40 protein-coding genes are annotated in these 48,988 nt (G+C 32.8%); 17 read left to right on the top strand and 23 right to left on the bottom strand.

The window, feature by feature from the left end; genetic code table 11:
- Positions 1–248: 248 nt before the first annotated feature.
- Positions 249–2,012, top strand: a complete 1,764-nt coding sequence (locus ACEW8E_RS13220; protein ID WP_373480821.1) for a protein kinase — start codon at positions 249–251, stop codon at positions 2,010–2,012.
- A gap of 96 nt (positions 2,013–2,108) precedes the next feature.
- On the opposite strand, the gene ACEW8E_RS13215 is transcribed toward ACEW8E_RS13220, so the two are convergent.
- The 3 genes from ACEW8E_RS13215 to ACEW8E_RS13205 all read right to left on the bottom strand — a co-directional run bounded on the left by ACEW8E_RS13215 (position 2,109) and on the right by ACEW8E_RS13205 (position 6,358).
- Positions 2,109–4,028 carry an FAD-dependent oxidoreductase gene (locus tag ACEW8E_RS13215; protein WP_373480820.1) on the bottom strand — a complete coding sequence of 640 codons (1,920 nt, stop codon included), beginning with the start codon at positions 4,026–4,028 and terminating at the stop codon, positions 2,109–2,111.
- A 247-nt stretch (positions 4,029–4,275) separates the two neighbouring features.
- A complete protein-coding gene (locus ACEW8E_RS13210; protein ID WP_373480819.1) occupies positions 4,276–5,901 on the bottom strand; it encodes a SpoIID/LytB domain-containing protein in 1,626 nt (541 codons plus the stop codon).
- A 127-nt stretch (positions 5,902–6,028) separates the two neighbouring features.
- Positions 6,029–6,358: a c-type cytochrome gene (locus ACEW8E_RS13205; RefSeq protein WP_373480818.1), complete on the bottom strand. Its 330-nt coding sequence runs from the start codon at positions 6,356–6,358 to the stop codon at positions 6,029–6,031.
- A 249-nt stretch (positions 6,359–6,607) separates the two neighbouring features.
- Here ACEW8E_RS13205 and petG point away from each other — a divergent pair, with 249 nt between their 5' ends.
- Together petG and glgA are read left to right on the top strand one after the other, a co-directional pair.
- A complete protein-coding gene (gene petG, locus ACEW8E_RS13200) occupies positions 6,608–6,724 on the top strand; it encodes a cytochrome b6-f complex subunit V (RefSeq protein ID WP_373480817.1) in 117 nt (38 codons plus the stop codon).
- Positions 6,725–6,986: 262 nt separating this feature from the next.
- Positions 6,987–8,354 carry a glycogen synthase GlgA gene (gene glgA, locus ACEW8E_RS13195; protein ID WP_373480816.1) on the top strand — a complete coding sequence of 456 codons (1,368 nt, stop codon included), beginning with the start codon at positions 6,987–6,989 and terminating at the stop codon, positions 8,352–8,354.
- A 6-nt stretch (positions 8,355–8,360) separates the two neighbouring features.
- On the opposite strand, the gene ACEW8E_RS13190 is transcribed toward glgA, so the two are convergent.
- Positions 8,361–9,647, bottom strand: coding sequence for a Glu/Leu/Phe/Val dehydrogenase (locus ACEW8E_RS13190; protein WP_373480815.1), 1,287 nt, complete (start codon positions 9,645–9,647; stop codon positions 8,361–8,363).
- 328 nt (positions 9,648–9,975) lie between these two features.
- Here ACEW8E_RS13190 and ACEW8E_RS13185 point away from each other — a divergent pair, with 328 nt between their 5' ends.
- Together ACEW8E_RS13185 and ACEW8E_RS13180 are read left to right on the top strand one after the other, a co-directional pair.
- Positions 9,976–10,989: a thiamine phosphate synthase gene (locus tag ACEW8E_RS13185; protein WP_373480814.1), complete on the top strand. Its 1,014-nt coding sequence runs from the start codon at positions 9,976–9,978 to the stop codon at positions 10,987–10,989.
- Positions 10,990–11,180: 191 nt separating this feature from the next.
- Complete coding sequence (locus ACEW8E_RS13180; RefSeq protein WP_373480813.1) at positions 11,181–13,337, top strand: polyribonucleotide nucleotidyltransferase; 2,157 nt, start codon at positions 11,181–11,183, stop codon at positions 13,335–13,337.
- 136 nt (positions 13,338–13,473) lie between these two features.
- On the opposite strand, the gene ACEW8E_RS13175 is transcribed toward ACEW8E_RS13180, so the two are convergent.
- The 3 genes from ACEW8E_RS13175 to tilS all read right to left on the bottom strand — a co-directional run bounded on the left by ACEW8E_RS13175 (position 13,474) and on the right by tilS (position 15,242).
- Entirely contained in the window at positions 13,474–13,869 is a 396-nt protein-coding gene (locus tag ACEW8E_RS13175) for a PIN domain nuclease (protein WP_373480812.1), read from the bottom strand.
- Entirely contained in the window at positions 13,856–14,068 is a 213-nt protein-coding gene (locus tag ACEW8E_RS13170) for a type II toxin-antitoxin system VapB family antitoxin (protein WP_373480811.1), read from the bottom strand. Before ACEW8E_RS13170 ends, ACEW8E_RS13175 begins: the two co-directional genes overlap by 14 nt.
- Before the next feature lie 202 nt (positions 14,069–14,270).
- Positions 14,271–15,242, bottom strand: a complete 972-nt coding sequence (tilS, locus tag ACEW8E_RS13165) for a tRNA lysidine(34) synthetase TilS (RefSeq protein WP_373480810.1) — start codon at positions 15,240–15,242, stop codon at positions 14,271–14,273.
- A 144-nt stretch (positions 15,243–15,386) separates the two neighbouring features.
- Here tilS and ACEW8E_RS13160 point away from each other — a divergent pair, with 144 nt between their 5' ends.
- From ACEW8E_RS13160 to speA, 5 genes are all read left to right on the top strand, one after another.
- Positions 15,387–16,676, top strand: a complete 1,290-nt coding sequence (locus ACEW8E_RS13160; protein ID WP_373480809.1) for a glucose-1-phosphate adenylyltransferase — start codon at positions 15,387–15,389, stop codon at positions 16,674–16,676.
- Between the two features lie 107 nt (positions 16,677–16,783).
- Positions 16,784–20,278 carry a DNA methyltransferase gene (locus ACEW8E_RS13155; RefSeq protein ID WP_373480808.1) on the top strand — a complete coding sequence of 1,165 codons (3,495 nt, stop codon included), beginning with the start codon at positions 16,784–16,786 and terminating at the stop codon, positions 20,276–20,278.
- Positions 20,279–20,326: 48 nt separating this feature from the next.
- Positions 20,327–20,707 carry a hypothetical protein gene (locus ACEW8E_RS13150; protein WP_373480807.1) on the top strand — a complete coding sequence of 127 codons (381 nt, stop codon included), beginning with the start codon at positions 20,327–20,329 and terminating at the stop codon, positions 20,705–20,707.
- Between the two features lie 76 nt (positions 20,708–20,783).
- Positions 20,784–21,905 (top strand): iron-containing alcohol dehydrogenase family protein, encoded by a 1,122-nt coding sequence (locus tag ACEW8E_RS13145; RefSeq protein WP_373480806.1) that lies wholly within the window; start codon positions 20,784–20,786, stop codon positions 21,903–21,905.
- A gap of 205 nt (positions 21,906–22,110) precedes the next feature.
- Entirely contained in the window at positions 22,111–24,048 is a 1,938-nt protein-coding gene (speA, locus tag ACEW8E_RS13140; protein WP_373480805.1) for a biosynthetic arginine decarboxylase, read from the top strand.
- 1 nt (position 24,049) lies between these two features.
- Here speA and ACEW8E_RS13135 read toward each other — a convergent pair whose 3' ends face one another.
- The 4 genes from ACEW8E_RS13135 to ACEW8E_RS13120 form a co-directional block, all read right to left on the bottom strand.
- On the bottom strand, positions 24,050–24,784 hold the full coding sequence (locus ACEW8E_RS13135; protein WP_373480824.1) for a cytochrome c biogenesis protein CcdA: 735 nt from the start codon (positions 24,782–24,784) through the stop codon (positions 24,050–24,052).
- Between the two features lie 21 nt (positions 24,785–24,805).
- On the bottom strand, positions 24,806–26,242 hold the full coding sequence (locus ACEW8E_RS13130) for a diguanylate cyclase domain-containing protein (protein WP_373480804.1): 1,437 nt from the start codon (positions 26,240–26,242) through the stop codon (positions 24,806–24,808).
- Positions 26,243–26,383: 141 nt separating this feature from the next.
- Positions 26,384–29,161, bottom strand: coding sequence for an ammonium transporter (amt, locus tag ACEW8E_RS13125; RefSeq protein WP_373480803.1), 2,778 nt, complete (start codon positions 29,159–29,161; stop codon positions 26,384–26,386).
- 62 nt (positions 29,162–29,223) lie between these two features.
- Positions 29,224–30,255, bottom strand: coding sequence for an AI-2E family transporter (locus tag ACEW8E_RS13120; RefSeq protein WP_373480802.1), 1,032 nt, complete (start codon positions 30,253–30,255; stop codon positions 29,224–29,226).
- Positions 30,256–30,532: 277 nt separating this feature from the next.
- Between ACEW8E_RS13120 and ACEW8E_RS13115 the strand changes: the two genes are divergently transcribed.
- The gene (locus tag ACEW8E_RS13115) at positions 30,533–30,727 is read left to right on the top strand and encodes a hypothetical protein (protein WP_373480801.1); all 195 of its coding nucleotides are present in this window, start codon (positions 30,533–30,535) and stop codon (positions 30,725–30,727) included.
- Between the two features lie 282 nt (positions 30,728–31,009).
- Entirely contained in the window at positions 31,010–34,051 is a 3,042-nt protein-coding gene (ppc, locus tag ACEW8E_RS13110; RefSeq protein ID WP_373480800.1) for a phosphoenolpyruvate carboxylase, read from the top strand.
- A 61-nt stretch (positions 34,052–34,112) separates the two neighbouring features.
- Here the strand turns inward: ppc and ACEW8E_RS13105 are convergent, their stop codons facing one another.
- Positions 34,113–34,952: a prephenate/arogenate dehydrogenase gene (locus ACEW8E_RS13105; protein WP_373480823.1), complete on the bottom strand. Its 840-nt coding sequence runs from the start codon at positions 34,950–34,952 to the stop codon at positions 34,113–34,115.
- Between the two features lie 141 nt (positions 34,953–35,093).
- Here ACEW8E_RS13105 and ACEW8E_RS13100 point away from each other — a divergent pair, with 141 nt between their 5' ends.
- A complete protein-coding gene (locus ACEW8E_RS13100; RefSeq protein ID WP_373480799.1) occupies positions 35,094–35,672 on the top strand; it encodes a TerB family tellurite resistance protein in 579 nt (192 codons plus the stop codon).
- A 72-nt stretch (positions 35,673–35,744) separates the two neighbouring features.
- On the opposite strand, the gene ACEW8E_RS13095 is transcribed toward ACEW8E_RS13100, so the two are convergent.
- The 3 genes from ACEW8E_RS13095 to cysK all read right to left on the bottom strand — a co-directional run bounded on the left by ACEW8E_RS13095 (position 35,745) and on the right by cysK (position 37,800).
- Positions 35,745–35,912: a hypothetical protein gene (locus tag ACEW8E_RS13095; RefSeq protein ID WP_373480798.1), complete on the bottom strand. Its 168-nt coding sequence runs from the start codon at positions 35,910–35,912 to the stop codon at positions 35,745–35,747.
- A 253-nt stretch (positions 35,913–36,165) separates the two neighbouring features.
- Positions 36,166–36,855: a J domain-containing protein gene (locus ACEW8E_RS13090; protein WP_373480797.1), complete on the bottom strand. Its 690-nt coding sequence runs from the start codon at positions 36,853–36,855 to the stop codon at positions 36,166–36,168.
- Between the two features lie 3 nt (positions 36,856–36,858).
- A complete protein-coding gene (gene cysK / locus ACEW8E_RS13085) occupies positions 36,859–37,800 on the bottom strand; it encodes a cysteine synthase A (RefSeq protein ID WP_373480796.1) in 942 nt (313 codons plus the stop codon).
- A gap of 146 nt (positions 37,801–37,946) precedes the next feature.
- On the opposite strand from cysK, the gene ACEW8E_RS13080 reads away from it, so the two are divergent.
- Positions 37,947–38,696 (top strand): hypothetical protein, encoded by a 750-nt coding sequence (locus ACEW8E_RS13080; RefSeq protein ID WP_373480795.1) that lies wholly within the window; start codon positions 37,947–37,949, stop codon positions 38,694–38,696.
- Positions 38,697–38,753: 57 nt separating this feature from the next.
- Here the strand turns inward: ACEW8E_RS13080 and ACEW8E_RS13075 are convergent, their stop codons facing one another.
- From ACEW8E_RS13075 to ACEW8E_RS13045, 7 genes are all read right to left on the bottom strand, one after another.
- Positions 38,754–39,347: a TerD family protein gene (locus ACEW8E_RS13075; RefSeq protein WP_373480794.1), complete on the bottom strand. Its 594-nt coding sequence runs from the start codon at positions 39,345–39,347 to the stop codon at positions 38,754–38,756.
- A gap of 44 nt (positions 39,348–39,391) precedes the next feature.
- Positions 39,392–39,967, bottom strand: coding sequence for a TerD family protein (locus ACEW8E_RS13070; RefSeq protein ID WP_373480793.1), 576 nt, complete (start codon positions 39,965–39,967; stop codon positions 39,392–39,394).
- 140 nt (positions 39,968–40,107) lie between these two features.
- Entirely contained in the window at positions 40,108–40,683 is a 576-nt protein-coding gene (locus ACEW8E_RS13065) for a TerD family protein (protein WP_373480792.1), read from the bottom strand.
- A 98-nt stretch (positions 40,684–40,781) separates the two neighbouring features.
- Positions 40,782–41,513, bottom strand: coding sequence for a dienelactone hydrolase family protein (locus ACEW8E_RS13060; protein ID WP_373480791.1), 732 nt, complete (start codon positions 41,511–41,513; stop codon positions 40,782–40,784).
- 147 nt (positions 41,514–41,660) lie between these two features.
- A complete protein-coding gene (locus tag ACEW8E_RS13055; RefSeq protein ID WP_373480790.1) occupies positions 41,661–42,197 on the bottom strand; it encodes a cytidine/deoxycytidylate deaminase family protein in 537 nt (178 codons plus the stop codon).
- 16 nt (positions 42,198–42,213) lie between these two features.
- Entirely contained in the window at positions 42,214–43,191 is a 978-nt protein-coding gene (mdh, locus tag ACEW8E_RS13050) for a malate dehydrogenase (protein WP_373480789.1), read from the bottom strand.
- 3 nt (positions 43,192–43,194) lie between these two features.
- A complete protein-coding gene (locus tag ACEW8E_RS13045; protein WP_373480788.1) occupies positions 43,195–43,413 on the bottom strand; it encodes an NAD(P)H-quinone oxidoreductase subunit O in 219 nt (72 codons plus the stop codon).
- 291 nt (positions 43,414–43,704) lie between these two features.
- Here ACEW8E_RS13045 and miaB point away from each other — a divergent pair, with 291 nt between their 5' ends.
- The 3 genes from miaB (at position 43,705) to pheA (ending at position 46,530) form a co-directional block, all read left to right on the top strand.
- Positions 43,705–45,048, top strand: a complete 1,344-nt coding sequence (gene miaB / locus ACEW8E_RS13040; RefSeq protein ID WP_373480787.1) for a tRNA (N6-isopentenyl adenosine(37)-C2)-methylthiotransferase MiaB — start codon at positions 43,705–43,707, stop codon at positions 45,046–45,048.
- 114 nt (positions 45,049–45,162) lie between these two features.
- Positions 45,163–45,465 carry a hypothetical protein gene (locus ACEW8E_RS13035; protein ID WP_373480786.1) on the top strand — a complete coding sequence of 101 codons (303 nt, stop codon included), beginning with the start codon at positions 45,163–45,165 and terminating at the stop codon, positions 45,463–45,465.
- Positions 45,466–45,666: 201 nt separating this feature from the next.
- On the top strand, positions 45,667–46,530 hold the full coding sequence (gene pheA / locus ACEW8E_RS13030; RefSeq protein ID WP_373480785.1) for a prephenate dehydratase: 864 nt from the start codon (positions 45,667–45,669) through the stop codon (positions 46,528–46,530).
- A 26-nt stretch (positions 46,531–46,556) separates the two neighbouring features.
- On the opposite strand, the gene ACEW8E_RS13025 is transcribed toward pheA, so the two are convergent.
- On the bottom strand, positions 46,557–48,527 hold the full coding sequence (locus ACEW8E_RS13025; protein ID WP_373480822.1) for an NAD(P)/FAD-dependent oxidoreductase: 1,971 nt from the start codon (positions 48,525–48,527) through the stop codon (positions 46,557–46,559).
- Positions 48,528–48,988 lie beyond the last annotated feature (461 nt).

Here is a 48,988-nt window from a genome sequence, read left to right as displayed (position 1 = left end):
AAAAATTGAAAAATAAAGACAGAAAGATTAAAAATAAATAGAAAAGGTTAAAATTAAATTTTAAGTATGAGATTAGGGGAAAAAGAAAAAAAGATGAGAAAAAAAAGGTAGTTAAAATTTGAGAATGAAAAAACCCTGCTTCAAATGAGGGAATCTATAATTATCTTGACACTTTACAGTTAATCGTTAAGATAGGTAATCAATAAATAAATTTTTTAGTTGTTAATTGTTCATTGTTAATGGTAAAGATGGAATCTCTAATCGCTGGACGTTATCAAATTGTTAATACTTTAGCAGGGGGGGGCTTTGGGGAGACTTTTTTGGCTAGAGATACTCATATGCCTTCTCAACGGTTGATTGTGATTAAACGTCTAAAACCTGTTAATTCTAATCATCGGGTATCTTCGGAAGTGATTGAAGATTTATTCCGTAAAGAAGCTCAAGTATTAGAAGAAGTCGGACAACATTGTGCGCAAATTCCTACTTTATACGCCTATTTTGTTGATAATGAAAGATTTTATCTTGTGCAAGAATATATAGAGGGTAAAAGCCTTGCAGAATTAGGAATGATTAACAGTTCTCAATGTCAAGAAATCTTAGCATCTTTACTCAAAACTCTGCAATACATTCACCGTAAAAAAATTATTCACCGAGATATTAAACCTGAAAATATTGTTATTCGTAGTCGAGATGGTAAACCTGTTTTAATTGATTTTGGTGCAGTAAAAGAAACTATGGGCACTGTGGCTTTAGGATCTGGATCGATGGTAAGCTCTGTTATAGTTGGTACAAGGGGATTTATGCCTCCTGAGCAAAGTACTGGTAGAACTATTTATAGTAGTGACTTATTCGCTTTAGGCTTAACCATGATTTATAGTTTAACAGGAAAATACCCCATCGAGTTTCCTAGTAATTCTTTAAATGGTCAATTAGAATGGGCTGATTTTGCACCTAATTTAAGTCCATTATTGCAAACAGTGCTAGAAAAAGCTACTAAAATTGATTTGAGTCAACGATACAAAACTGCCGAACAGATGTATCAAGATTTATATTTAAGTGAAATTAACACTGTAGCTGTAATTCCTCAACGAAAAAATAATCCTGTTAGTCTCCCCCTGACTGGAATAGAATCTCCTACTGTGGCGGTTACTAGAGATCAACTTTACCCACAATCTGAATCATTTTCTCCTCCCAAACCAAGTTATACTCCCCAAAAGGTTTCTAAATCCCCTTATACTCCTCAACCTGTATCAAAATCAAAACCAAATCCCAGTTATACTCCTCAAAAGGTTTCTAAGGCTATATATGAAGATAGCAATATTAAAGAAAATAATGGAATTAATTGGCTACCTTTAATTTTAAGTGCAGTAATCGCTGGAATTGCGGTATCGGTGGGGTTTATTTTTATACAGTATATACAACAAACTCAGACAGAATTGGCTAATCTTGAACAACAAAAACTCGAAACAGAAGCTAGACTAGCAGAGGAGCAAAAAAGACGAGAAGAAGATACTAATAAGCGTTTAGAAGCTGAAAGATTGCGACAACAGGCAGAAAATGAGCGAATTAAGGCGGAAGAATTGAGACGTGAGGCGGAGGAAAAAGCTAAGACTCTATCTCAATCTCAACCTGTTGTTAATAATCCTGATCCTAATAATACTCCCATTGAACCTGTTATAGAAGAAACTCCTCCTGTTGATGGTAATGAAGCGATAACTAAAGTTCAAGAGTTGTATAATTTATTATCTCAGAAGCAATATGATCAGGCTATAAATTTTTATACTAATTCTCCTGATCTTAGTTTTTTCGATCAATTTAGTCAAGTTACCGTAGAAAATTTACAGATTGTTAGTCAAGATGAAAAATCCATCACTTTAACAGGTGAAAATACTTATACTTATCCTGATGGTACAACTCAAAAAGAACAAAGAGACTATACCATCGAAAGAATTGATGACTCTTTGAAAATCGCTAATTCTCAATTTTTAAAGATCATAGAAGAAAGAAAATAATTTAGAATTAGGTATCAGGTGTAGCTCTTTTAATGTGTCGAACTCAGATGATACCTAATATATATTAAAACTTAACAGGTGAATGAGTGCGTAATGTTAGATACTTAATAACCCTGAAGGATTTACCGATAATAAATCTCGTCTTTGTAATCCTTCCTGATACAGTATAGCATTAGCTGAAAGTAAACCACTACTAATTGCTCTTTCCATTAATCCGCAAGGAAAAGGCATTTTTACCCAATCTCCAGCAAACATCAGATTTTTAACTTCAGTTTCCGTGGAAGGGCGCATTTTAAAACTATTAGGGGGATAACCTGAAAAATTTTTCTGATTGACTAATTGTTGATGTAAAATTTTGGCGTTGGCTAATTCAGGGACAATTTCGTATAATTCCTCTATAAAAGTGGCTAAAATCGATTCTTGAGTGGGAAATTCTTTCTCTTTATAACAATAGGCGTGTAACTCCACCACACTCCCCCCTGTTTTTTGCGCCCATTCCTTATATTCTCTCTGGATACGATGATAAAGAGTAATACTATCGGTTAATTTATATCCCGAAAGAGAAGCAAAATTACTGTGTTGCCAATCAAAATCTTTATCTAACCAAAAACGCCCTACCGCAAAAGGATCGGCTAATGGTAAACTTTCTACTTGAGTCTTAGTCTGTACACAACTTTCTCCTTCTATTAAATTAAATAGATGTTTTAACCCATTAACATCCGTTGCCATCACAAAATAGTCAGCTTCGATTTTCTTTGGTTTACTCGCAATTTTAGCCTCATCATTAATTAATTTAACTCTATTATTTTCTCTGGCAACAACTTTGTAAATTTTAAGATTTCTTGGTGCAGGAGGATTGATAACTTTACCTTCTTGATCATACATTGCACCGTGACAAGGACATAAAAATTGACCATTTTCTTGCTTATTAACGATACATCCTTGATGAGTGCAACTCAAAGAAAAAGCCTTATCAGTATCTTTGACTACCGCAAAAAGTTCATCTCCTGCTCCATAATAGTCATATTGTTCATCTTTTAATGACAGATTCTCGTTAACCCAAAAAGCTACATTACTAACTTCGTTTCCTTGATAATATTCTATAGAAGTTATGCGATCGCCAATACAATTAATTTTACTAATATTCGCTTCTGTGATAACTTTACCGTTATTATGTTTGATATTTTCTGCAATGGGATTAACTAAACTTGTACCCATATCATCTACCGTACCATTAAAAGCTAAACCTTCTGGATTACCAAAAAAATAAAAATGGAAAAACTGCATAAGTTCACCAGTACTTAAAACATCAGGAGCATTAAGGGAAGATTTAGCAAAAGGAAGGAAATATAAATCAAACAACCCTTGAGGAATGCCTTTGGTAGCCCAATCCGACACAGAAATTGCATCTAAATCGTAGTAACTGTTGGGAATTTTAAAGCTAGTAATAGCATGAAAAACCCTCCAATGAGCTGGATTTGCGAGATTTATACCCCAATGAAGAGAATTTTGGGAAGATATGGCTAAATCTACTATATTCCAAGGGAAAGAAGAATGACTTGGGCGAAAATTCTCTGGTTTATACTTATTATCTTTAAAAACGACGGAATAATAATCTAATGATTGAAAGTTATCCTTGATATTAATCTCGTTAACAATGCTTTTCAGGTTATAGTATTGAGGGAAAAATCCATGAAAACCATGTTCCATTTTAAAAGAATCTTCTCCTATCTTAATATCCCAACTAGCTATTTTGCCTCCTAACTGTGGTGATTTTTCTAAAAGTGTTACCTCAAAACCTCGATTACTTAACTCATAAGCCGAAGCTAATCCAGCTAATCCTCCACCAATTACAACTACTTTTTTCCTCTTGTTTAATGTACGAGGTAAAGTTAAAGTATCCCATTTATGAATAGTTGGTTGGGGTTTAACTACCCTAGAATAACCAAGAATACCGAGAATACCCGTAACAGTGAATAATTTAAAAAGATTGCGGCGAGAGATAACACTATTCATGAAATAATTTTTGAGAAATTTAACATTACTTTACATAAATTATCATTAATTTTCTGGTTAAGATCAAGTTTTATCAACATTGATTTTAATTATTAACAGATGTTACGCAAAAATAGAATTAATTGTTGATTTTTGCCAAACAGTTAAATGTCGATAACTTTTTACTTCAATCATTTGTTTTCATTAAACCTACAACCTTTCACAAAATCGATTAAAACTTAATAGGTGAATTATTCGTAAATGTCAGTTATTTGAGGGGTTGCCAAAATATAATTGATTCATTTAAAGGCTCAAGTTTTGTGCCGGGATAATAAAATTCAAGAATTTTTTGTGCTGACCAACCTAAATTTGCTAAATTATAACTACCAAACTGGCTTAATCCGACTCCATGACCAAATCCCCCTCCTACGAAGGCATATCCAGCAAGTTTTTTATTTTTGTCATAAAAAGGCTCTAAATAGAATAAAGTGCTTCTAGGCGGCGTAAAAGCACTTCTCACTTCATTTTTGGCAAGGGTTACAACTCCTAAGTCTGTATTTACATTAAGTTTCAAAATTCTACCCGAAGGCGATCGCTGGGCGATTTTCATGTCTTGAATAGTGGTAAAATTCTTAAGGGGATGTTTAATTTTAGTTAAATATTTTTGTAAATCTTTGGTTAAATCAGCTAAAGTGCTTTTTTTATTCCAACGAAATAGACTTCTACCTGTTTCATTAAAACCTTTTTGTAAAGCAATAAAATTACGAAAATTAGCTTCGGATTCGAGAGTTTTATCCCCTAAATTCCATAATTGTTGAGGTGAATCAATAACAGATTTAAGATAAGGGCGACTTTCCCCATTCCAGACATCTTCAAAATAGGATGTAACTCCACCAGTGGTAGAAGAATATAAAGCGTCCACTAACTCATTGTTATAGGTTAACACTAAACCTTTAGTTTTGGCGATGGCTTGATCAGAAATAGTAGAAGTGCCAGTTAAACCATAGTAAACTTGACAATGAGTGGTGGCACACATTTCATAATTATCAGCTTGAAATCTGCGGGTATTACGAAGGGCATAAGTTCGAGCGATGATAGTTTGTGCTTCGGCAGCAGCAGAAGGAACATTTGCACCAATTTCATGAGGTACAACGCCTCGTAAATAAGTTTCAATATCAACTTTATTAACAAAAGTATAATCACCGTAGGAATTAGGCTGAAGAGTAAAAACACCGTCATATTTACGCCAACTACCTTTAACACCATCTTTTAATTCGACAATGCCTCGACTACTTTTAATTTCCAAGTAATTAACTTGATAGTTTTTATCCCCTACCTTAAAAGAAACTTCTGGTTTTTCTAATAAAATAGCCGTTTCGATATAAATATCTTGATAACCTTTTTCCTGAAGACTATTAAGTAAAAGCCTTTTTAATAATGGAGTTGAATAAGTACTACGTTTCGCCCACACTTGCCAACGCCCAGGTTGAGTAATTTCTACCTCAATACCTAAAGATTGCCAATTTTTAGCTGCATCTTCTGCGGTTTCAAAAGTGCCATAATCCCCTAAAATTAATCTTTCTTCAATTAATTTATGAGGTAAGGATTTAGAAACAACAGTTAACTTTAACTCATCCATAGTCAAAGATTTTTCTTTTTTTGTGATGTTATCAGTAAATTTGACGATTAAAGAATTTCCTTGACTGCTTTTGAGGGTAATTTCATCTTCCAAATCATCTCCAAATCTTTGCACAATACCTACTTTTAAATCTACTGCTAAAACGGGGATTTCAGGCAAAAATGACATCCCGAATAGTAAGGGTAAAGTTAACCAAAATTTAGATAATAATAACGGTAAAGAATTACAATTGAGACAACTATTCAAATTCATCATATTAAGGTTACTTTTAATTACACCCATAAGAAAACATCAAGGATTAATTACTCAGAAAATTATATATTAACAAGTAGAATATTCGCTGTAAAAATCAGAAGAGCTTTAATTTCTTTAAAATTACAAATTAAGAAAGTTGACGTAAATAAATCAGTAAATCCGCCATATCTTCGCTTGACGGCTGAAATTTAGGCATCGGTGGAGTTTTACCTCCAGTAACTTGATGGATAATTTGCCCATCAGATTTATGTTTTGATACATCTACAAGACTAGGTCCTACATTACCATTTCCATTAATACCATGACAACCAGCACAATTAACTTGAAAAATAGCATTTCCTCGCTCGATATTACCTTGAAAAGATAATACTTCTTGTACATAAGGATCTTTTGTAGGTATCAACCACCATGCTATTATGATCAAGATCAAGATAATAATCACTGTTAGAAGACTCATCGCAATCTTTTTTGTGTCGATATAATTTAGATCTTTTCCTAATAACTGGTTATTCACTGACTCATTGTTAACTTTTAGTTTACTTAATTAACATTTTGCAACATTTTTTCTCATTAAGACAACTTTTCAAGGAAAATCCATAATTTAATCTAGGCATTTTTCCTTAACTATTTATTCTCGTTGATCTTTTTTTGATACCATAGAACATGAGAAAATTTTAAAGTAAATTTATAATACTGGAGAAAATTAATGATCGAACCTTTGTTACTTGGTATAGTTTTAGGTTTAATTCCCGTCACCCTTATGGGTTTATTTTTTGCCGCTTACCGTCAATATAAACGTAGTAGCGAAATCGGACTAGAATAATTAATCATCATCAGCAATTAACAATTAATAATCAAATATTTTCTCTTTTCCTCTTTTCCTCTTTTCCTCATCACATAGTAGAAGAAATTTTTTTTGCATAAGTACAAAGATTATGTCAAAATCACCCTAGTGGTAAAGTGAGTCAATGAAAGGGAAGATTAAAAGTCTCTTTCATAAGTGCTAAAAATTGAAGGTTTTTCATTCTTAATTTTTTCTGCATTGTACTACTAATCTTTAGAAATCACAATTAAACTAGATTACTATGCAAATTTTATTTGTAGCTGCAGAAGCCGCACCAGTAGCTAAAGTTGGGGGAATGGGAGATGTTGTAGGTGCGTTACCTCAAATTTTACGGAAATTAGGTCATGATGTGCGGATTTTCATGCCTTATTATGGCTTTTTACCCGATAAGTTAGATGTTCCTAGTGAACCAATTTGGTGGGGTGATGCCATGTTTCAAAAATTTGCGGTATATGAAACGGTTTTACCTGATACTGATGTACCATTATATCTTTTTGGTCATCCTTGTTTTGGTGGGCGCAATGTTTATGGTGGCGATGATGAATATTGGCGTTTTACTTTTTTCTCTAATGGTGCGGCAGAATTTGCATGGAATTATTGGAAACCAGATATTATTCACTGTCATGATTGGCATACGGGGATGATTCCTGTGTGGATGCACCAATCTCCTGATATTAGTACTATCTTTACTATTCATAATTTAGCTTATCAAGGACCTAGTCGAGAAATATTAGAAACCATGACATGGTGTCCTTGGTATATGGTGGGAGATAATACAATGTCCGCAGCATTACAGTTTGCTAATATCGTTAACACCGTTTCTCCTACCTACGCAGCACAAATAAAAACTCCTGAATATGGGGAAAATCTCCATGGTTTATTATCTTGGATTAGTGGCAAATTAAGAGGTATTGTTAATGGTATCGACACGGAAAAATATAATCCAGCCACCGATAAATTAATTCATCAAAATTTCACCGTAGAAACCATTGATAAACGGCGATTAAATAAAATTAAACTTCAGGAAGAATCAGGTTTAGAAGTTAATCGTAATGCTTTTCTCGTGGGCATGGTGACACGTTTAGTTGAGCAAAAAGGTATAGATTTAGTATTACAAACCGTTGATCGATTTTTAGCTTACACCGATGCCCAATTAATCATTCTTGGTACAGGCGATCGCTTTTATGAAACACAGTTATGGGAACTTTCTTCTCGTCATCGGGGGCGAATTTCAGTACAATTATTACATAATGAAGCAATTTCACGGCGAGTTTATAGCGGTGTAGATGCCTTTTTGATGCCTTCTCGATTTGAGCCTTGTGGTATCAGTCAACTATTAGCCATGCGCTATGGTGCAATTCCCATTGTGCGTAAAACTGGGGGGTTAGTCGATACGGTTTCTTTCTTTGATCCTACGGCGGAATCTGGTACAGGCTATAGCTTTGACCGTTATGAGCCATTGGATCTCTATACCTGTATGATTCGAGCCTATGAAGGTTTCCGTTTTAAAAAGGAATGGCAAAAACTGCAAATTCGTGGCATGAATCAAGATTTTAGTTGGGATAAATCCGCCGTTGAATATCTAAAAATGTACGAAGAAGCAAGATAAAAGTTATCAATTATTTTGATAGTAATCTCTTGTGCCTTTAGCTGACATTGCCTCATTTAAACGATTCAGCGCGTGAATATAAGCAGAAGTACGCATATTAACCTCAAATTTTTGAGAAATACTCCAAACGGCTTCTGTTTCCTCAATCATTCTTACCTTTAACTTTTCGTGAACTTCTGTTAAACTCCAGTACAAACCGTTACGATTTTGTACCCATTCTAAATAACTTACCGTTACCCCTCCTGCATTAACAAGAATATCAGGAAAAACATGAATACCTTTACTATTTAAAATATTATCAGCAGAAGAAGTAATGGGGCCATTTGCTACTTCAAAGATAAACTTTGCTTGAATTTCAGAAGCATTTTTTTCGGTGATTTGTTTTTCTAAGGCTGCGGGAATTAAGACATCGACATCAAGAGTTAAAAGTTGTTCATTTGTAATTACTTCATGGTCAATTATATTGCAAACGCTATCTTGACAATAAACTCCTGTAACGGTACGATGACTTTTTTTATATTGACGAATACTAGGTATATCTAAACCTTGAGGGGCATAAATACCGCCTTGAGAGTCACTCACCGCAACGACTTTATAACCAGCTTTAAAGAGTAACTCCGCCATTTGTGCCCCAGCATTTCCAAAACCTTGTACTGCTACGGTAGTTGTTTCTTTAACTAGATTAAATTTCTTGAGCATTACGTTGATAACATGAAAAGCACCCGTAGCGGTTGCGGTATCTCTACCTTGACTCCCCCCCATGGTTAAAGGTTTTCCTGTTACTACCCCTGGGGAAAAACGACGACGAATGATACTATATTGATCCATCATCCACCCCATAATCATTTCATTAGTGTAAACATCAGGTGCTAAAATGTCCACATCAGTACCAATAAAATCGGCGATCGCTTCAATATAACCTCTACTTAATCTTTCTAATTCTGTTTTAGATAATTCTTTAGGGTTAACGGTAATACCGCCTTTAGCGCCACCAAAAGGAAGATTCAATAAAGCACACTTAAAAGTCATCCAAAAAGCTAAAGATTGCACCTCATCAATGGATACAGAAGGATGATAACGAACTCCACCTTTACCTGGCCCTCTGGTGTCATCATATCGTACTCTGTAACCCTGAAAAATTTTTAAAGAACCGTCATCCATGCGTATGGGAATAGAAACACTAAGACTAGCTTTCGGATATTTTAACCGAGAAAAAGCATCCTCAGAAATAGATACATATTTCAAAGCCTCTTCTAATCTCACATTAGCATCTGCCAATAAAGATTTTGACATAATTTTATTCCTTAAAATTCCCTGTTTATCTCTATTTAAACATTTCAGGGGAACATTTTTGTAAGGAGTTAGGAGAAATACCAAAAGAGGTTAATTCTAGTTGTCAAGTATTGGGTTTCAGGTATTGGGTTTCAGGTGTCAGGTAAAATACAATTTTATAATAAATTTAATTGTTAATTCTTATAATCTTTATAGTGCTTAGGAACGTTTATTTTATCTGAATTTATCATAACTACTGTAGAAGAGCTTAAATTAGGATTAAATTTAGAAAAGAATGATCAATTGTTATAATCTATTACGCAACTGCCAAGATTTTTTTTATTTGTTCATGATTAACCAACAAACTGCTATATATCGTATATTAGATGCTAACTTAGATCGTGCCAGAGAAGGATTAAGAATTGTAGAAGAATGGTGTCGTTTTGGCTTAAATGATCAAGAAACGGCAGCTAGTTGTAAAGAAATGCGTCAAGAATTAGGAAGTTGGCACACATTAGAATTACGAACCGCAAGAGATACACCCAACGACGTAGGTACAAATTTAACTCACCCCAAAGAAACCCAAAGAGAAAGTTTAGAGGATTTATTACAAGCAAATATTTGTAGAATTCAAGAGGCTTTAAGGGTTTTAGAAGAATACGCTAAATTATATGACGGGGAATTTGCGGCGGGGATGAAACAATTACGTTATCAGGTTTATACCTTAGAAAGTAAACTATTAGGGCAAAATCGGTTTAAATTATTAAATCAATGTTCATTATATTTAGTCACTTCTGGGGTGGATAATATTTTCACGGTGATTGAATCTGCCTTAAAAGGTGGTTTAAAGTTAGTACAATATCGCCATAAAAATCAAGATGATTTAGTAAAGTTAAAAGAAGCCTATAAAATTAAACAATTATGTAATAACTATGGTGCTATATTTATTGTTAATGATCGCATAGATATAGCTTTAGCGGTTAACGCCGATGGAGTACATTTAGGACAAACAGACTGCCCCGTAGGTTTAGCAAGACAAATGTTAGGTAGTGGTAAAATTATCGGAAAATCTACTACTAACCCTCAAGAAATGGCAAAAGCGATTAGTGATGGAGCTGATTACATTGGTGTTGGTCCTGTTTATGAAACGCCGACAAAAGTGGGTAAAAAAGCTACTGGTTTAGAATATGTCCGTTACGCCGAAGCTAATGCCACAATTCCTTGGTTTGCCATCGGTGGTATTGATAGTAATAATATTCGAGATGTTATTAAAGCAGGTGCAAAAAGAGTCGCTGTCGTTAGAGAAATTATGAATGCTGAAAATCCAACGGAAATAACGAAAAACTTGTTAAAAAACTTTTAAATTTAATTCCGCAACTCCCTCTTTCCTTTCTATCTCCTAACTCCTGTCTTCTATCTCCTATCTCCTATCTCCTATCTCCTATCTCCTATCTCCTAACTTCATTGCTAATTGTTAACTGGTAATGGTTAATTACGGAAAAATGTTAATATTGTATCGTGTATAGAGAAGTGAAGAATAAGGAAAAAAGTTGAATGGAAGAATATAATAAGTCAATTTCTTTTTTTGAAGGAAGAGATATAAAGATTCAAGTAGGATTATTAGCACCTCAAGCAGGAGGCTCGGTTTTAATACAAGCAGGTGAAACCGCAGTTTTTGTAACAGCAACTCGTACTAAAGGTAGAGAAGGCATCGACTTTTTACCTTTAACCGTAGATTATGAAGAAAGATTGTACGCTGCAGGACGTATTCCGGGAGGATTTTTACGCCGTGAAGGAAGGCCTCCAGAACGAGCAACCCTTACCAGTCGCTTGATTGATCGCCCTCTGCGTCCTCTTTTTCCTTCTTGGTTAAGAGATGACTTACAAATTGTAGCAACAACGTTATCGATGGATGAGGAAGTACCGCCCGATGTGTTAGCTGTAACGGGGGCATCCGTAGCGACTTTAATCGCTCAAATTCCTTTTTATGGTCCCATGGCTGCGGTAAGGGTAGGATTAGTTAACGATGAATTTATTATTAATCCTACTTTCCGAGAAATCGAAAACGGAGATCTTGATTTAGTAGTAGCAGGTACTCCTGATGGTATAGTAATGGTGGAAGCAGGAGCGAATCAGTTACCTGAACAAGATATAATCGAAGCCATTGAGTTTGGTTATGAAGCAATTTTAGAGTTAATTCAAGCTCAAAAAGATCTAATTCAAGAATTAGGTATTGAAATCAAAGTTGAAAATAAAGAAGAAGATAATCCTGCCGTAGTTAACTTCATCCACGAAAAAGCTGGAGAAGAAATTAAAAAAATTCTTTGTCATTTCGATTATGATAAAAAAACCAGAGATGAAGCGTTAGATAATATTCAAGCTACTTTAGTAGTAGAACCCATTAAGGCTTTAGCTGATGACGATGAAATAAAAGTTGCTGTTTCGGAAAATTCCAAACTTGTGGGTAACTTATTTAAACAGTTAACAAAAAAACTGATGCGCCGTCAAATTATCGATGATGGTGTCAGAGTTGATGGAAGAAAATTAGATCAAGTACGCCCTATTTCTTCTCGGGTGGGTTTATTACCTGCTAGAGTTCATGGGAGTGGTTTATTCCAAAGAGGTTTAACTCAAGTATTATCCATCGCTACTTTAGGCACGTCAGGAGACGCTCAAGATTTAGCCGATGATTTACATCCTGATTTTGAAAAACGTTATCTCCATCACTATAATTTCCCCCCTTATTCCGTAGGTGAAACTAAACCCTTACGCCCCCCCGGAAGACGTGAAATCGGTCATGGTGCTTTAGCAGAACGGGCTATTACTCCTGTTTTACCCCCTCAAGAAGATTTCCCTTATGTAATTCGTGTCGTATCTGAAGTACTGTCTTCTAACGGTTCGACTTCTATGGGTTCGGTTTGCGGTTCAACTTTAGCTTTAATGGACGCTGGAGTGCCTATTACTAAGCCTGTAAGTGGTGCAGCGATGGGATTAATCAAAGAAGGGGAAGAAGTGCGTATCTTAACGGATATTCAAGGTATTGAAGACTTCTTAGGGGATATGGATTTTAAAGTCGCTGGTACTGATAGTGGTATTACTGCTTTACAAATGGATATGAAAATTACTGGCTTGAAAATGGAAACCATCGCTGATGCGGTAAAACAAGCCAGAGAAGCTCGTTTACATATCTTAGGGGAAATGATGAAAACCATCAATACCCCTCGTAAAGAATTGTCCACCTACGCACCTCGTTTGATGACTATGAAAATCGATCCTGATATGATTGGTTTAGTTATTGGACCTGGAGGGAAAACGATCAAAGGTATTACTGAACAAACAGGTTCAAAAATCGATATTGCTGATGATGGTACTGTAACTATTTGTGCAGTACAAGCAGAACGTGGTCAACAGGCTAAACGCATCATTCAAACTATGACTCGTAAACTCAATGAGGGTGATGTTTATTTAGGGCGTGTAAGTCGTATTATCGATATTGGTGCTTTTGTGGAAGTTTTACCCGGTAAAGAAGGTATGATTCATATTTCTCAATTAGCTGAACATCGTGTTGGTAAAGTGGAAGATGAAGTTACTATCGGTGATGAAATTGTAGTCAAAATTCGTGGTTTTGATCAAAAAGGACGTTTAAATCTTACCCGTTTAGGTATTCATCCCGAACAAGCTGCGATCGCCCGTCAGGAGTCTCAGATTTAATTTATCTATTTCTGGGGAAGAAGACGAATTGAAGTCCCCACACTTGGGGATTTAGGGGCGTATTTTCCCCTCTACCTTCTAATGCTGAAGGAGAAAAAGAATTGAAAGTCCCCATATTTGGGGATTTAGGGGCGTATCAAGAAAAAGTAATTATTTGTAAATTTCTGACTTCTTTAATAATCTCAAAATCTTTGTCATTATGGAGTAAAATTACATCATAAGTAAGAGCTAAAGCCGCAATACAACAATCAATGCTACTTCTAACCGTTAAACCTTTACGTCTTAAATCATAAAAAATACGAGCGGAATTAACAAAGATAAGATCATTTTCGATTAGATAATCTTGATCATGTAAATAAGTTTCTAATAATTGCCATTCCCTTTCATTTTTCGCACCTTGTAATAATTCCATTTGAGTAAAACGACTTAAGAAAAAGGGATTATCTTTAATCAGATTTTGTAATTGTTTTCTTTTAATTCCTGTTTTATCTCGAAAAATATTAATCCAAACAGAAGTATCAATTAGGTACATTTTTGTTACTTCTTAGTTGACTATAATCATAATCTTCTCTCAAGTCAATTTTGCCACTCAAATCTAATAAATTTAATTTTTTACGACTGCGAATTAACTCTTTTAAAGCTAAATTTACTAATTCTTTTTTTGTTCTAACATTAGTTAAACGGAAGGCTTCTTCTACTAAAGTATCTTCTAGATCAATATTTGTTCTCATGTTTAAGTAAGTAATGTGTAAAGATAGCTATATTGTACACAAAAACTGTCTAAAAATATTTAATTTGCGATCAATAATCAAAAAAAAGTCCCCACACTTGGGGATTTAGGGGCGTATCCCAATTTTGGGGGAGAAGACGAATTGAAAGTCCCCATATTTGGGGATTTAGAGGCGTATTTTTATCCCCTCCATACTGGGGGATTTAGGGGCAGTTAATTCTAATCAAATCTCCTTCTACTTGGGCAAACATACCTTGATTTAAACTAGAAGTACGAGAGCGGTTCGGAGCATCAATTAACCTCACAAGTTCCTCTATTTGCTCGAAATTGGGCATTGTTTTTAAGTTTTGGGCTAAAAAAGCCTTGATAACCCTTCTTTGTAAACTGAGGGGTTTTTCTTTTAATACAGAACGTTTTAAACTATTTTTATCGTCACTTATGGCTAAATTAAGTAATTTTTCGCCTTCTTGGTTCAAAAATTCGACATCTGCTCTTAAAATCTCTGCTGTTTGGGTTAAATGTTGCTCTATCTGGGGATTAAATTCTTTTTTGAGGTAAGGAATTAAATCAAGGCGAATACGATTACGGGCAAATTTTTTATTGTCGTTATATTTATCTTCCCATATAGGCAATTGTAATTTTTGACAAAAAGCAAGGGTGTCACCACGAGTAAAATTAAGTAAGGGACGAACTAAGGTAAGATTATCTGTAAGTTTTCTTGTCCAATTAAGTGCGCTTAAACCTTCCATTCCTGCACCTCTAATCAAGTTATAAATGAAAGTTTCTGCGCGATCGCTCAAAGTATGTCCTGTTATTAGATAATTAAATTGGTATTTAGTGGCAATATCCATTAAACCTTCATAACGGTATTTTCGAGCATCTGCTTCCGTTTCAAGGATTTTTTTAGTAGCTTTTGCCAAATAAAACTCTATGCCCCAATTTTTGGCTATTTTCTCTACATGACTCCCTAATCCTTCATCTAACGCCCAACCATGATCAAAATGAGCGATCGCCAAATTCCAACCCCATTTTTCTTGTAAATCTAAGGATAACTTAGCAAGGGAGAGAGAATCTTGTCCTCCCGATACCGCTATTAAGATTTTGCTGTTTTTAGGCAATAAAAGCCTATTTTTACAAGTTTGATGCAATTTACTATGATAATCTGTCCAATTCATACAAAAATTTATTGATAATTAAGAGGGTGAATGCCATTCACCCCTACAGTATTCTCTGTTTCCTTTCTAATTTCTAATTATGATTGTCTGATTGACCATAAACCAATAAACTTGCTAATAAAAGTAATTTAATAGATTAAATTTATGAAAAAAGTACTTGGAATTATTTTAGGCGGTGGCGCGGGTACAAGATTATACCCTTTAACTAAATTACGGGCAAAACCTGCTGTACCACTAGCAGGAAAATATCGTTTAATTGATATACCTATTAGTAACTGTATTAACTCTGAAATTTTAAAAATTTATGTTTTAACTCAGTTTAACTCCGCTTCTCTAAATCGTCACGTTAGTCGTGCTTATAATTTTTCAGGGTTTAGCGATGGTTTTGTGGAAGTTTTAGCAGCACAGCAAACCAAAGAAAATCCAGAGTGGTTTCAAGGTACAGCAGATGCAGTACGTCAATATATATGGTTATTTCAGGAATGGGATATTGATGAGTATATCATCCTTTCTGGAGATCATCTTTATCGTATGGATTATACTAAATTTGTGGAGCATCACCGCCAAACTGGTGCTGATATAACCTTATCCGTTGTACCCATTGACGAAAAAAGAGCTTCTGCTTTTGGTTTAATGAAAATAGATGATACGGGAAGAATTATCGATTTCAGCGAAAAACCCGAAGGTGATGAGTTACAAAAAATGGCCGTTGATACCTCTATTTTAGGTTTAAGTCCTGAAAAAGCAAAAGAAAGTCCTTATATTGCTTCTATGGGTATTTATGTTTTCAAAAAAGGAGTCTTAGAAAAACTTTTAAAAGACAACCCCAACCAAACGGATTTTGGTAAAGAAATTATCCCTTCAGCGGCCAAAGATTATAAAGTACAAGCATATTTATTTAAAGGTTATTGGGAAGATATTGGTACTATTGAGGCTTTTTATGACGCAAATTTAGCTTTAACTAAACAACCTCAACCAGATTTTAGCTTCTATGACGAAAATGCTCCTATTTACACTCGCTCTCGCTATTTACCACCAACTAAGTTGTTAGATTCTAATGTAACTCAATCTATTATTGGGGAAGGTTGTATTATCAAAGAATGTCGTATTAGTCACTGTGTTTTAGGGGTAAGAACCAGAATTGAATCTAATTGTACTATTGAAGATACTTTATTGATGGGTGCTGACTTTTACGAGTCTTATAGCGTCAGACAGAGTAAATTAGAGCAAGGCAGTCTTCCTGTGGGTATTGGAGCAAATTCTACCATCAGAAGAGCTATTATCGATAAAAATGCTCGTATTGGTCAAAATGTGATTATCACCAATAAAGACAGGGTTGAAGAAGCTAATCGAGAAGATGAAGGTTTCTTAATTCGTAGTGGTATTGTTGTTGTCATCAAAAATGCTCTGATTCCAGATCATACCGTAATCTAATTTGTAGTGTGGGCATTGCCCACCATTGTTTTTTGTCGCCAGGGAGAAGTTGGAAAATATTTTATAAATTTTGGTTTAACATATATTTACTCCTCGACTCTTAATCTATGCAAACACCTTTAAGTTGGAATGAAATCAAAAGTAGGGCGATCGCCTTTAGTATAGAATGGCAAAATGAAACCTCAGAAAATGCTGAAGCAAAATCATTTTGGGATAATTTTTTCAATGTTTTTGGAGTGTCAAGAAGAAGGGTTGCTACCTTTGAAAAATCTGTTAAAAAGCTAGATAATAAACAAGGTTTTATTGATTTACTTTGGAAAGGAGTTATTTTAGTTGAACATAAATCTAAAGGAAAAAATTTAGATAAAGCCTATCAACAAGCCATTGATTATTTTTCAGGATTAAAAGAGTATGAATTGCCTAAATATATTTTAGTTTCTGATTTTCAGAAGTTTAAATTATATAATTTAGATAATGATCAAACTCATGAATTTGAGCTAAAAGAATTTGTTAATTATGTCCATTTATTTGACTTTATTGCAGGATATAAAAAACAAGAATATAAAGATAGTGATCCTGTTAATATTAAAGCCGCCCAATTGATGGGAGAATTACATGACAGGCTAAAAGAAATCGGTTATAGTGGTCATGAATTAGAAGTTTATTTAGTGCGTTTATTATTCTGTTTATTTGCTGATGATACAGGTATTTTTAATAAAGGAATTTTTCAAGAATATTTAGATTTACACACAAAACAAGACGGTAGCGATTTAGCCATGCACCTCGCTTCTGTTTTTCATATCTTAAATCAATCAGAAGATAAAAGACTTAAAAATTTAGATGAAAATTTAGCTCAATTTCCCTATATAAATGGCAAGTTATTTGAAGAATCTTTGCCACCAGCTTCCTTTGATAGTCAAATGCGAGAAATGTTATTAAAAGCCTGTAGTTTAGACTGGGGTAAAATTTCCCCTGCTATTTTTGGCTCGATGTTTCAAGCTGTGATGAATCCTAATCAAAGACGTAATTTAGGAGCTCATTATACCTCAGAAAAAAATATCCAAAAAGTCATTAAACCTCTGTTTTTAGATGATTTATATACAGAGTTTGAAAAGATTAAAAATAACCAAAATAAACTTAAAGAATTTCATAATAAAATCGCTTCATTAACATTTCTTGATCCTGCTTGTGGTTGTGGTAATTTTTTAATTATTACTTATCGAGAGTTACGAGATTTAGAAATTTTAGTTTTAAAAGAGTTAAATAAACAAGGACAATTAGAGTTAGATATTAGCACTATTATTAAAGTAGATGTAGATCAATTTTTTGGTATCGAATATGATGAATTTGCCGTAAGAATTGCCGAGGTTGCTATGTGGTTAATTGATCATCAAATGAATCTGAAAGTTAGTAATGAATTTGGGCAATATTTTGTCCGTTTACCTCTCAAAAAATCCGCTAAAATTATTCACGGAAATGCTTTACAAATTGATTGGAATAGTCTAACTCTCCATAATTCCCCACCTTTTAAGGAGGGATTAGGGGCGGTAAAATCACCACCTTTTAAGGAGGGGTTAGGGGCGGTAAAATCACCTTTTAAAGAAGGGTTAGGGGCGGTAAAACCTGCTTATAAATCAATTAGTAACTTAAAAGAGGTTAAAGAATTACGGCGTAATTTACGCAATAATGCCACTCCTGCGGAAAAAATTTTATGGAAAGTCTTACAAGGTAAACAATTAGATGGTTTTAAATTCCGAAGACAACACTCTATTGATAGGTATATCTTAGACTTTTTTTGTCCTAGTGCCAATCTTGCTATTGAGTTAGATGGTGAAACTCATTATACCTCAGAGGCTATTGAGTATGATCAAATCAGAGATAATTTTTTAGCAAATGTTGGTATAAAAGTAATTCGCTACCCAAATAATGAAATTTTCGAAAATTTAGACGGCGTATTAGAAGACATCAGACAACATCTGTTAGGAGAAAAAACTTCTTCCCCCATAAAAGTTAATTCTACTACCTCCGATTCCACCTATATAGAAGTTAATTCTACCACCCCCGACCCCTCCTACATAGGTGGGGAGAAAGATTCCCCCCTTTCAAGGGGAGTTAGGGCGGTTAATTATATTTTAGGTAATCCTCCTTTCGTGGGTAAACAATTACAAAATATTCAGCAAAAAACTGACATGAATTTAGTCTTTAATGGCGTAAAAAATGCTGGTGTTTTAGATTATGTTTGTGCATGGTATTTAAAAGCTGCTCAATATCTTAACCCCCCTTTATCCCCCCTTAAAAATGGGAGAGATTCTCTTAATTATTCCCCACCTTTTAAGGAGGGGTTAGGGGAGGTAAAATCACCTTTTAAGGAGGAGTTAAGAGAGGTAAAATCACCTTTTAAGGAGGAGTTAAGGGAGGTAAAAACTCGTTGTGCTTTTGTGAGTACAAATTCTATTTCTCAAGGCGAACAAGTAGGCATTTTATGGCAAGAATTATACAATAAATATAACATTAAAATTCACTTTGCCCATCGTACTTTTTCTTGGAGTAATGAAGCAAAAGGTAACGCTGCTGTTCATTGTGTTATTATTGGTTTTGGCTTAGAAAATATAGACAATAAACGCCTTTTTTCCTATGAAAATATCAAGGGCGAAGCTATTGAAATAAAAGCTCAAAATATTAGTCCATATTTAACTATTGGAAGAAATATTTTTATTTTATCTCGTTCATCTCCTATATGTGATGTACCTTCTATTAAAAGGGGTAATTCTCCTTACGATGACGGTAATTTTTTATTGAATCAAACTGAATTAGAAAACCTATTAAAATTAGACTCAAAAGCTATTAAATTTATTAAAAAATTTATCGGGGCAAAAGAGTTTATTAATGGAGAAAATAAATACTGTATTTGGTTAGTTAATGCTAATCCTAATGAGATAAAACAGTGTCAATTAATTTTAGAAAGAATAGAAAAAGTTAGACAGTTTAGAATTAATGCAAAAGGTTTAGAAACTCAAAAATATTCTGCTTTTCCTAGTTTATTTAGAGATAAAAATAATCCAGATACATTTATTGTTATTCCTCGTGTATCTTCTGAAAATAGAAAATATATTCCGATGGGTTTTTTTGACAAGAATAGTATTCCCGGAGATACTTGTATGATAATTCCTAATGGTGATTTATTTTTATTTGGAATTTTAACCTCTCAAATGCACATGACATGGGTTAAATATATTTGCGGAAGACTAAAAAGTGATTATCGTTACTCAAAAGATATTGTTTATAATAACTATCCTTTTCCTGAAAATGTGACGGAAAAACAACGGGGAAAAGTAGCTAATTTAGCTCAAAAAATCCTCGATATTCGAGCAAAATATCCTGATAGTAGTTTAGCTGATTTATATGATACTTTAACCATGCCTCCAGACTTAGTAAAAGCTCATAATAATCTTGACAAAGCAGTAGATTTATGCTATAGATCGCAACCTTTCACCAATGAATTAAACCGCATGGAATTTCTGTTTAATCTTTATGAAAACTTAAATACTCCTTTACTAAAAATCGAGAAGAAAAAACGAAATAGTAAGAATAATCACTTATAGAATAGGTTAATATTATTTAACAGAGAAATTATGATTGATTAGAAATTTATGCAGTTAACCAGTCAAGAAATTAGTAATTATCGAGATCAATTAGCGGAATGTGAATCTGCTATGATGGCATTAGATATAATTGAAGATGCCGAGGGTGATTTAGAAGATGGTGCAACTTCTATCGCTTTGGCTATCGGGCAAACTCCTGATAGAATAGATTGGTTAGAAGGTTGGGCGAAACGTTGTCGAGTAGCTATTTGTGAGGAAAATTTACGCTCTGATTTACAAGATAATTACATTGAAACCGCTTTTAACTATTTATTAGAGAAAAAAATTTGCCCCCCTTTGCTAATTACTCCCGTTATAATTTATGTAATTAAACAAGGAATTCATCAATTTTGTGAGCCTCTTTCTTATCAATTAGAAGTTAAAAATTAAGGAGAAAAAACATTAGTTTGGTAATTAATAGTTATTTTCTTTTTGATAGTTTTATTATTAGTTAATATTATAAAAAATGAACAAATTAAAACCAATTCAAGCTACGACAAAAATTAATGAAATTGTTAGTTTACAAGTCGCTCCTGCTAATATTATTAAAGGAGAAAATTGTTTAATTAATAGTGGTAAATTTATCGCTCATTTTGGTAAAAATCCTTTAATTGTTGGCGGTAAAAAAACTTTAAAACTAATGGAAAATTATCTTAATCCTATAGGTGAAGAATTTAATTTAACTCTCTCTTATCAAAGTTATAGCCCAGATTGCTCAGAAAATTCCTTAAAACAATTAGAAAAAGCCGTAAAATCTCATCATGCTGACGTTATCATCGGTGTTGGTGGTGGTAAAGCCTTAGATACAGCAAAATTATTAGCCTATAACTGCAACTTACCTGTTATTACTATCCCTACTTCTGGAGCAACTTGCGCCGCATGGACGGCATTGAGTAATATATATTCAGAATCTGGTGCTTTTCAATACGATGTCAGTCTCAAAAATTGCCCTAATTTACTCATTCTTGACTATAACTTAATTGCCACTGCACCTCCTCATACATTAATAGCAGGAATTGGTGATGCGATCGCAAAATGGTATGAAGCCTCTATCAGTAGCGGTAATTCCACTGCCACTTTAACCATTGCCGCCGTGCAACAAGGGAGAGTATTAAGAGATATTTTACTACAAAAATCAGAAATTGCTTTAAAAAATCCCTTGAGTGAAGAATGGAAAGAAGTGGTTGACGCAACAGTATTATTAGCTGGAGTTAGCGGTGGTTTAGGAGGAGCAAGTTGTCGCACAGTCGCAGCTCATGCCGTACATAATGCTTTAACCCATCTTCCTGAAGTGCATCATCAGTTACACGGTGCAAAAGTAGCTTATGGTATTTTAGTACAATTGCGATTAGAAGAAATAGTGACGAATAATCAACTAGCAACCACCGCCAGACAACAGTTAATCAAATTTTACCGTCAGATTGGCTTACCTTGCACTTTAGAAGATTTAGGCTTAAATAACATTACTTTAGCTCAATTGCGTCACTGTGCCGAACTTACCTGTCAACCTTCATCGGATATTCACCGTTTACCTTTTACTGTAACTCTTGAAGAATTAACAGCGGCGATGGTTTCCACTACAGTATAAAGAAAATTAGACATAATGCCTCTGAATTGGAATACATCCCTTTAAATCCCCCAAAATTGGAATACGCCCCTAAATCCCCAATAATGGGGACTTTTATTAATAATTTCCCTAAAATTATAAGTTTTTTTCGGAGTTTATGACTATAATAATAAAGGGTATTTTTTTTTGTTTATACATTATTTAATTCTTAAATTTTTGAAAAAATATGAGTGATTCTTGGACAATTAATGATAGTAATAAACTATATCAAATAGAGGGATGGGGTGAGCCTTATTTTGCTATTAATGAGGAAGGAAATATAACGGTTTCTCCTCGTGGAAATGATTATAAAATAGATTTATTTAACTTAGTAGAAAGTCTCAAAAAAAGAGATATTCACTTACCTTTATTAATTCGGTTTTCTGATATGTTAGACGATCGTTTAAAACGGTTACATGAATGTATGAATGAAGCTATCTCTCGTTATAATTACAGAAATGTTTATAGAGGAGTTTTTCCCGTTAAATGTAATCAACATAGACAGTTAGTAGAGGCAATTGTTGAGTATGGAAAACCTTATAAATTTGGTTTAGAAGTTGGTTCAAAACCAGAGTTAATGATAGCTTTAGCAACTTTAGATATTGATAAAACAGGAGAAACTTTATTAATTTGTAATGGTTATAAAGATGAAGATTATCTCGAAACTGCTCTTTTAGCTCAACAATTAGGACATAATTTAATTATCGTCATTGAGCAAATAAGTGAGTTATTTATTATACTTAAATTGAGCAAAAAATTACAATTAAAACCTCAATTAGGTGTTAGGGCAAAACTACAATCGAAAGGTTCAGGGCATTGGGGTAATTCTACAGGAGAAAAAGCTAAATTCGGTTTAACAATTCCCGAAATTGTCACAGTAATTAATAAGTTAAAAAATGACCATAAATTAGATTGTTTACAATTGTTACATTTTCATATAGGTTCGCAAATTTCTTCCATTGCCGTGATAAAAGATGCCATCCGAGAAGCAAGTCAAATTTATGTGCAATTATCGAAAATGGGCGCAGGGATGAAATATTTAGATGTTGGCGGTGGTTTAGCCGTGGATTATGATGGCTCAAAAACGAATTTTTATGCCTCAAAAAACTATAATATGCAAAACTATGCTAATGATATTGTGGCAGCTATTCAAGAGGCTTGTGACGAGAATGACATTCTACCTCCTATTTTAGTTAGTGAAAGTGGCAGAGCTATCGCTTCTCATCAATCTGTGTTAATTTTTAATGTGGTAAGTAGTAATAATCCGCCTTTGGAAGTGCCTGAAAAAAGTGTTGAAAAAGAGCACTTAATTATTCGTAATTTGTGGGAAACTTATAATAGTATTGATGCAGAAAACTATCAAGAAATGTATCATGATGCAGTGCAATTTAAAGAAGAAGCTATTAGTTTATTTAACTTTGGTTATCTTAATTTAAGTGAGAGGGCAAAAGCTGAAAAATTATATTGGGGATGCTGTCATAAAATTTATGAAATTACTAAAAATCAAACCTATGTTAGCGATGATTTAAACGAGTTAAATGATTTAATGATTGCTACTTATTATATGAATTTATCTGTATTTCAATCAGCTCCTGATGCTTGGGCAATTGATCAATTATTTCCTGTTTTACCTATTCATAGATTGAATGAAAAGCCAACAATGAAAGCTATTTTAGCTGATTTAACTTGTGATAGTGATGGTAAAATTGATAAGTTTATTGATTTATTAGATGTTAAAAATTATCTTGAATTACACACTTTAGAAGCTAAAGAAAATATTAATATCAATAACTCTGAAAATACCGATTTTAAACCTTATTATTTAGGAATGTTTTTAGTAGGTGCTTATCAAGAAATTATGGGTAATTTACATAACTTATTTGGAGATATAAATGTTGTGCATATTGAAAGTAAAGAAGATAATTATATCATTAAATATGTTGTCAAAGGAGATACGGTGACGGAGGTTTTACAATACTTAGAATACTCCGCCGAAGATTTACGAGAAAAACTCCGTTGTTTAACGGAAAAAGCATTAAAGGAGAATCAAATTGATTTAGAAAAATCACAACTTTTAATCAAAAATTATGACGAAAATTTACGCAGTTATACTTATCTTAGTTAATTCAGTTAAAAGTAAAACGAGAAGCTAAAGAAAAAATGCCAAATATTAATAAAACTCCACCACTTAAAGGATTTATCCACTGAGTAATAATTCTTAAATTTAGAAAACTTTTTAATGTACCTGTAAATGTACCTGCTAAAATCAAAGGAAAAACATAACCCATTGCATAACTAACCAGAAAAACTGTACCTAATACTAAATTTTTACTATTAGCAATATATGCTAGTAATGTTATTAAAACTGGAGTACTGCAAGGAGAAGCAATTAAGCCAAATGTTAACCCTAATAAATAAGATTTTAAGCTATCTGGAAAGTTATCTTTTATCCAATTTGAGGTATCCCAATTAGGTAATTTTAAAGGTATTATTTCTAATAAATTTAATCCCATTATAATGGCGATGGCACTTACAAAAATAGGTAAACCTGTACCAATTTGCCCGTAAACTTTACCTAGTAATGCCGCAAAAATGCCGAGAATAGCCAAAGTGGTGGCTAAACCGAGGGCGAAATAAGTAGATTGAATGAAAGAAGAAAATTTACCTTTATTGTCATAACCGCCGATATAAGCAACAGTGAGAGGAAGCATGGATAACATACAAGGGGTTAAACTGGTGATTAATCCCATCAGAAAAATAATGCCAACACTAAAAATAGTGACTTGATTTAGTTGATTATTGACTAATTGATTAGCTAATTGTTGCAGTTGATAAAGTTGTGTGGAAATTGAGTTAAAAATCATTATAATAGCCGTAGAAATTTAATTATTTTTATTCCTAATTTCTAATTCCTTATGATTATAAAATTTTACTTGATTTCTACCATTTTCTTTAGCAAAATATAAAGCATTATCCGCAATTTTAATTAAAGATTCAATGGAAGATTCACAATCAGGAATGATACTAGCAACACCTAAACTAATAGTTACATATTCACTGATATTTGATTTTTCATGAGGTATGTTTAATTTTTCTATTTCTTCTCTCAAATTTTCAGCAATTTTTATTGCACCTTCTTTGGGTGTATTAGGTAAAATAACAGCAAATTCTTCACCACCATAACGTGCTAAAATATCAGAAGATCTCTTAACTACATTATTCATTGTTTTTGCCACTGTTATTAAACAACTATCTCCTTTTTGATGACCATAAAAATCATTATAAGGTTTAAAATAGTCCACATCACATAAAATTAAAGATAAGTATTGTTTTTCTCGACAATTACGTTCCCATTCTTGGGTTAAAATATTATTAAAATAATGGCGATTATAAACTCCTGTTAAACCATCAATAGTAGCTAATTTACTTAGCTTTAATTCTAGTTTTTTCCTGACAGTAATATCTCTAACCGTGACAGAAAAACCATCCCCTAATTTTACGGCGATAAAGTGAAACCATTTTTGTTCATTTTTATGATTATATTTTATATCTTGCTCTAAAGATTTACCTGTTTCTACTACTTGAATAAATGCTGTAAATAATTCAGGTTTAATTTTATTTATAAATTTTTTAAAAATTAACTTTCCTGTTAAATCTTCTGGTTGACTATTAAATATTTGAGCGGTAACAGGATTAACAACAATACAACGGAAATCGATAATTTTACCTGTTTTTGTGTCTCTTACTGCTTCTAAGGCAGCAATACCATCAAGGGAAGCATTTAAAATACTAGAAATTAAAGCCCTAGATTGATATAAAATTGCTTCAGCTTCTTTCCGTTGACGAATTTCTTTTCTTAACAATTGATGCTCTTTTTCTAATAATTCTCTTTCTTTTGCTAATAATTTTCGCTGAGTTTGAATAGTTAATTGACTGGTGATTCTTGCTAATACTTCTTCTTCTTGAAAAGGCTTTGTTACATAATCAATACCTCCTATTTCAAAGGCTTTTATTTTGTCAAAAACATCACTTAAGGCACTAATAAAAATCACAGGAATATCTTTAGTTTTATCATAAGATTTTATTCTTTTGCATACCTCATAACCATCCATATTTGGCATTAAAATATCCAATAAAATTAAATCAGGAGGCTGAGATTGTGCCGCCATAATTGCACTTTCTCCATCAGATGCTTTTTTTACTTTATAATTTCTTCCTTCCAACATTTTTGATAAAACTCGCAAATTTGCTGGTTGATCATCTACTATTAAAATACTTTCTATTAAATTTTCTTCGGAAGTAAGATTAAATTCTTTCATTTGTATATTTTAATAATTAATGAATAATTGACCATTTATCAGAAAATTTATATAACTTTAATTTAAGGCTGTAAAATGTCAGTATTTAACTTTTATGTATAAAAATCAAAATATTAATTTAATGGCTTTAATTACTTATTCTTAATTCTCCATCAGTTTTCGGATTTTCTTAAGTTGGAAATTATCTACTAAATTAGTTAACTTGTCAATTAAAATATTATACTGTTGAGGAATTTGTGCAATTAATTCTAAGATTAAATCATCATCAAGATCCACCGATGCTTGGTATAATTCCTCTATCCATGATGATGGCATTATTTTTAACTCCTCTACTGTCAACGGTTGATTATGAGTAACAGTATCCCCTTGACTTTCTTCTTCATAAATATATTCTACTCCCAGATGTTTAGCCATGGCCTCAAAGATAACGGATTCTCGAAAAGGTTTTCTGATAAAATCATCACATCCTGCGGATAAAATAACCGCTTTTTCTTCCTCCAAAACACTGGCAGTTAAAGCAATAATAGCGGTAGCATTGCCTTTTATTGTACCTTTAATATATTGAGTTGCTTCATAACCATCCATCACAGGCATTCGCATATCCATCCAAATTAAATGAGGATTCCATTCTTCCCAAATTTCAATAGCTTCTTTACCGTTAGCGGCTTCTTTCAATTCAAATCCCAATGGTTGCAATAATTTTATTACTAATAAGCGATTAATTGGGCGATCATCAACTACAAGAATGCGATAACGTTGTTTTTGAGATTTTAATGCAATTACATGACGTTTATTTGTACGTTGCTCAATTTCTATATCTCTAGCTTCTACAACTTTCCCCGCAATATCGAAACTAAAAATACTCCCTTTACCTACCTCACTTTTGATGGTAATATCACCCCCCATCAACTGTACAAATTTACGACTAATAGGCAACCCTAAACCTGTGCCTTCTTGAGAGTTTCTACCGACTTCTGTCTGAGTAAAGGCTTCAAAAACTTTGCTTAAATCTTCCTCCGCAATTCCTGGGCCTGTATCTTCTACGGCAAAATGAATATAAGTTTTTTCTGCTTCTGACATTCGAGGGGATAGAGAAACAAAGACATTTACTCCTCCTTCTTCGGTAAATTTGATGCCATTATTGATGAGATTAATTAATACTTGACGCAATTTAGTTTCATCTGTAGAGATATATTGCGGTACATTTTCCTCTCTTTCAAAAGTTAGTTGTAAATTCTTTTCATCGGCTTTTAATTGCAATAAATCCTCAATTTCTTCTAATAAAACATAAAAATCAACATTTTTCTCATTTAAACTCATTTTTCCTGCTTCTATCTTCGATAAATCGAGAATATTATTAATTAAATTTAAAAGATAGTTGCCACTACGATTAATAATAGTTGTGTTCTCTAAGTGATCAGGAGGTAAACTTTGTGATCGCATCATAATTTGAGAAAAACCAAGAATAGCATTCATGGGGGTGCGCAATTCGTGACTCATATTCGCTAAAAAAACACTTTTAGCTTGATTAGCTATTTCAGCTTTTTCCTTAGCGATGGCTAATTCTAAATTTCCTGCTTGAAGTTGAGAAGTGGATTTTTCCAGAGATTCAATAACTTGATTATAACGAGTAGCAATATGTCCTACTTCTGTAAAAGGCTCAACGGGTACACGCAAACTAAGATTTTGAGTCTTTACTTGCTCATCCATAGCTATAAGTAAATCATATACTTCCGTTCTTGCTCTATGCTCAGAGACATTTAGTCCTATATTTTCATCTTCTATAGATACCCGTAAAGGAAAGAAATGGTTAGTAAAATTGAGTAATAACCAAGCAATGCCAAAAGTCCATACAAAACAGACTAAAATTCCTAATAATTGCACTAATAACTGCTCAAAAGAGGTTAAACCCGTGCCTAATAACTCAGGCTTTCCGAAGATTGCCACCGCTAAAATTCCCCAAGTGCCACCAACACCATGTACTGCTACCGCATCCACAGCGTCATCTATTTTACGTTTTTCTAATTGTGCCTTTGCAAATAACATCAAATAAGCACCAATAGCGCCAATAATTACCGCTTCAGGAGTTGAAACCACATGACAAGAAGCCGTAATAGAGACTAAACCAGTAATAGTGCCATTCATCAAAAATTCTACTTCAGGAAGTTTATATTTTCGCCACCCAAAAAAACAACCGCTAATCATCCCACCAACACCAGCCATGAGAGTATTAACTAAAATTCTCGGCACTTGGTCATTAAAAACAAAAATACTACCACCGTTAAAGCCAAACCAAGCAATCCATAATAACATAACTCCTAACACCGATAAAGGCAAATTTGAGCCATTGATTTTATCCACGGAAAAACGACCGTGACGAGGGCCTATAATAAGTAAAAGGGCAAGTGATACCCAAGCACCTACGCTATGTACTACCGTACACCCGGCAAAATCCACAAAACCGAGGCTACCTAACCAACCAATAAAACCATTCTCATGGTTATCCATACCATTCCATGCCCAATGGCCAAAAATAGGGTAAATAATGCCTGAAATGAGGGCAGAAGCGATAATATAAGAGCTAAATTTTAACCTTTCCGCCACCGCACCAGAAACGATAGTGGTTGAGGTACTACAAAACATTGCTTGAAATAAGAAAAAAGCACCTAAACGAGAGTCATTATCAACATCAATAAAAAAGCCCGTAGTGCCGATTAATCCGCTTTTGCTTAAGCCAAACATTAAGCCATAACCAAACATCCAAAATAAAATTACCGAGATACCAAAATCAGCTAAATTTTTTACAGCTACATTTATATTATTTTTTGAGCGCGTTAACCCTGATTCTAAACACATAAATCCGGGTTGCATTAAAAATACTAATCCTGCACAAATTAAAACCCATTGTAAGTCAGTCATAATAATTAGGAGATAGGAGATAGGAGTTAGGAGATAGGAGATAGGAGATAGGAGATAGGAGTCTAAAGTTTTTCCGAAATTTCCCACTTATCAAGAATATCTTGAAAGAGTATTTCTTCTATCCAAGTTTTAGCTACAACGGTAAGAGGAAGGGCTAATAATAATCCAAATATACCAAAAGCCGTAGCAAAAAATATTTGAGCAAAAAGTGTTACGGCTGGTAATAAAGAGACTTTTTCTGCCATTACTCTTGGTGTTAACCAATAACTTTCGATATTTTGTACAATAAAATACCAGATTACTATAGGCATTATTTTCCAAGGATCATCTACAAGAGCGATCATAACAGGAAAAATAACGCTAGAAGTAGGACCAATATTAGGAATAAAATTGAGTAATCCTGCTAAAAGTCCATGAACTAATACTAATTTCACTTGTAAAATCCATAAACCTAAACCACTTAAAACACCAATAAAAATACAGTTAATAATAATTCCATTTAACCAACTAACTATGGCAATTTCACTTTTATTCAGAATGTCATCGATACGATAACGATAAAAAGAAGGACAAATTTTGATAAGATAATAGCGATATTTCTTCGGATTCAATAAGAAAACAATTGTTAATAAAAATAAAATTATAATTTGAAAAGTAATAATAAATACATTAGAAAAAATTGCTATAAAATTATTAAAAATTTGAGGAGTATTAAAGGTATATTGATTTATAATATTATTCAGATCATCAAAGGGTAAAAACTTTTTATATTCCCCATAATCAATAGTATTAATAAACTGAGTTATTTTTCTTGCAACACTAGGTAAAAGCTGAATCAATAATTGAAATTGCTCAATAAAAGGAGGTAAAATTAGAGTAAATAATAATGAAATAATAATTAAAAGACTACTCATAATTATTAAAATTGCCTTAACTCTTGTTAAATTAAATTGCTGTAATTTAATTACTAAACGATTTAAAACAACGGCGAAAATAATAGCTGTAAAAATTAATAGTAAAAATTGTCTAATTTCCCAAATAATATAAAGAGAAATTAAAAAACTTAAAAATCCTAAAGATTGACCAAAATTCATATAATTACTTAAACAAATATATATTTTAAAATTAATTATTGTAACAATAATACTTTTAATTGTATTTTATAAGTTAGACGATATTAATTTATAATTAATTACACAAAATTGATTTTATTTTTAATTTTGCACTTAAGTCTATTACTTATTTGTCGAAAAATAGTAGATAAACTCAAGTTTTTTTATATTTAAAAAGATTTCTTTGTGATTACTAAAAAATATTGATAAATTTATAGATAGTTTAATTAATTAATGTTCAATTTAAAAAAGTAGTCCTATGTCTTCTAAAAAATCTGATCAAATTTTATCTCAAATGGCTTTAAGTTTACTTACTCCTAGTGTTGTCATTACTCAACTTTTGGGAAATGAAATCATGAAATTATTAGAAAACATGGGGAAAGCCAGTGAAGAGATTTTTCGGGGTGAAAGATTACCTATTCTCAAAAATCATTCCTTAGATTCTAATCCATAGCCAACAAAAAACCTTCTCTGGTAAAAAATTAATTAAAAAAATGTATCCTAAAAAACTGTATCAGATTAATCATTTCAGGTAGAATCATAATATTGTACTGCGTAGCTTACCCTTATTCAAGGGAAGTTCAGAAACTGTGTTGTTTAGTCTTCAATAATTTAGCTTTGATAAAAACATGATTTAGCTTTGAATAATTTAGTCTAATCAAGATATATTTTCTGTAAATTCTTTTGTTTAAATATAACAAATACCCATAAATTAACATATATAAGAGAAAAAAATATGATGATTTCAGCCACTGCTAACTATAAAGAAGAATTGAGTATTTATTCTAGTTCAGAATTATTATTACGTCATCGACTAAAATTAATCGAAAATTTATGGGAATCAGTGTTAACAAGTGAGTGTGGAAGGGAGTTAGTGGATTTATTAGATAAGTTAAAATCTGCTTGTTCTCCAGAAGGACAAACCACAGAAATCCGAGAAATTTCCGTTAGTAAATGGATAGAACAATTAGAGTTAGATGATGCCATTAAAGCTGCGCGTGCTTTTGCTTTATATTTTCAATTAATTAATATTGTAGAACAACATTATGAACAAAGAACTCAAAAATTAATTCGTAAAACTACAACAGAAGATCAAGTAAATGCTATTCAAAATTTAGAATCTGGGAATAATCCCACTTTAGAAACCAATAACAAAGTTCAAAGTTATTTTAATCCTACGGTAAATCCTGCTAGTGGTGGTACATTTCATTGGCTTTTCCCTTATTTGCAAAAATTGAATATGCCTCCCCAGAAGATTCAGCAATTATTAGATCAATTAGATATTAATTTAGTTTTTACTGCCCACCCTACGGAAATTGTCCGTCATACTATTCGTAAAAAACAACGTCGTATTTCTTTTCTCTTGGAAAAATTAGATAGTGCAGAAGAGTCTTTTCGTGCTATGGGTTTAACTAATTCTTGGGAAGCAGAAAATTATCGAGAACGTTTAATGGCTGAAGTGCGAATGTGGTGGCGAACTGATGAACTTCATCAATTTAAACCTACTGTATTAGATGAGGTTGATTACGCTCTACATTATTTTCAAGAAGTGTTGTTTGATACTTTACCTGAGTTATCTACAAGGTTGAAACAAGCATTACATAATACTTTTCCAAAATTAAAACCCCCCACTCATAAATTTTGTTATTTTGGCTCTTGGGTAGGTGGAGATCGAGATGGTAATCCTTTTGTAACTCCAGAAGTAACTTGGTCAACGGCTTGTTATCAGCGTAATTTGGTTATAGATAAATATATAGAATCGATGACACAGCTCAATGATATTTTGAGTTTATCTTTACACTGGAGCAATGTTTTACCAGAATTATTAGATTCTTTGGAAATTGATCGCATTAGAATGCCAGAATTATACGATAAATTATATGTGCGTTATCGACAAGAACCTTATCGGTTAAAATTAGCTTACATTGAACAAAAATTAAAAAATACTCAAAAAAGAAATCAAGCCTTATCTAATCCTGAAACCCGAAAATCAATTAAATTAGCTCAAAAAGAAGATAATCTTTATCCTTCCAATCTTGACTTATTAGAAGATCTCAATTTGATCAAATCTAACCTTGAAAATACTGGTTTAAAATGTCAAGAATTAGATCATTTAATATCTCAGGTAGAAATTTATGGTTTTCATCTCACTCCTTTAGATTTTCGTCAAGATTCTTCTCGTCATTCCGATGCGCTTAACGAAATCGCCGAATATTTGGGAGTTTTAGAAAAACCTTATAACGAATTATCCGAAACCGAAAAAACTGCTTGGTTAATACAAGAGTTAAAAACCCGTCGCCCTCTTGTACCTCATGATATTCCTTTCTCCTCAGCTACCACAGAAACCATTGAAACCCTAAGGGTTTTACGAGAATTACAAACAGAATTTGGCTTAGATATTTGTCAAACCTATATTATTAGTATGACAAACTATGTTAGTGATGTTTTAGAAGTTTTATTATTAGCGAAAGAAGCTGGATTATATGATCCCATTTTAGGTACAACAAGTATTCGTATTGTGCCTTTATTTGAAACCGTAGAAGACTTAAAACGCTCACAGGCAGTGATGACAGAGTTATTTGAGTTGCCTTTATATCGTGCCTCTTTAGCAGGAGGTTATGATAATATTCCCAAATCTGCTTCTAATCTTGTTTTACCTGAATTACATCCTAAAAATTTGCAAGAAATCATGTTAGGTTATTCTGACAGTAACAAAGATTCAGGGTTTTTAAGCAGTAACTGGGAAATTCACAAAGCACAAAAAACCCTTGCTAGAGTGGGAGATAAATATAATTTAAACATCAAAATCTTTCACGGGCGTGGTGGTTCTGTAGGACGAGGAGGAGGCCCCGCTTATGCGGCTATTTTAGCTCAACCTACTTCTACTATTGATGGCAGAATCAAAATTACCGAACAAGGGGAAGTTTTAGCTTCTAAATATTCTTTACCTGAATTGGCTTTATATAATCTTGAAACTATTAGTACTGCCGTTATTCAAGCAAGTTTACTCGGTAGCGGTTTTGATGATATTGAGCCTTGGAATCATATTATGGAAGAAATTGCTACATCTTCTCGTAAAGCCTATCGTGAATTGATTTATGAGCAACCTGATTTTATCGACTTCTTTTTGTCCGTAACACCTATTGAAGAAATTAGTAAATTACAAATAAGCTCTCGCCCTGCTCGTCGTAGCAGTGGGAAAAAAGATCTATCTTCTCTCCGTGCGATTCCTTGGGTATTTAGTTGGACACAAAGCCGTTTTCTTCTTCCTGCGTGGTATGGTGTCGGTACAGCATTACAAGATTTTGTCAATCAAGAACCTGTAGAAAATTTGAAGTTATTGCGCTATTTTTATTTAAAATGGCCTTTCTTTAAGATGGTAATTTCTAAAGCAGAAATGACTCTTTCTAAGGTTGATTTACAAATGGCAAGTCATTATGTCGATGAATTAGCTTCTAATGAAGATAAAGAGCGTTTTCAGACGGTATTTAACCAAATTGCTAAAGAATACTATTTAAGTCGGGATATAGTATTGCAAATCAATGAGCAAGATCGCTTATTAGATAATGATCCTGAACTACAAAGATCGGTACAACTTCGTAACGGTACAATTGTTCCTTTAGGATTTTTACAAGTATCTCTACTCAAACGTTTAAGACAATATGCTAGTCAAGATAAAGCTGGTTTAATTCACTTCCGCTATAGTAAAGATGAATTGTTACGAGGTGCTTTATTAACTATTAATGGTATTGCCGCCGGTATGCGTAACACAGGTTGATCTAATCATAAATAATTAACAATTAACAATTAACAATTAACAATTAACAATTAAATTTTCCCTATAGTATAAAATTTGGTCTTTCTTCTTGAGTTTTAGTTAATATTGTTTCTAATTCTGGCCATTTTTTTTGTTCAATATTATCAATTATTATGGTTAAATTTTCCTGATATTCTTTTAAACAACTCAATATTTTTTCTCGGTTATATTGTGCCATCATTAACCCTAATTCTACGTTTCCTCCTCCTACTCGACTTGTATCTCTAAATCCCGAACTTGCTAATTTTTTTGCTAGTTTTACTACTTCTTCATTATCATTATTAACGCAACTATTAATCAAATTTGCACTTATCATCACTGGTAAATGCGAAATCCATGCTACTGCTTGATCATGTATCTCTGGTGTGGTTTTATATACTTGACAACCTAGCGATCGCCATATTGTAGTTACTTTATCGATAGCATCCCTAGAAGTTTGGGGTAGAGGTGTAATTACGCAAGAAGCATGATCAAATAAATGAGATTCTGCCGCCTCAATTCCCTGATTTGCCGTACCTGCCATGGGATGACTACCGACAAAATTTTGCCATAATTGTGTAGCATGGTCAACAATCTCTCCTTTTACCGAGCCTACATCCGTAATAATTGTTTCCCTAGATAAATATTTAATTATCTTCTCTATACTAGGTAAAATCTGTGCTATAGGGGTACAAATGAAAATTAGATCTGTTTGCCCCAAAATTTTAAAATCAGTACTAGCATCCTTGACTATCTTTTTTTCTATGGCAAGATTACAAGTTTTTAATTGACGAGAAACTCCCATAACATCATAACCTTGATTCGTTAAATCTAAACCTAATGAGCCACCAATTAAACCTAAACCAACAATACCTATTTTCATCATTAATTATCACTAAATTATCATTTTATTTTTTCATAACTTTTAATTCCCAAATATTAATTTTTTTAGCAATCCTCTCTTTTTTATCTAAAATCATGTTAGAAATAGTCAATTCTTTATTAAATAAATATACTTTTTAAAATGACAGAAGAATCAAGTTTTCACTTTCCTGAGTCTCACTTAAATATCTTACATCTTATTAGTGCGATCGCATGGGCTGATGGTGATTTAAGTCAGGAAGAAACTGACGTATTAATGGAATTATTTAAAGCAGATTTACCCATAGATCCACAACCCATAACTTATATTGACGAAAATATGGCACTATATGATAGTATGTCGGCTAATTCTGTTATTTATGAACAAGTACAAGAAAGAATACAAGCTGAATTAGCATTTAAAAATATTCTTGATAGTTACAGAAACAATCCAAGTTCTTTAGAAGATTTAGTAATTCTCATAGAATCTCTTGAGGATCGTTCTTTAGCGGTAAAATTAGCTTATATGGTAATTAAAGCAAGTCCAGATAAAAATGGTAACTTAATTTGTCCCCAAGAAAAAGCTATTTATCGTAAACTTATTCAATTATTAAACATTGACGGTAATTTAGTTCAAAAAATAGAATGGGAAGCAGATAAAGAATTAGAAAAATTCCAACATCCTTTTAAAGCATTTATGGAAAATGTTAAGAATATTTTGTTTAAAAAAATTGAGATTTAATCAAATAAAGGGAATGATTATATTCCCCAAAATAGACAAATTAAAATCTATAAATTGTTAATTATTTATCCATTAAGAGCGTAAATAACGGGAAAAATTATAGTTAGTATCTTGTACTCTAGCAATACGATTACTAGCGAAATCTCTGATAAAATCATGAGCGGGATAAGCCACAGTTATTAAGACAGAAATAATAGTGATTTTTTTAATTAATTTATTCATAATGGTTGAGTAATTCATGGATATAAGTGATTATTAATGTTTATCAGCATTACTCCTTCGCTATCCATCCCTGAAAAATTTTCCTTTATCAGTTTTGGTTAATGCTATGGTTAAGATCATAACATATCGCAATAAGTAATCAGCTATAAGTTTTAACAATATAGTAAGTTTAGAGACTTATTTTTTATCTTGAATTAGCATATTAATTGATTTTTAATAACTTCAAAATATTGTTGAAAAAAGTACTAATTGTTTTTGTATAAAGTCTTAATTAAATAAATCTTTCTACCATATCTGCTGCTGATTGACTAATTTCTTCTGCTAAGTTAAATAACTCTCTTCCTGTATGTAAATAATAATCATCATAGGTTAAAGTAAATCTTTCTAACTCTTCAATTCCATCGCTAATATGATTTAATCCATAGTAAAGATTAGCCGCAATACCACTATATAAACTAGGATTAGGTTGAGAAGTTAAAATGTTTTTTGCCATCTCAAAACCACGACGACAATTTTCTAAATAATTAGTAAAAATAGACATTAATTCATCATCAAAAACATCGGCGGATAAATCTTCTATCTCTTTTTCTAAAGATAAAATAATAGAATCAATCAAAGTATTAATCGGAAAATAAACGTCTTTTAACCAATGAAATTGTAAGTGTTCTTTTTTTCTTCGATTTTCTCTATCTTGTCGATAATATTGTGATGCGTGATAACTTTTATTTTGTCTATTCTCTATTAAATTATCATTTTTTTGTTTGATTTGTTGATCATAAATATAACGCTTTTTTGGATCATTAAGTACCTCATAAGCGGCATTTAATTTAATAATTTGCTCATGATTTGCATTTTTATGTTGACTATCTGGGTGAAATTGCTTTGCTAAATTTCGATAAGCCTGTTTAATTTGCGCCCCTGAAGAGTCAATTTTTATTTGTAAAATTTCGTAATAATTCATCCCTTAATCTGTCAAATCTTGAAATAAAGGTGTACTTAAGTAACGCTCTCCGAAACTAGGTTGAATCATAACAATTAGTTTACCCTCATTTTCGGATCTTTGAGCTAATTTTATCGCCCCAGCTAAAGCCGCACCAGTAGAAATTCCAGATAAAATACCTTCTTCTCGTGCTAATCTTTTACCATAAATGATAGCTTGTGTATCAGAGATAGTGATGATTTCATCAATTAAATCTAAGCGTAATACGTCAGGAATAAAACCAGCTCCAATACCTTGTATTTTATGCGCACCCGGTTTACCACCTGATAATACAGGGCTATTTTCAGGCTCAATAGCGATGGTTTTGACAGTGGATTTTTTTGATTTAAGTAACTCAGTAATCCCCGTAATTGTACCACCAGTGCCGACACCAGCTACAAGAAAATCAATTTTACCGTCGGTATCTTGCCAAATTTCTTCCCCTGTGGTTTGATAGTGAATTTGAGGATTCGCAGGATTTTGAAACTGTTGTAGCATATAAGCATGGGGAATACTATCAACAATTTCTTGCGCCCTTTGAATACAACCGCGCATACCTTCGCTACCATTGGTTAATTCTAATTTTGCCCCATAAGCGCGTAACATTGCCCGTCTTTCTTGACTCATGGTTTCAGGCATTGTCAAAATTAACTGATAACCCTTTGCGGCGGCTGTCATAGCTAAAGCAATTCCCGTATTACCCGAAGTCGGTTCGACTAAAATAGTTTTTTCTGGGTGAATTAAACCCGCTTTTTCTGCTACTTCTATCATATTAACCCCAATGCGATCTTTCACGGACGCTGAAGGATTCATGCCCTCTAATTTAATAATAATGGATGCTACACAACCTTCTGTTTGAGGAATACGGTTAAGTTTAACTAAAGGAGTTTTGCCAACTAATTCCGTGATATTATTTGCAATTTTCATATTGTTGTTGTCAAAATTAATTAATCTATATATTATGTATTTTACTTAGTCTTTGATCACAATGAAAAATTATAATTATTTATTTTAAAATGAAATTATTGACTAACTTTAGTGTATTATTTTAAGTAAATTTTAAAAAATTATCCATGAATTTAACAACACAAACTTCAAATTCTTCTCAACAAAATACTGCCTTAAAAGATATTGAAGAATTAACTATTTCTTTAGTGATTCAAAACTTTAATCCGACTCTCTTAAGTTATGATTTTTTGAATATGAGTGGTATTGTGCCTAAAGAATGGGAATTAGCCTCACAACCTATTATGAATCAAAAAGGCTCACAAGTCAGTTTTAAAAATGGGCTTAACATCATAGCACAACCAAATACTATTAGTTTTATTGAAGGTTTAGGTGCAAAAGAACTTAAAGAACTTCAATTTGCAAACATTGCTCAAAAATATGTTGAAAAAATGTCTAATGCACAATATCAAGCTATAAATGTTATTTCTAAAATTATTATCCCATTTTCTGAGGATAAAGAAGGAGGCAAAAATTTTATTAATGATACATTACTTCGTAGTGGAGTTTGGCGCAATTTTGGTAATATTACCCCTCAAGCATCTGTAAACTTACTATACCAATTAGATGAATGTCAGTTAGGTGTAAATATAAACCCAGCACAACTTCAACAAGAAAAAAATATTATTTCTGCGGTTTTATTTGCAGGTAATTTTAACTATAATTTGACAACATTAAGTGACGAAGTCAAAATCACTAAATTAACAGAAAAAATTAATAATTGGGAAAAAGATTTAACAACTTTTAGAGAATTAATTTATCAAAAATTTTTACAAAAAGCCATAATAGAAAAAGCAAGTTTATTTGATACTCTTTAAAATTAATTGTAGGGTGGGCATTGCCCACAAAAACTACTAATAATAAATTCAAAAAAATCAAGAATAAAGTTTAGCAATATCTCCTAAACTTCTAGCGATAATTCCCTCACCTTTAGCCGTCATTTCCCAGTCATCATCAACACGAGTTAATTCTGCCATAATCATTCCTGTTTTGCCTTGATAACCATTTTTAGAAAGAGTATAACGGACAATTTCTTGATTATTAGTAATATTTACTAAACGTACAAAAGCATTTCCAACCTGTCCAAAATCTTGCTTTCTTTCTATCGCATTATAAATATTTACCACAAAAACTAGCTTACTAATATTACTAGGAATTAAGGGTAAATTTACATTGATTTCCTCATCATCACCACTGCCTGAGCCCGTTAAATTATCACCTAAATGATTAATAGCAGAAGAATGATGACGTAAATTACCGAAATAAACTATCTCACTATTCGACTTAAGTTTACCTCTCGAATCTAAACATAAAACTGAAGCATCTAAATCAAAATCTGCTTGAAATAAACCTCCTAATAAACCGCTTTTTTTTGCCACATCCCAACCTAAACCGCACATTAATTGTTGTAGTTTTGGTGCTTCTTTTTTAAGAGAAATTTTTTGCCCTTTTTGTAAGTTAATAGCCATGATATTTAGTTGATATTAAAGGTTAAATTGTTGCTTATTATTTATTATTGATAACGATTTAGTAACGACTCCAAGCCACCTTGATAACCAGCACCAACGGCATTCATGCGCCATTCACCATCTTTACGATAGATTTCAGCCATAATTAAAGCCGTTTCAATGGAAAAATTTTCTTCTAAGTCATAACGTAAAATTTCTTCTTTGGTTTCTACATTAACTAACCTTACAAAAGCATTTCTTACCTGCCCAAAATTATGCCCTCTTTTTTCCGCTTCATGGATAGTGACAGTTATAACTATCTTACTAATATCTGCTGGAACTTTTCGTAAATCCGCAATAATTCCTTCGTCATCTCCTTCCCCTTCACCCGTGAGATTATCTCCCATGTGTTTAATGGATTTTTCAGGATCTGGACTGGTAAGATTGTTATAAAAAATAAAATGCTTTTCTGAAATTAGTTTTTCATTGGAGTTTAAAAGGAATATAGAAGCATCCAAGTCAAAACTTCCACCAGTATCTGTTACATTGGTATCCCAACCTAAACCAATAAATGCCGCCGTTAATCCGGGTGCGACTTTATCTAACGAAACTCTTTGCCCTTTGCTTAAAGATATTGCCATAATTAATTAATAGTTGATATTTAATTTATATTTCCTAATCGACATCTCCAAAAAAGAAATTTAAAATCAATTCTTATTTAGAAATTATCAATTATTGTTGTCATTGCCTGTTAGCTAACTTCTGAAAGAAGTCTAATGGTTTATTGATAACGATTAACCAAAGCCTGTAAACCACCTTGATAACCAGCGCCAACAGCATTCATACGCCACTCACCATCTTTACGGTAAATTTCAGCCATAATCAAAGCCGTTTCAATGGAAAAATTTTCTTCTAAGTCATAGCGTAAAACTTCTTCTTTGGTTTCCACATCTACCAATCTAACAAAAGCATTTCTTACTTGCCCGAAATTTTGCCCTCTTTTATCCGCTTCATGAATAGTTACGGTTACAACAATACGAGCAACATCCGCAGGTACTTTTCTTAAATCAACAATAACAACTTCGTCATCGCCATCCCCTTCTCCCGTTAAGTTATCACCCATGTGTTTAACGGATTTTTCGGCATCTGGACTGGTAAGATTATTATAAAAGATGAAATGCTCGTCAGATATTAGTTTTTCTTTAGCATTTAACAAGAATACTGACGCATCCAAATCAAAGTCATGACCTGTATCAGTTACATTCGTATCCCAACCTAAACCAATAAAAGCCGCATTTAATCCGGGTGCGATTTTGTCTAAGGAGACTCTTTGCCCTTTTTGTAATGAAATTGCCATAATTTTTTTTACACTAGAATTTGCTTCTATTTATATATCAGTCTCGTTTTTCTATTTTATGCAATATTCACAAAAAATTTTTGTCAATAATATGTATTTTATAGTGATGTTTTGAATAATTCTAAAACTTTTTCCCATGCGTCTTGTGCTGATTCTTGATGATAACTTGCCCTAGCGTCGCAAAAAAAGCCATGATCTGCATTAGAATAACGGAAGATTTGATGAGAAATGTTATCTTTTTGTAATTGAGTCTCAATTTGTGCAACTTGTTCAAGGGGGATACTAGGATCTTTTTCGCCGTAGAAACAATATATTTTGCCTTTTATATCTTTTGTTTTATCAATAGTAGCAAAATTTTCATTTGGACACCAGTTAGCAATTCCTGCACCATAAAACGAGGCTGTAGCTTTAATATCTGGTAAGGTTGCTGTTAAATAAACTACAAGTCCACCGAAACAAAAACCAATACTACCAACCCCAGTTTTTTTGACTTGAGGTAATTGATACAAATAATCTACGGTAGCTTGAATGTCGCTCAATAATTCTTCAGCTTTTGTATTGTCTTTATATTTTTTACCAATCTCGATAGCTTCAGGGGTATAACCTGCGGTAAAATTAGGCGCTTGACGTTGATAAATAGCAGGTGCGATGGCAATATAACCTTCTTTAGCAATTCTACAGGTAACATCTTTAATATGATCATTTACGCCGAAAATTTCTTGAATAACAATAACTGCAGGTAAAATTTCCTTAGTATCTGGTTGTGCTAAAAAACCTTGAATTTGTAAATCTTTATTTGGAATAATAACGTTAGAAGTAATAATATTCATAAATATTTAATAGGAGTTAGGAGTTAGGAGTTAGGAGTTAGGAGTTAGGAGTTAGGAGTTAGGATAATAAACTTAGGTTAAAGTTAAATAATTTTTATTATCAATTACAAATGTTTATCTTAGGTTATATTATCTAAATAAATACAATTAATTTTTACTAATAGAAACAGCTTCAGTTAAAAATATACTTGCTTTTTCAGCAACATTATCACGAACTTTCATCGAATATAATTTGATTAAATTATCCGCAATAAAAGAATCTCTGACAATTAATTTATCTCCCGAATTAAAATTAGTTTCATAAAAAACCTCTTTTATTCCAGCGGAAATAATCAACTTTAAACAAGAAATACAAGGCTCAAGAGTAACATAAATAGTTGCCCCATCGGTAGCAATACCGTGTCTGGCAGCTTGGGCGATAGCATTGGCTTCCGCATGAACCGCACGAGATGGTAAAATTTTACTAGCATCACAACTACTTAAACCCTCATAACAGAAACCTTGGGCGGTGCAATGAATTGAGCCTGATGGAGAGGCATTGTAACCCGTTGCTAATACTTGACGATTTTTGACAATAACTGCACCAACGGGAAAAGCTAGACAAGTTGAGCGTGTAGCGGCTAACTTTGCCATTAACATAAAGTATTCATCCCATGTCGGTCGATGTGCTTCTCTATCTTCCATTAATAATTCCTAATTTTTAGTGCTTCATTCCTAATTGTTCTAAGGCTAAATCAATATTATCACGAACGGATCGTGCAGAATTATGAAGGATTTTTCTTTCTTCATCGGTGAGATTAATTTCGACAATTTGCTCAACCCCTCCACATCCTAAACGACAAGGCACACCTAAATAAATATCTTTTAAGCCATATTCTCCTTGAAGATAAACAGCAGCTGGTAATAACCGAGATTGATTTAATAATACTGACTCAATCATGTGAAATGCGGAAGAGGCAGGGGCGTAATAAGCACTACCAGTTTTTAACAGTTTAACAATTTCTGCACCCCCATCTCTGGTGCGTTGTACTAATCTTTCGATAGTTTCTGTATCCATTAATTCGGTGATGGGAATACCACTTATCGTACAATAACGAGGTAATGGTAGCATTAAATCACCATGACCACCTAATACCATACTTTGAACATCATTAAAAGATACTCCTAATTCCATAGCTATAAAAGCCTGTAAACGAGTAGAATCTAAAACTCCAGCCATACCTACTACTTTATTAGCGGGTAAATTAGTCGTTTTCCACACTAAATAAGTCATGACATCCAGAGGATTTGTTATTACTAAATAAAGTGCGTTAGGGGAATAAACAAGGCATTTTTGAGCGGCTTCGGTAACGATTTTTGCGTTTATTTTTAATAAGTCATTCCTCGTCATACCCGGTTTACGGGCAATTCCTGCGGTGATAACTACTACATCAGAATTTACCGTATCTTTATAGTCGTTTGTGCCGACAATACTACGATGGTGAAACTCTAAACCTGTTGCTTGGGTTAAATCAAGGGCAATACCTTGGGGTAAACCTTCCACAATATCTAATAAACAAGCGTCAGCAAGATTACTTTCAATGACTTTTTGGGCTAAAGTTTTACCAACGTTACCTGCACCGATAATGGATACTTTGGGAAATTTATTACAGAGGGGAAAAGTTTGAGATTGAGTCATAAATTAGTCAACTAATTCGAGATGGTCTAGTTTTAACCATACACTAGGAGTAGGGGTATAAAATTTTACCAAAGCATAATCTTCATTAAAATCTAAAATTTCTCCTTTACTTTCAAAAAGATAAGAAGGAAAACGATTGTCACTGGCTTTGGCTTCTAAGCTATTTTCTAACTTTTCTCGAATTGCCTTTACAAATGCACCTTTTTTTACTTTAATTGCCATAATCTTTATTTTCAAACTATTTGTGATGATTCTGCACTTATTTTGCCATAATTTGATAACCAAGAATCAATATTTAATTAAAATCTCCCTTTTTTAGCAATCTTATTTAAGTCGTAAGAAAATAATCAGTTAATTTCCCCAAAATTCGGGGTTAAGGAGGGAAAATTTTCATTAATAATTTAGGAATTTTATCGTCAATTCTTGAGTTAAATTAGTTAGAAAGATCTCAATGTAAGTCACGCTATACTAAAAGATTAGGTTTAACTATAATAATTTTTATCTGCACAAACTATGAATGAAAAAAAACGTCTTTATAATATTACTACCTTTGGCTGTCAGATGAATAAAGCAGATTCTGAGCGCATGGGAGGTATATTAGAAAATATGGGTTTTGAATTTACCGAAGATCCTAATAATGCTAATCTGATTGTTTATAATACTTGCACTATTCGAGATAATGCCGAGCAAAAAATTTATTCTTATTTAGGCAGACAAGCACAACGTAAACATCAAGAAACAGATTTTACTTTAGTTGTATCTGGATGTGTTGCGCAACAAGAAGGAGAAAATCTATTAAGACGTATTCCTGAGTTAGACTTGGTTATGGGACCGCAACACGTTAATAGACTAGATAGCTTACTAGAGCAAGTTTTTGCTGGTAATCAAATTGTAGCGACTGAACCTATCCACATTTACGAAGATATTACGAAACCTCGCCGTGAAAGTAAAGTTTCTGCTTGGGTAAATATTATTTATGGTTGCAATGAAAGATGCACTTATTGCGTAGTGCCAAATGTTAGAGGTGTAGAACAATCTAGGACTCCTGAATCTATTAAAGCAGAAATTGAGGAAGTTGCTCGTCAAGGTTATAAAGAAGTTACTTTGTTAGGACAAAATATTGATGCTTATGGACGTGATTTAGAAGGTACTACAGAAACAGGCAGAAATTTATATACTTTTACTGATTTATTATATTATATTCACGATGTAGAAGGTATTGAGCGTATTCGTTTTGCCACTTCTCACCCTCGTTATTTCACTGAGCGCTTAATCAAAGCTTGTCATGAATTACCCAAAGTGTGCGAACATTTCCATATCCCTTTTCAGTCTGGAGATAATGATATTCTCAAAGCCATGAAACGAGGTTACACCCATGAGCGTTATCGTCATATTATCTCACTCATTCGTCATTATATGCCTGATGCTTCTGTTACTGGTGATGCTATTGTCGGTTTTCCGGGGGAAACTGAAGCACAATTTCAAAATACTTTATCCTTAGTTAATGATATTGGTTTTGATCAATTAAATACAGCCGCTTATTCTCCTCGCCCAAATACTCCTGCTGCTTTATGGGATAATCAAATTAGTGAACAAGAAAAAAGCGATCGCTTACAACGATTAAATCATTTAGTATCTATTAAGGCAGCAGAAAAATCTCAACGATACTTAAATCGTGTGGAAAGAGTATTAGTAGAAGATGTTAACCCTAAAGATACCAGTCAAGTTATGGGTAGAGTTGAAGGTAATCGCTTAACCTTTTTTAAGGGTGATATAACAAGTTTAAAAGGTAAAATCTTACCAGTAAAAATAACACAAGTTCGTTCCTTTAGTTTAACTGGTGAGAGAGTATTTTAAATAAATATAAAAGACACAAGACAATTCTGGAGAAGTCTAAAGTACAGTTAAAATTGTGATTAAGGATAGTTTGCAAATTATTTCTTAACCACAAATACGTAACATAATATTATCATGACTCAAATATTAGAAGTTAACTTAATTGACGTTTTAAATAAACTCGATGCTAAGATTGATAGGTTAGATCAAAAAATAGATCATATTCAAAATGATTTAACCACCGTAAAAATTGATGTTGAAAAACTGAAAACTCAGAATGAACAAATAGTTAAACGTTTAGACTCTACAGATAAGCGTTTTGATAATATTGAAAGTCGCTTAAATACCATAACCATAGGTTTTTTAAGTATTGTTGGTGTTTTGGTTACAGGCTTATTAGGAATTATCGGAAAATTAGCGTTTTTTCCTAATCCATAAACTCAATCACAACAAGAATAATCTTTAGTTAATCAAAACAATAGTAATTCAAAAAAATTGAAACATTAATTTAAGGAGTGAATTTTGATGATTATTCTCCATTTAGTTTTAGAAAATAATTTTTTTTCTGTGACTGATTTTTGCTAAATTTTTAAGAATAATGTGGGCATTTTCCACCTAAATAATTGTTAATTGTTTAATATGACCAAAATTATCGCCCATTTAGGGCCTAAAGGTACTTATTCAGAAGTTGCTACTCTTTTTTATGCTCAACATTTACAACAAAAAATGGGTATTAAGTCTGAATTATTGCCCATTCCTAGCATTTCTCAAACTTTACGCACTTTAGTTGATGGTAAAGCTGATATAGCGGTTGTACCTGTGGAAAATTCCATAGAGGGTACAGTAGCCATGACTCTTGACACTCTTTGGGAACTCAAGGGACTACATATTCAACAAGCCATAACTATTCCTATTGTCCATAATTTATTATCCAAAGCTACGACTATCTCTGATATTCAAACCATTTACTCTCATCCTCAAGCCTTAGCACAATGTCAAAAATGGTTAGAAAATAATTTACCCCAAGCTATTTTAATCCCTAGTAATTCTACCACTGAAGCCTTACATCATCTTAATAATGAACCTTCTGTTGGTGCGATCGCATCTTCAAGGGCAGCACATTTGTATGATTTACCGATCAAAAAAGAGAATATTAATGATTATCCTGATAATTGTACCCGTTTTTGGATAGTCCGTCGAGAACCTCATGAGGATGGAAATAATATTTCTTTAGGATTTGCTTTTCAAGCTAACACCCCCGGAGTTTTGGTAAAACCGCTACAAATTTTTGCTGATAAACAGATAAACTTAACTAAGATAGAATCAAGACCAACAAAAAGATCTTTAGGAGAATATTTGTTTTTTGTGGACTTAGCAGGAGATACCTCTGGAGAGACTATTCAATCAGCTTTACAAGAATTAGCTAAAGTGACAAAAGTTTTAAAAGTATTAGGCAATTATGACATTATCAAGATTGATCATCAAGAAATAAGCCAATTTTAAATCAATTATTCTTACTATCTCCTAGCTTATTTTCGAGACAAATTAGAGCTAAAAACTAACAAATTAAACCATAACTTAGGGTTAGACTGGGGTAGCCATGAGTTTTGTTTTTCTAACCAATGACTAAACCATTGACTAAATAATAAATTTTTGAAAGCATCCACAGTAAAAGCATTATAAGCCACTAACCAGCGCAATATATCTTTACTTCCTGCCATTTGCCATATCCATAATAATAAAGATGGATTTTTGGTGGCGGCTTTTAAGGCTAAACGGTTGAATGTAAGCCAATCTGTTTTGTCTTTAATAAAAGTATCTGCTGTTTTTGGTTCGTCGGCAAGTAAGCCAAAGAAAGTATTTAACATGGAATTTACCCGTTGTGGTGGTAAAGTTTTATGGGTGGGAATCATCATTCCTTTTGAGAATAACCATGTTACTGCAATATTGCTTTGATAGGCTTGAATTTGATTTAAAGATTCGCCATCTAAGAGGTTATATTTTAAAGCATAGTCTAATAAACTGGTTAATTTGCCTAAATTTCGCACTAATGAACCAAATCCAGTAAAAATTAAGGGTGATTGTAAAGAAGCCGCATCCCCAATGGCTAATACTCTATCTGTTGCTATTTTACTGTCTCCTTTTTTGATGGTAAACTTACCCGGTATATAACCAAAAGTTGGCTTTTTCCATGTTAATTTTTCCATGTCACAACGACGATATTCAGGTAAAATAGTAAAAAAATCTTCATACATTTCCAATAATGAACCCGGATTATCAGGGTGTACTTGATGATAATGGAATAGATAAATTGTAACTTCATTACCTTCGGCAGGAAATAACTCCCAAATCAATTGTCTTCCTCTGGATATATCTCCGTGAGAAAATAAAACATCACCATAATTCCTATCCCACACTTCTGGATTTAAACCTTCTACAACTGCCCCCACCGTAGGGCAAACACTATCAAAGGCTTGATTTTTCGACATTTGCCATGAAAGAGGGGAAGCTGTACCCATAGCATCAATTAATAGTCTAGCGGTGGTTTCTTTTTCGTCTCCTGTGGTTAAATTAGTGGTATTAATAGTCACTAAATCTTTGCCAATAGTTGCACGATTAAATTCTGTTTCTTCCCAAATTTCTGCACCATATTCCTTTAATTTTTCTCCACATAAAGTTAATAATTTAGTGGTATCTATAGCAATATTCAACACTGTTGGTGTGTGTAAAATTTCTGCTTTTAAATTAGGTGGATTATTACTATCAAAAAACTTACTGAAACCGTCTTTATATTCTGCGGCAATAATACAATCAAATTCTTTTTTTGTAAATAAATCTAAATCAATTAAAACTTGAAATTCTTGGCGAGAAATATTCCATTCTCGATTCATTCTTCCAAATTTTAAACGTTCAATTAATAATACATGATAGCCTAGTTTAGCCATTAAAGCTGCATGAATTGCCCCTAATGCACCGCCAATGTAAACTAAATCATAGTCTGCTTTTCCTATGGTTTCATTCTTAAATAAAACTTGTTTAAAAGTAGTTTTAACTTTATTTTTAATGCTTTCTCGCCATTTTTTTTCCCACCAATAAACTCTAGTTAAATCATATTCTCCTTGAGGCATTTTTTGAAAAAATTTAACCGTATTTGGATAATAAGATTCTAGGGCAGAAAATATCGATTGATTAGTTAAATCTATAGTAGGTAATAAGGGATAATTAGGCGGAAATTTTTGATTAATTGCTTTTTCTAATTCTTTTTTTATTTTATTTTCTGTTATTACTTGTTTTTCACCCCAACGGAACATTTTTAAGTACGTAGTTCGTTGCAATGTCCATGTAAAGATTGACAATTCATGATTGTCTGCTAATTCTAAACGAATGCCATCAGCCGTATTTATTTTTTTCCCTTGAGATGGTTGCCAGATATTTTGTAACCAATCACAAATTATTTGAGGATTAGGGTTAGGAATTTCTAAATATAATACTTCGTTTATTTTCATCGGTATAACTCGTCAATTAAAATCTTAATTATCAATTACTATTCATTATCTAATCATAAACTCAGTTCGATCTAAAATTTTCAGTAAGGCTAGGAGTAAAAAGTAAAGTCTTTATGGTGATTTATTAACTCAATTCAAGGAATATGGTATCAAAGAAGTACAGTTTTATGATCCAATTTTAGCGTGGGCGATGGATGCTTTTCGTCTCTCAACGGCGATAACTTTCAACCTAAAGTTTGGTAAAGGGTATGATCAATAAATAATATATCATGAACGTTGAGTTACTCTTCATTTAACTCAAACTATTATAGAGAATTGACATTCTCCCGTCACCAAATCAAAGATTATGGTGAGGGATTCTAACTTCAACCACCTAACTTATCAATCAAGTTTTCACTCAATTGACAGAGGTTAATGTGTCCGTTAGCGTTTACCAGTTCAAGACTGGAAGTTAG

Source organism: Geminocystis sp. (genome assembly GCF_041753295.1).
Taxonomy (GTDB): Bacteria; Cyanobacteriota; Cyanobacteriia; order Cyanobacteriales; family Cyanobacteriaceae; genus Geminocystis.
The sequence above is the reverse complement of the archived record's forward strand: the minus strand, read 5'-3'. Positions and strand labels throughout refer to the sequence as shown.

What these genes read in the sequence shown, in the direction of transcription:
- ACEW8E_RS13180 (WP_373480813.1), top strand. Translation starts at nt 11,181, where the DNA reads ATGGAAGAATATAATAAGTCAATTTCTTTTTTTGAAGGAAGAGATATA.
- cysK (WP_373480796.1), bottom strand. Translation starts at nt 37,800, where the DNA reads ATGAAAATTGCAAATAATATCACGGAATTAGTTGGCAAAACTCCTTTA.
- ACEW8E_RS13060 (WP_373480791.1), bottom strand. Translation starts at nt 41,513, where the DNA reads ATGAATATTATTACTTCTAACGTTATTATTCCAAATAAAGATTTACAA.
- amt (WP_373480803.1), bottom strand. Translation starts at nt 29,161, where the DNA reads ATGACTGACTTACAATGGGTTTTAATTTGTGCAGGATTAGTATTTTTA.
- ACEW8E_RS13065 (WP_373480792.1), bottom strand. Translation starts at nt 40,683, where the DNA reads ATGGCAATTTCATTACAAAAAGGGCAAAGAGTCTCCTTAGACAAAATC.
- ACEW8E_RS13170 (WP_373480811.1), bottom strand. Translation starts at nt 14,068, where the DNA reads ATGAGAACAAATATTGATCTAGAAGATACTTTAGTAGAAGAAGCCTTC.
- tilS (WP_373480810.1), bottom strand. Translation starts at nt 15,242, where the DNA reads ATGAATTGGACAGATTATCATAGTAAATTGCATCAAACTTGTAAAAAT.
- ACEW8E_RS13215 (WP_373480820.1), bottom strand. Translation starts at nt 4,028, where the DNA reads ATGAATAGTGTTATCTCTCGCCGCAATCTTTTTAAATTATTCACTGTT.
- ACEW8E_RS13090 (WP_373480797.1), bottom strand. Translation starts at nt 36,855, where the DNA reads ATGAATTATTACGAAATTTTACAAATAAAAATTGACTCTTCAGGGGCG.
- ACEW8E_RS13220 (WP_373480821.1), top strand. Translation starts at nt 249, where the DNA reads ATGGAATCTCTAATCGCTGGACGTTATCAAATTGTTAATACTTTAGCA.
- ACEW8E_RS13145 (WP_373480806.1), top strand. Translation starts at nt 20,784, where the DNA reads ATGAACAAATTAAAACCAATTCAAGCTACGACAAAAATTAATGAAATT.
- ACEW8E_RS13120 (WP_373480802.1), bottom strand. Translation starts at nt 30,255, where the DNA reads ATGAATTTTGGTCAATCTTTAGGATTTTTAAGTTTTTTAATTTCTCTT.
- ACEW8E_RS13150 (WP_373480807.1), top strand. Translation starts at nt 20,327, where the DNA reads ATGCAGTTAACCAGTCAAGAAATTAGTAATTATCGAGATCAATTAGCG.
- ACEW8E_RS13105 (WP_373480823.1), bottom strand. Translation starts at nt 34,952, where the DNA reads ATGAAAATAGGTATTGTTGGTTTAGGTTTAATTGGTGGCTCATTAGGT.
- ACEW8E_RS13190 (WP_373480815.1), bottom strand. Translation starts at nt 9,647, where the DNA reads ATGTCAAAATCTTTATTGGCAGATGCTAATGTGAGATTAGAAGAGGCT.
- ACEW8E_RS13055 (WP_373480790.1), bottom strand. Translation starts at nt 42,197, where the DNA reads ATGGAAGATAGAGAAGCACATCGACCGACATGGGATGAATACTTTATG.
- ACEW8E_RS13100 (WP_373480799.1), top strand. Translation starts at nt 35,094, where the DNA reads ATGACAGAAGAATCAAGTTTTCACTTTCCTGAGTCTCACTTAAATATC.
- ACEW8E_RS13070 (WP_373480793.1), bottom strand. Translation starts at nt 39,967, where the DNA reads ATGGCAATATCTTTAAGCAAAGGGCAAAGAGTTTCGTTAGATAAAGTC.
- ACEW8E_RS13205 (WP_373480818.1), bottom strand. Translation starts at nt 6,358, where the DNA reads ATGAGTCTTCTAACAGTGATTATTATCTTGATCTTGATCATAATAGCA.
- ACEW8E_RS13155 (WP_373480808.1), top strand. Translation starts at nt 16,784, where the DNA reads ATGCAAACACCTTTAAGTTGGAATGAAATCAAAAGTAGGGCGATCGCC.
- pheA (WP_373480785.1), top strand. Translation starts at nt 45,667, where the DNA reads ATGACCAAAATTATCGCCCATTTAGGGCCTAAAGGTACTTATTCAGAA.
- ACEW8E_RS13185 (WP_373480814.1), top strand. Translation starts at nt 9,976, where the DNA reads ATGATTAACCAACAAACTGCTATATATCGTATATTAGATGCTAACTTA.
- ACEW8E_RS13210 (WP_373480819.1), bottom strand. Translation starts at nt 5,901, where the DNA reads ATGATGAATTTGAATAGTTGTCTCAATTGTAATTCTTTACCGTTATTA.
- petG (WP_373480817.1), top strand. Translation starts at nt 6,608, where the DNA reads ATGATCGAACCTTTGTTACTTGGTATAGTTTTAGGTTTAATTCCCGTC.
- ACEW8E_RS13130 (WP_373480804.1), bottom strand. Translation starts at nt 26,242, where the DNA reads ATGAAAGAATTTAATCTTACTTCCGAAGAAAATTTAATAGAAAGTATT.
- ACEW8E_RS13160 (WP_373480809.1), top strand. Translation starts at nt 15,387, where the DNA reads ATGAAAAAAGTACTTGGAATTATTTTAGGCGGTGGCGCGGGTACAAGA.
- ACEW8E_RS13115 (WP_373480801.1), top strand. Translation starts at nt 30,533, where the DNA reads ATGTCTTCTAAAAAATCTGATCAAATTTTATCTCAAATGGCTTTAAGT.
- glgA (WP_373480816.1), top strand. Translation starts at nt 6,987, where the DNA reads ATGCAAATTTTATTTGTAGCTGCAGAAGCCGCACCAGTAGCTAAAGTT.
- ACEW8E_RS13175 (WP_373480812.1), bottom strand. Translation starts at nt 13,869, where the DNA reads ATGTACCTAATTGATACTTCTGTTTGGATTAATATTTTTCGAGATAAA.
- ppc (WP_373480800.1), top strand. Translation starts at nt 31,010, where the DNA reads ATGATGATTTCAGCCACTGCTAACTATAAAGAAGAATTGAGTATTTAT.
- ACEW8E_RS13080 (WP_373480795.1), top strand. Translation starts at nt 37,947, where the DNA reads ATGAATTTAACAACACAAACTTCAAATTCTTCTCAACAAAATACTGCC.
- ACEW8E_RS13035 (WP_373480786.1), top strand. Translation starts at nt 45,163, where the DNA reads ATGACTCAAATATTAGAAGTTAACTTAATTGACGTTTTAAATAAACTC.
- ACEW8E_RS13045 (WP_373480788.1), bottom strand. Translation starts at nt 43,413, where the DNA reads ATGGCAATTAAAGTAAAAAAAGGTGCATTTGTAAAGGCAATTCGAGAA.
- ACEW8E_RS13095 (WP_373480798.1), bottom strand. Translation starts at nt 35,912, where the DNA reads ATGAATTACTCAACCATTATGAATAAATTAATTAAAAAAATCACTATT.
- mdh (WP_373480789.1), bottom strand. Translation starts at nt 43,191, where the DNA reads ATGACTCAATCTCAAACTTTTCCCCTCTGTAATAAATTTCCCAAAGTA.
- speA (WP_373480805.1), top strand. Translation starts at nt 22,111, where the DNA reads ATGAGTGATTCTTGGACAATTAATGATAGTAATAAACTATATCAAATA.
- miaB (WP_373480787.1), top strand. Translation starts at nt 43,705, where the DNA reads ATGAATGAAAAAAAACGTCTTTATAATATTACTACCTTTGGCTGTCAG.
- ACEW8E_RS13075 (WP_373480794.1), bottom strand. Translation starts at nt 39,347, where the DNA reads ATGGCTATTAACTTACAAAAAGGGCAAAAAATTTCTCTTAAAAAAGAA.